32 protein-coding genes, 18 tRNA genes, 2 rRNA genes and 2 pseudogenes (1 of these 54 only partly in view) are annotated in these 41,775 nt (G+C 33.0%); 49 read left to right on the top strand and 5 right to left on the bottom strand.

All coding sequences use genetic code 11. The features are described from left to right. From ACODH8_RS01280 to ACODH8_RS01120, 33 genes and pseudogenes are all read left to right on the top strand, one after another. A 23S ribosomal RNA gene (locus ACODH8_RS01280) occupies positions 1–111 on the top strand; the annotation flags it as partial. A 76-nt stretch (positions 112–187) separates the two neighbouring features. Continuing rightward, positions 188–303 (top strand): 5S ribosomal RNA (rrf, locus tag ACODH8_RS01275). Positions 304–315: 12 nt separating this feature from the next. Continuing rightward, positions 316–389, top strand: a tRNA-Asn gene (locus ACODH8_RS01270). A gap of 10 nt (positions 390–399) precedes the next feature. Then, positions 400–471, top strand: a tRNA-Glu gene (locus tag ACODH8_RS01265). Between the two features lie 9 nt (positions 472–480). Continuing rightward, positions 481–553 (top strand) — tRNA-Val (locus ACODH8_RS01260). 16 nt (positions 554–569) lie between these two features. Then, positions 570–642, top strand: a tRNA-Asp gene (locus ACODH8_RS01255). Between the two features lie 4 nt (positions 643–646). Beyond that, positions 647–719 (top strand) — tRNA-Phe (locus ACODH8_RS01250). Positions 720–725: 6 nt separating this feature from the next. Beyond that, positions 726–806: transfer RNA gene (locus tag ACODH8_RS01245), tRNA-Tyr, on the top strand. A gap of 22 nt (positions 807–828) precedes the next feature. Beyond that, positions 829–899, top strand: a tRNA-Trp gene (locus ACODH8_RS01240). Positions 900–909: 10 nt separating this feature from the next. Next, positions 910–982 (top strand) — tRNA-His (locus ACODH8_RS01235). A 10-nt stretch (positions 983–992) separates the two neighbouring features. Next, a tRNA-Gln gene (locus ACODH8_RS01230) sits at positions 993–1,064 on the top strand. 5 nt (positions 1,065–1,069) lie between these two features. After that, positions 1,070–1,140 (top strand) — tRNA-Cys (locus ACODH8_RS01225). A 20-nt stretch (positions 1,141–1,160) separates the two neighbouring features. After that, positions 1,161–1,244: transfer RNA gene (locus ACODH8_RS01220), tRNA-Leu, on the top strand. Between the two features lie 34 nt (positions 1,245–1,278). After that, a tRNA-Asn gene (locus ACODH8_RS01215) sits at positions 1,279–1,352 on the top strand. 32 nt (positions 1,353–1,384) lie between these two features. Beyond that, positions 1,385–1,474: transfer RNA gene (locus ACODH8_RS01210), tRNA-Ser, on the top strand. A gap of 15 nt (positions 1,475–1,489) precedes the next feature. After that, a tRNA-Glu gene (locus ACODH8_RS01205) sits at positions 1,490–1,561 on the top strand. A gap of 27 nt (positions 1,562–1,588) precedes the next feature. Then, a tRNA-Phe gene (locus ACODH8_RS01200) sits at positions 1,589–1,661 on the top strand. 6 nt (positions 1,662–1,667) lie between these two features. After that, positions 1,668–1,748: transfer RNA gene (locus tag ACODH8_RS01195), tRNA-Tyr, on the top strand. A gap of 19 nt (positions 1,749–1,767) precedes the next feature. Continuing rightward, positions 1,768–1,840 (top strand) — tRNA-His (locus ACODH8_RS01190). A 10-nt stretch (positions 1,841–1,850) separates the two neighbouring features. Beyond that, a tRNA-Gln gene (locus tag ACODH8_RS01185) sits at positions 1,851–1,922 on the top strand. An 88-nt stretch (positions 1,923–2,010) separates the two neighbouring features. Beyond that, positions 2,011–2,460: a YaiI/YqxD family protein gene (locus ACODH8_RS01180; protein WP_332465019.1), complete on the top strand. Its 450-nt coding sequence runs from the start codon at positions 2,011–2,013 to the stop codon at positions 2,458–2,460. Next, the gene (locus tag ACODH8_RS01175; RefSeq protein ID WP_420517456.1) at positions 2,457–2,921 is read left to right on the top strand and encodes a DUF1456 family protein; all 465 of its coding nucleotides are present in this window, start codon (positions 2,457–2,459) and stop codon (positions 2,919–2,921) included. The genes ACODH8_RS01180 and ACODH8_RS01175 overlap by 4 nt, the downstream gene beginning before the upstream one ends. A gap of 12 nt (positions 2,922–2,933) precedes the next feature. Then, positions 2,934–3,401 (top strand): glutathione peroxidase, encoded by a 468-nt coding sequence (locus ACODH8_RS01170; RefSeq protein ID WP_332465017.1) that lies wholly within the window; start codon positions 2,934–2,936, stop codon positions 3,399–3,401. An 80-nt stretch (positions 3,402–3,481) separates the two neighbouring features. After that, a complete protein-coding gene (locus ACODH8_RS01165; RefSeq protein WP_332465016.1) occupies positions 3,482–4,420 on the top strand; it encodes a sugar-binding transcriptional regulator in 939 nt (312 codons plus the stop codon). Positions 4,421–4,492: 72 nt separating this feature from the next. Further along, entirely contained in the window at positions 4,493–5,170 is a 678-nt protein-coding gene (gene deoC, locus ACODH8_RS01160; protein ID WP_332465015.1) for a deoxyribose-phosphate aldolase, read from the top strand. Positions 5,171–5,706: 536 nt separating this feature from the next. Next, a complete protein-coding gene (locus ACODH8_RS01155) occupies positions 5,707–6,531 on the top strand; it encodes a phosphate acyltransferase (protein WP_420504560.1) in 825 nt (274 codons plus the stop codon). Positions 6,532–6,543: 12 nt separating this feature from the next. After that, positions 6,544–7,623 (top strand): butyrate kinase, encoded by a 1,080-nt coding sequence (gene buk, locus ACODH8_RS01150; protein ID WP_332465013.1) that lies wholly within the window; start codon positions 6,544–6,546, stop codon positions 7,621–7,623. A 1-nt stretch (position 7,624) separates the two neighbouring features. After that, complete coding sequence (gene lpdA / locus ACODH8_RS01145) at positions 7,625–9,037, top strand: dihydrolipoyl dehydrogenase (RefSeq protein WP_332465012.1); 1,413 nt, start codon at positions 7,625–7,627, stop codon at positions 9,035–9,037. Positions 9,038–9,054: 17 nt separating this feature from the next. Further along, on the top strand, positions 9,055–10,041 hold the full coding sequence (locus tag ACODH8_RS01140) for a thiamine pyrophosphate-dependent dehydrogenase E1 component subunit alpha (RefSeq protein ID WP_332465011.1): 987 nt from the start codon (positions 9,055–9,057) through the stop codon (positions 10,039–10,041). A 33-nt stretch (positions 10,042–10,074) separates the two neighbouring features. Then, positions 10,075–11,061 (top strand): alpha-ketoacid dehydrogenase subunit beta, encoded by a 987-nt coding sequence (locus ACODH8_RS01135; protein WP_332465010.1) that lies wholly within the window; start codon positions 10,075–10,077, stop codon positions 11,059–11,061. Between the two features lie 26 nt (positions 11,062–11,087). Then, positions 11,088–11,258, top strand: a pseudogene (locus ACODH8_RS01130) (biotin/lipoyl-containing protein); the annotation flags it as partial. A 180-nt stretch (positions 11,259–11,438) separates the two neighbouring features. Continuing rightward, positions 11,439–12,371, top strand: a pseudogene (locus ACODH8_RS01125) (dihydrolipoamide acetyltransferase family protein); the annotation flags it as partial. 150 nt (positions 12,372–12,521) lie between these two features. Further along, complete coding sequence (locus ACODH8_RS01120; protein ID WP_332465008.1) at positions 12,522–13,583, top strand: PTS sugar transporter subunit IIC; 1,062 nt, start codon at positions 12,522–12,524, stop codon at positions 13,581–13,583. Between the two features lie 20 nt (positions 13,584–13,603). Here ACODH8_RS01120 and ACODH8_RS01115 read toward each other — a convergent pair whose 3' ends face one another. Then, entirely contained in the window at positions 13,604–14,500 is an 897-nt protein-coding gene (locus tag ACODH8_RS01115; RefSeq protein ID WP_332465007.1) for a LysR family transcriptional regulator, read from the bottom strand. A 151-nt stretch (positions 14,501–14,651) separates the two neighbouring features. Between ACODH8_RS01115 and ACODH8_RS01110 the strand changes: the two genes are divergently transcribed. The 3 genes from ACODH8_RS01110 to ACODH8_RS01100 all read left to right on the top strand — a co-directional run bounded on the left by ACODH8_RS01110 (position 14,652) and on the right by ACODH8_RS01100 (position 18,005). Then, the gene (locus tag ACODH8_RS01110) at positions 14,652–15,593 is read left to right on the top strand and encodes a 2-dehydropantoate 2-reductase (RefSeq protein ID WP_332465006.1); all 942 of its coding nucleotides are present in this window, start codon (positions 14,652–14,654) and stop codon (positions 15,591–15,593) included. A gap of 382 nt (positions 15,594–15,975) precedes the next feature. Further along, entirely contained in the window at positions 15,976–17,028 is a 1,053-nt protein-coding gene (locus ACODH8_RS01105) for a PTS sugar transporter subunit IIC (protein WP_332465005.1), read from the top strand. Between the two features lie 38 nt (positions 17,029–17,066). Further along, positions 17,067–18,005 (top strand): 2-dehydropantoate 2-reductase, encoded by a 939-nt coding sequence (locus tag ACODH8_RS01100; protein ID WP_332465004.1) that lies wholly within the window; start codon positions 17,067–17,069, stop codon positions 18,003–18,005. Between the two features lie 77 nt (positions 18,006–18,082). Here ACODH8_RS01100 and ACODH8_RS01095 read toward each other — a convergent pair whose 3' ends face one another. Next, complete coding sequence (locus tag ACODH8_RS01095; protein WP_332465003.1) at positions 18,083–19,507, bottom strand: helix-turn-helix domain-containing protein; 1,425 nt, start codon at positions 19,505–19,507, stop codon at positions 18,083–18,085. 53 nt (positions 19,508–19,560) lie between these two features. After that, positions 19,561–20,940: an HTH domain-containing protein gene (locus ACODH8_RS01090; RefSeq protein ID WP_332525805.1), complete on the bottom strand. Its 1,380-nt coding sequence runs from the start codon at positions 20,938–20,940 to the stop codon at positions 19,561–19,563. 322 nt (positions 20,941–21,262) lie between these two features. Here ACODH8_RS01090 and ACODH8_RS01085 point away from each other — a divergent pair, with 322 nt between their 5' ends. The 11 genes from ACODH8_RS01085 (at position 21,263) to ACODH8_RS01035 (ending at position 36,699) form a co-directional block, all read left to right on the top strand. Then, positions 21,263–23,977 (top strand): SpaA isopeptide-forming pilin-related protein, encoded by a 2,715-nt coding sequence (locus tag ACODH8_RS01085; RefSeq protein ID WP_332465027.1) that lies wholly within the window; start codon positions 21,263–21,265, stop codon positions 23,975–23,977. Then, entirely contained in the window at positions 23,978–25,054 is a 1,077-nt protein-coding gene (locus ACODH8_RS01080) for a SpaA isopeptide-forming pilin-related protein (protein ID WP_332465001.1), read from the top strand. Next, positions 25,047–26,651 carry a SpaH/EbpB family LPXTG-anchored major pilin gene (locus ACODH8_RS01075; RefSeq protein WP_332465000.1) on the top strand — a complete coding sequence of 535 codons (1,605 nt, stop codon included), beginning with the start codon at positions 25,047–25,049 and terminating at the stop codon, positions 26,649–26,651. The genes ACODH8_RS01080 and ACODH8_RS01075 overlap by 8 nt, the downstream gene beginning before the upstream one ends. 67 nt (positions 26,652–26,718) lie before the next feature. Further along, complete coding sequence (locus tag ACODH8_RS01070) at positions 26,719–27,885, top strand: class C sortase (protein ID WP_332464999.1); 1,167 nt, start codon at positions 26,719–26,721, stop codon at positions 27,883–27,885. After that, positions 27,886–29,058, top strand: coding sequence for a class C sortase (locus tag ACODH8_RS01065; RefSeq protein ID WP_332464998.1), 1,173 nt, complete (start codon positions 27,886–27,888; stop codon positions 29,056–29,058). It begins immediately after the preceding gene. Between the two features lie 130 nt (positions 29,059–29,188). Beyond that, a complete protein-coding gene (gene guaD, locus ACODH8_RS01060; RefSeq protein WP_332464997.1) occupies positions 29,189–30,541 on the top strand; it encodes a guanine deaminase in 1,353 nt (450 codons plus the stop codon). A 15-nt stretch (positions 30,542–30,556) separates the two neighbouring features. Beyond that, positions 30,557–31,876, top strand: a complete 1,320-nt coding sequence (locus ACODH8_RS01055; protein WP_332464996.1) for a uracil-xanthine permease family protein — start codon at positions 30,557–30,559, stop codon at positions 31,874–31,876. A gap of 214 nt (positions 31,877–32,090) precedes the next feature. After that, the gene (locus ACODH8_RS01050) at positions 32,091–32,726 is read left to right on the top strand and encodes a trimeric intracellular cation channel family protein (protein ID WP_332464995.1); all 636 of its coding nucleotides are present in this window, start codon (positions 32,091–32,093) and stop codon (positions 32,724–32,726) included. Positions 32,727–32,831: 105 nt separating this feature from the next. Continuing rightward, positions 32,832–34,592: a DNA helicase RecQ gene (gene recQ, locus ACODH8_RS01045; RefSeq protein WP_332464994.1), complete on the top strand. Its 1,761-nt coding sequence runs from the start codon at positions 32,832–32,834 to the stop codon at positions 34,590–34,592. A 15-nt stretch (positions 34,593–34,607) separates the two neighbouring features. Then, a complete protein-coding gene (locus ACODH8_RS01040) occupies positions 34,608–35,471 on the top strand; it encodes a DUF2877 domain-containing protein (protein ID WP_332464993.1) in 864 nt (287 codons plus the stop codon). A 46-nt stretch (positions 35,472–35,517) separates the two neighbouring features. Further along, positions 35,518–36,699 carry an iron-containing alcohol dehydrogenase gene (locus ACODH8_RS01035; protein ID WP_332464992.1) on the top strand — a complete coding sequence of 394 codons (1,182 nt, stop codon included), beginning with the start codon at positions 35,518–35,520 and terminating at the stop codon, positions 36,697–36,699. 36 nt (positions 36,700–36,735) lie between these two features. Here the strand turns inward: ACODH8_RS01035 and ACODH8_RS01030 are convergent, their stop codons facing one another. Further along, positions 36,736–38,118: an LPXTG cell wall anchor domain-containing protein gene (locus tag ACODH8_RS01030; RefSeq protein ID WP_420517455.1), complete on the bottom strand. Its 1,383-nt coding sequence runs from the start codon at positions 38,116–38,118 to the stop codon at positions 36,736–36,738. A 99-nt stretch (positions 38,119–38,217) separates the two neighbouring features. Further along, complete coding sequence (locus ACODH8_RS01025) at positions 38,218–39,111, bottom strand: LysR family transcriptional regulator (RefSeq protein WP_420504534.1); 894 nt, start codon at positions 39,109–39,111, stop codon at positions 38,218–38,220. 118 nt (positions 39,112–39,229) lie between these two features. Between ACODH8_RS01025 and ACODH8_RS01020 the strand changes: the two genes are divergently transcribed. Then, a complete protein-coding gene (locus ACODH8_RS01020; RefSeq protein ID WP_420517454.1) occupies positions 39,230–40,420 on the top strand; it encodes a coenzyme F420-0:L-glutamate ligase in 1,191 nt (396 codons plus the stop codon). A 188-nt stretch (positions 40,421–40,608) separates the two neighbouring features. Next, positions 40,609–41,775: the 5' portion of a glutamate/gamma-aminobutyrate family transporter YjeM gene (gene yjeM, locus ACODH8_RS01015; RefSeq protein ID WP_420517453.1), read on the top strand. 357 nt of this gene lie beyond the right edge of the window; 1,167 of the gene's 1,524 nt are visible here — the first part of the coding sequence; it begins with the start codon at positions 40,609–40,611; its stop codon lies beyond the right edge, outside the window.

Here is a 41,775-nt window from a genome sequence, read left to right as displayed (position 1 = left end):
ATTTCTTTAAGAAAGTAAGACCCCTGAAAGATGATCAGGTAGATAGGCTAGAAGTGGAAGTGCAGTGATGTACGGAGCGGACTAGTACTAATCGGTCGAGGACTTAACCAAAGAAAAACCGGTGAAAAAATAATGTAGTCTAACTAAAAACATCCAGTTTTGAGTGAATAATCACTCAATTAATAAGTGTGGCGATGATGGCAAGAAGGATACACCTGTTCCCATGCCGAACACAGAAGTTAAGCTTCTTAGCGCCGATGGTAGTGAAGGGTTTCCCTTTGTGAGAGTAGGACGTTGCCATGCTTATTATAATAATCCGGCATAGCTCAGTTGGTAGTAGCGCATGACTGTTAATCATGATGTCGTAGGTTCGAGTCCTACTGCCGGAGTTTGATTTAAGGCCCGTTGGTCAAGCGGTTAAGACACCGCCCTTTCACGGCGGTAACACGGGTTCGAGTCCCGTACGGGTCATTATTTATTGGAGGTTTAGCTCAGCTGGGAGAGCACCTGCCTTACAAGCAGGGGGTCAGCGGTTCGATCCCGTTAACCTCCATTAATATTTCTAAACTGGTTCCGTGGTGTAGGGGTTAACATGCCTGCCTGTCACGCAGGAGATCGCGGGTTCAAATCCCGTCGGGACCGTTTAGGCGCAGTAGCTCAGTTGGTAGAGCAACGGATTGAAGCTCCGTGTGTCGGCAGTTCGATTCTGTCTTGCGCCATTATATGGAGGGGTAGCGAAGTGGCTAAACGCGGCGGACTGTAAATCCGCTCCTTCGGGTTCGGCAGTTCGAATCTGCCCCCCTCCATTTTTATATTTTTTCAAACTATAGGGGTATAGTTTAGCGGTAGAACTACGGTCTCCAAAACCGTCAGCGTGGGTTCGATTCCTACTACCCCTGTTTTAATATGGCGGTTGTGGCGAAGTGGTTAACGCATCGGATTGTGGCTCCGACATTCGTGGGTTCGATTCCCATCAGTCGCCTTTATAATAATGGGCTATAGCCAAGCGGTAAGGCAACGGACTTTGACTCCGTCACTCGTTGGTTCGAATCCAGCTAGCCCAGTTAATGGCGGTATAGCCAAGTGGTAAGGCAGAGGTCTGCAACACCTTTATCATCGGTTCAAATCCGGTTACCGCCTTTTAGTTATTATCATATAACGCCGGCGTGGCGGAATTGGCAGACGCGCTGGACTCAAAATCCTGTGCCCATTAGGGCGTGCCGGTTCGACCCCGGCCGCCGGTATTAGCTTTATGGCATATGTATAATAATTAAATAATCCGGCATAGCTCAGTTGGTAGTAGCGCATGACTGTTAATCATGATGTCGTAGGTTCGAGTCCTACTGCCGGAGTTCTTTTAAATAGGAAGTATTGGAATGAATCTGGAGAGTTGTCCGAGTTGGCCGAAGGAGCATGATTGGAAATCATGTAGGCGGTAATAACTGTCTCAAGGGTTCGAATCCCTTACTCTCCGTATTATTTTAAAACAGGCCCGTTGGTCAAGCGGTTAAGACACCGCCCTTTCACGGCGGTAACACGGGTTCGAGTCCCGTACGGGTCATAAAAATAAAAAACACCAAAGTTTTTAGGCGCAGTAGCTCAGTTGGTAGAGCAACGGATTGAAGCTCCGTGTGTCGGCAGTTCGATTCTGTCTTGCGCCATTATATGGAGGGGTAGCGAAGTGGCTAAACGCGGCGGACTGTAAATCCGCTCCTTCGGGTTCGGCAGTTCGAATCTGCCCCCCTCCATTTTTTATTTTTTAATATGGCGGTTGTGGCGAAGTGGTTAACGCATCGGATTGTGGCTCCGACACTCGTGGGTTCGATTCCCATCAGTCGCCTTCATATTAATGGGCTATAGCCAAGCGGTAAGGCAACGGACTTTGACTCCGTCACTCGTTGGTTCGAATCCAGCTAGCCCAGTCAAGACTCTATTATAGAGTCTTTTTTTGTTATAATAGAGAAAATAAATGATATAAAATACCTTAGTAAAGGAATTAGGAATAAAGTTATGCGTTTAATTATTGACGGGGATGGTTGTCCTGTAAAAAATGAAATCATTGAGTTGGCTGAAGATTTTTCATTGCCAGTTGTTATTGTTACAAGCATTGATCATTTTACAACTAAGAAATATCCTGGATTTATTCAATTTATTTATGTTGATAAGGGTGCTGATGGTGCAGATTATCGAATTGTTAAAGAAATTTTAGATGGTGATATTATTATTACACAAGATTATGGATTAGCTTCATTATTATTAAATAAAAAAGTACGGGTCTTCCATCATAATGGAAAGGAATATCTAAAAGAATCAATTGATATATTATTAAATCAGCGATATATTGGAGCTCAAATGAGAAAGGCTGGTAAAAGAACAAAAGGACCTAAACCATTTACTAGAGAAGACAGATTGCTATTCAAAGAAATAATGACTGATATTATTAAAGGAGAAATGAAATGAATCACAACGATCGATTAACAAGGTTACGTTATGCTTTAGATATTAAAGATACAGATATGGTTGAGTTATTCCGCTTAGGTGGAGTTGAAATTACTAAAGAAGATTATTTGAAAATGCTGAAAAAGATTGATGAGGATAATTATGAATTAGTTCTCGAAGATGAAGTGTTTGAGCGTTTTCTAAATGGAATGATTATTTCACAACGTGGAGTAAAGGAAGGTGACAAACCTGTTTTTGAACTGCGACAAGGTAATTCAAATAATATTATGCTTAAAAAATTGAAAATTGCGTTATCTATGACAACAGACGATATGCTTGCTATTTGGGATAAAGAAGGTATTATTATTTCTAAGAGTGAGTTAAGTGCCTTTTTAAGAAAAGAAGGACATAAAAATTATAAAACATGTGGTGATAATTTCACTCGTAATTTTCTAAAAGGTTTAATGAGTGAGTATCGCTAATAGGAGGTCATTATGAGTATTTATCAATTTTCTATGGAACAAATGGATGGTAGCAAAAAAGACTTAATTGATTATCAAGGAAAAGTTGTTTTAATTGTTAATACAGCGAGTAAATGTGGTTTTACTAAACAGTTTAGTGGGCTTGAAACTTTATATAATCAATATAAAGATCAAGGATTTGTTATTTTAGGATTTCCATGTAGTCAATTTTTGAATCAAGAATTAAAAACAAATGATAGTATACTAGAATTTTGCCAGGTTAATTATGGTGTGACATTCCCAATGTTTGCAAAGATAAAGGTCCGTGGTAAAGAAAAGAGTCCTCTTTACGACTACTTAATTCAGGAAACCGATAATAAGAGTATTAGTTGGAACTTTACTAAATTTTTAATTAATCAAGAGGGACAAGTTGTTAATCGATTTGCTCCAAAGATAGTTCCTGAATCAATTGAAGATGAAATAAAAAAATTATTAGCTTAAAACTTACCTTTTTAGGTGAGTTTTTTTATCTTTATGGCTATGATAAAATAATAGAGACTTTTAATAAAGGAGCGTAGACTATGTCATTAAAGAAAGATCAACTAAGTGTTGAAGTTGCTAAAATGTATTATCAATTAGAGTATGGACAACAACAAATAGCAAAAGAACTAAATATATCAAGGCCAACTGTTTCTAGGTTATTAAAGCATGCAAAAGATAACGGTTTTGTCACAATTACTATATCAGATCCATATAATGAAACAACTATTTTAGAAAGTAAATTAAAAGAAAAGTATGGACTGAAAGAAGTTAGAATTGCTCAAAGCATCAGTGATAACTATGAACTGATAATTGACCAAATTAGTGAGGAAGCAGCAGAATTTTTAGATGAATTTCTGGTAGATGGTGATATCATCGGTATAGGTTGGGGGAAAACAACATTAGCCGTAGGACAAAAATTAAGAAGTAATGAATATAAAGAGATAGAAGTTGTTCAACTAAAAGGAAGTATTACTCATTCTAATGTTTCAACCTATGCTCATGAGACATTATCTCTATTTGCTGAAGCTTTCAATACAACAGGAATATCTCTTCCATTACCTGTCATTTTTGATAATAAAGAAGTTAAAGAGGTTGTTGAAGGAGATAGACACATTCAATATATTATGGAACTACAAAAAAAATCTTCAGTAGCTATTTATACAGTAGGAACGACACGACAAGATGCTTTATTATTTCAACTTGGATATCTATCCGACAATGAAAAACAACAATTACAAGAGTTAGCTGTGGGAGATATTTGTTCTAGATTTTATGATACTAATGGACAAATAGCTTTAAAAAATATTAATGATAGAACAATAGGGATAGATTTAACTGAGCTGTCTAAGAAAAGATTATCAATATTGATTGCTGGTGGAGAGCACAAAATTAATGCGATAAAAGGAGCTCTAACAGGTAATTATTCTAATGTATTGATTACAGATTATTGGACAGCTCAAAAACTTGTTGAAAATTAGTTCATTTAAAAATTGACATAATTTCATTACGGATATATAATAAGTTTATCAAGTACTGAAAGGAAGATTTAAATGAATAACTATGCGAAAATGATTGATCACACAAAATTAAAGGCTGATACAACTAAAGAGGATATCATCACTTTGGCAAAAGAAGCGAAAGAACATAGTTTTTGGTCAATTTGTATTAACCCGGTTTGGATTGAAACAGCAAAAATTGAATTACAAAATAGTGATGTGAAAATTTGTACAGTGATTGGTTTTCCTTTAGGTGCTAACTCTTCTAAAGTAAAAGTATTTGAAACAAACCAAGCTATTTTAGATGGTGCGGATGAAGTTGATATGGTAATTAATGTAGGTGCATTAAAAGAAGGATCGTATGATGTTGTTTTAGCAGATATTAAAGGTGTTGTTGAAGAAGCTAAGGGACGCGCATTAGTAAAAGTAATCATTGAAACAGCTCTTTTAACAAAAGATGAAATAGTTAAAGCTTGTGAGTTGTCAGTAGAAGCAGGTGCTGATTATGTTAAAACATCAACTGGTTTTTCAACGGCTGGTGCCACAAGTGAGAATGTTAAATTAATGAAAGATACTGTTGGTGAAAAAGCACTTGTTAAGGCTTCTGGTGGTGTTAGAACTCTAGAAGATGCTAAAAAAATGGTAGACGCAGGAGCATCACGTTTAGGTGCAAGTGATGGTGTTAAGATTGTATTAGGTGATAATACAGCAAGTACAACTGAAAGTTATTAATAATAGATAAATAGAAAACATGATTCTAAGGAATCATGTTTTTTTCTTTGAAATTCATTTTTAAAGTTCTCTTGTGAAAAATAAACAATATTTAGGAAAAGAGACTTAGCAATTAGTTTGTTTATGTTTGATTAGAGTAAATTAGACCTTTTTTCTATTCTTGTTATTCAGATAGTCATCAAATAGACTTTTTATTATAATATTGCTTGTTAATAAGTATTTTCATTAAGTATTTATTAGTATTATTTATTTATGATTAGAATTACATTTTTTCACAAATAAATAAAATGAAAACATTTTTGTTCAAAAGTTCATTAAACGTGTTAAAAATAGTGGATTATGTGAAGAAAAAAGATTACAATTAGATTAGAAAGTGAATAGAATAACTAATAATCAAAACACGAACGTTATATTATCAACGTTTATAGGTCCTATAAATATTCTTAATAGTATCATTAAAATAAACAATTTGTTTCCGCTTACATTATAGCATAAAGTAAGGGTGTAGAAGGAAATAAACAAAGAGGTGAAGGGCAATGATTACAGTTTCTGTTGCAGGAGGTTCTCAGCCAGAAATTTTAGCACTCGTTAATCGAGTTAATGAAGAGTATCCAGGTGAAGTTAGATTTGCTGTTTTTGATACAAATATCAATATAGCAGATGATACAACTTGGGATTATGTTCACTGTGAAAGTGAATTAGCAATGGCTGAAAAAGCAGTTGAATTAGTCGCTGATGAAAAAGCCGATATTTTATTAAAAGGAATTATTCCAACACATACTATTTTAAAAGAATTACTAAACAAAAGACATGGTTTAAAAACCCAAAAAGTTTTATCTCATGTGGCATTAATAGATATGCCAGCTAAAAACAAATCATTCATTTTAACAGACTCAGCAATGAATATAGCACCAACGACTGAATCAATGATTGAAATTGTTGAAAATGTAAAACAAGTAGCTAAGAAGACAGGGATAAGTAAACCAAAGATTGCATTATTAAGTTCTGCGGAAACATTTAACCCAAAAATGCCATCATCAGTTTTAGCAACTGAAGTGGCAGAGCACTTTAAAGATAGTGAAGATAGCATTGTTTATGGTCCAATATCTTTCGACTTGGCAACAAGTGAAGAATCATGTGAGCATAAACGATTTGAAGCACCTATCAAAGGGGACGCTGATATCTTAGTTGTTCCAACAATTGATACAGGAAATACTCTTTACAAAGCATTAACTATTTTTGCAGACGCAACTGCTGGTGGAACACTAGTTGGAACAAAGATTCCAGTTGTTTTAACTTCAAGAAGTGATTCTACTGAAAGTAAATTACATTCATTAAAATTTGCGATGCAACAACTATAAAGGAGCGAGTAAATGGAAGCGATTTTAGTTATCAACCCAGGTTCAACATCAACAAAAACAGCTATTTTTGCAGATCACAACTTAATTGCTGAAGAAACTATTCGACACACTGTTGAAGAAATTTCTCAATTTGAAGGAGTTATTGATCAAGCAGATTTTAGATATAATATTATTCTTTCTTTTGTAGAAGAACAAGGAATGACAGATCAATTAGTAGCAGTAGTTGGTCGTGGTGGTTTATTAAAACCAATTCCTGGTGGAACATATAGTGTAGGCGAAGAGTTATTACACGATCTTGAAACTGAGAAATACAATACGCACGCATCAAACTTAGGTGGTATTTTAGCCAATAAATTCTCAAAAAGTTTAAATATACCTGCTTTCATTGTGGACCCAGTTGTGGTAGATGAAATGCATCCATTAGCTCGAATCTCTGGATTAAAGGGAATCGAAAGAAGAAGTGTAGGACACGCCTTAAACCAAAAGGCTGTTGCTAGAAAAGCTTCTGAGGAACTTGGTAAGTCTTATGACTCAAGTTCAATGATTGTTGCTCATTTAGGTGGAGGTATCAGTGTTGGTGCTCACAAAAATGGGAGAATGATCGATGTGATTAACGGATTAGACGGTGAAGGGCCATACACACCAGAAAGAAGTGGTTCATTACCTTTAATTGATTTTACTAAACTTGTTATCAATGAAAAAATGGAAATGGGTGATGTGAAAAAATTAATTGCTGGAAATGCTGGAATGAAGTCATACCTTGGTGAAACTGATTTACGAGAAGTTGAGAAACGTATGAACGAAGGCGATGAAGAAGCTAAGTACTACTTAGATGGTATGAGCTACCAAGTTGCTAAGAGCATAGGTGAATTAGCTGTTGTTTTACAAGGTAAAGTCGATGCTATCTGTTTAACGGGTGGAGCAATTTACTCTAAATATACTGTTTCAAAAATCAGTGAGTTAGTAGATTGGATTGCACCGATTAAAGCATTCCCAGGAGAAATGGAAATGGAAGCATTGTATGACGGAGCTTACCGCGTTCTTAAAGGCGAGGAAGATGCGTTAAATTATAGTGAAGTAGGAGTGGAATAAGATGGCAGAACAAACAGATTTACTAATCTTAGGTGGAGGAACTGGTGGCTATATTGCTGCAATTAGAGCTGCTCAAAAAGGATTAAGTGTTACAGTTGTAGAAAAAAATAAAGTTGGTGGAACTTGTCTACATAGTGGATGTATTCCAACAAAAGCATTATTAAGAAGTGCTGAAGTATTTGACACAATTAAAAGTGCTGAAATGTTTGGTATTGAAACTGATAACAAGCAAGTTGCTAACTTTAAAAAAATTCAAGAACGTAAACAATCAATAATCGACCAACTTCATGGTGGTGTACAAGGATTGATGAAAAAAAATAAAATTAAAGTTCTTGAAGGTGAAGGCGCTATCTTAGGCCCATCAATTTTCTCTCCAGTATCAGGTGCAGTAGCTGTTACATTCAACGATAAGAGTAAAGAAGAAGAAATTATTGTTCCTAAAAATGTTATTATCTCAACAGGTTCAACACCAAGATCATTACCTAACTTACCATTAGATGAAAAAAATATTTTATCTTCAGATGGTATGTTACAACTTGAAGAATTACCAAAATCAATCGTTATTGTTGGTGGAGGAGTTATTGGAGTTGAGTGGGCATCTTTATTAAATAGTTTAGGTGTTGAAGTAACTGTCGTTGAATTCTTAGACCGCTTACTTATTAATGAAAGCTCTACCATTTCTCGTCAGTTGAAGAAAAGCTTGGAAGCTAAAGGCATTAAAATTTTACTTAGCAGCAAAGTTGAATCAGCTGATATCAAATCAGGTAAAGTTGATGTTGCTATTGAAGGTCAAGATAAATTAACAGTAGATAAAGTAATGGTTGCTATTGGACGTACACCAAATGTTAATGGATTCGGCTTACAAAATACATCAGTTAAATATAATGACAAAGGTATCGAAGTAAATGAATTCTATCAAACAACAGAAAGCCATATTTATGCAATTGGTGACTGTATTGATACGATGCAATTAGCTCACGTGGCAATGAAAGAGGGCGAATTAGCCGTTGCTCATATGTTAGGTGAAGAAATCGAACCATTAAACTACACAAACGTTCCTCGTGGTGTTTATACAAACCCTGAAGTAGCAAGTGTTGGTTATGTTAAAGATAATGTTCCAGAAGGTAAAAAAGTTAAAATTGGTACTTTCAACTTTACTGGTAACGGTAAAGCATTAGTTTACGGTGCTAAAGAAGGATTTGTTGAAGTAATTCGTGATCTAGATACAGACGATTTATTAGGTGTATCAATTATTGGACCACATGCAACAGATTTAATTTCAGAAGCAAGTACATCAATCTATTTAGATGCAACACCACTTGAGATTGGGGAAGCAATTCACCCACATCCAACATTAACAGAAGTGATCCAAGAAGCTGCATTAGATACTTATGGCATTGCCATTCATAAATAATAGAAAGGTTGATATAAATGAAAACTTTAAAAAAATCAGGTCTAAGTAAAGAAGAGATTATCCAAGCATACCGTGAGGTTCTAAGAGGTCGTCGTCTTGACGAACGTTTATGGCAATTAACAAGAATTGGTAAAACATCATTTAACATTTCAGGTCAAGGTGCTGAAGTAGCTCAAGTAGCTATGGCAATGGCATTTGATCATAAAAAAGATTATTTCTTACCATACTACCGTGACATGACAGCGAGTCTTGTTTGGGGTATGACAAATAAAGATATCTTATTAGGTTCTTTTGGTAAAGATGCTGACCCATCATCACATGGTCGTATGATGCCTAACCATTATGGATCTAAAGAACATAATATCGTAGCATTCTCTTCAACTGTAAGTACTCAACTACCTTTAGCTACAGGTGTTGCTTACTCAGCTCAATTAGAAAAAGCTGACTTTGTTACATTAACTTGTACAGGTGAAGGTTCTGCTAACCAAGGTGAAGTACAAGAAGCAATGAACTTTGCTGGAGTTAAAAAATTACCAGTTATCTTTGTTATTGAAAACAATGCTTACGCTATCTCAACTCCAATTGATGAGCAATATGCTAACGAAAAAATGTCAGATCGTGCTCACGGTTACGGATTTGAAGGAATCAGAGTAGATGGAAATGACTTTACTGAAGTTTACTTAACTTTCCAAAAAGCAGTTAAAGACGCTCGTGCTGGAAAAGGACCTAAATTAGTAGAATTAATGGTTTCTCGTTTAACATCTCACTCAGCTGATGATGATCAAACAGTTTATCGTTCTAAAGAAGAAATTGAATCAATGAAAGAAAAGGATCCAATTGATGCAATGGAAAAACAATTAATCGCTGAAGGTTACTTAACTAGAGAAGAAATGGATGCAATTGATGCTGAAATCCGTGCTCAAATCGATAAAGATACAGATGAAGCAGAAGCAATGCCAGATCCAACACCTGAATCATTATACGAAGAAGTTTACGCTAAATAATTAAGAACTGATAATAGAGAGGATTGAATAATAATGGCAGAAATGACATATTTAGAGGCAATTAACTTAGGTATCTCTGAAGAGATGGCTCGCGATGAAAAAGTAGTAATTTTTGGTGAAGACGTTGGTGGAGACAAAGGTGGAGTTTTTGGTGTAACTAAAGGCTTAGCTGCTAAATACGGCGATCATAGATGTTTTAACACACCATTAACAGAAGGACAAATTGGTGGTTTAGCAATTGGTCTTGGATTAAGAGGATACCGTGCAATTGGTGAGTTCCAATTTGCGGACTACATTTTACCAGCAACAAACCAAATTTTATCAGAAGCTCGTACTATGCGTTACCGTACAAAAGGTGACTGGATTGCACCAATCGTTTACCGTACGCCTTATGGTGGGGGAGTTCGTGGTGGTTTATATCACTCTCAATCAACTGAAAAATTATTCATTGGACAACCTGGTTTACGCGTTGTAACGCCATCTAACCCATATGATGCTAAAGGTATGATTAAAGCAGCTATTAGATCTGATGACCCAGTTATCTTCTATGAGCACAAACGCTTATACCGTCTATTAAAAGATGAAGTTCCAACTGAAGATTATGTTGTAGATATTACTAAAGCTAACGTTGTACGCGAAGGTAGCGATATTACTGTAATTGGTTACGGTATGGTATTACAGCACGCTTTAAACGCAGCAGAAAAATTAGCTGGAGAAGGAATCGATGCAGAAGTAGTAGACGTTCGTTCACTATATCCATTAGATAAAGAAACACTAGTTAATGCTGCTAAGAAAACTGGTAAAGTTTTATTAGTAACAGAAGACAACAAAGAAAGCACTGTTATGTCAGAAATCGCAGCTATGATTGCTGAAGAAGCTTTATTTGAACTAGATGCACCAATCAAACGTGTTGCAGGACCAGATGTTCCAGCTATGGGATATGCCTTATCACTTGAAAGAGAATTCTTAGTTGACGAAGCAGAAGTTTTAGAAGCAATGAGAGAATTAGCAGAGTTTTAAAATAGTTTGTAGGAGGACGAGAAGTTATGGCAATTAAAGAAGTATTACTACCTCATTTAGGGGAAAGTGTAACAGAAGCATCAGTAGTAGGTTGGTTAGTTCAACCTGGAGATAAAGTAAAAAGATATCAACCTCTTATGGAAGTTGTTTCAGATAAAGTAACAACAGAAGTACCTTCAGATTTTGAAGGAGTTATTAAAGAAACTTTTGTAGAATTAGATACAGATTACCCAATCGGTACATTATTAATGACGATTGAAGTTGAAGGCGCTGAAGAAGCACCAGTAGCTCCAGTTGTAGAAGAAAAAGTTGAAGCTCTAGTAGCAGCACCAGCAGCTCCAAAAGCAGCACCAGCTAAACCAGCAGGAGCTGCAGCAGGCCGTTTCTCACCAGCAGTATTGAAATTAGCAGGAGAAAAAGGTATTGATTTATCTCTTGTAACTGGTACTGGTAAAGAAGGACGTATTACTCGTAAAGACATCTTAAACTTTGTTCCAGGTGAGGCAGTAGCAGCACCAGTTGTTGAGGCGGCTCCAGTAGCAGCAACACCAACACCAGCTGTAGAAGCAGCACCAAAAGCAGCAGCTCCAGCTCCTGTATTTGCAAGTGGTAATGACGAAGTAGTACCAGCTGATGGCGTGCGTAAAGCAATCGCTAAGAAAATGGTACAAAGTGTTACAGAAATTCCACATGCTTGGATCATGGTTGAAGCAGACGTTACAAACATTGTTAACTTACGTAACAGCGTTAAAGATGATTTCAAAAAACAAGAAGGTATTTCATTAAGCTTCTTCCCATTCTTTGCAAAAGCTGTTGTTCAAGCAATGAAGAAAAATCCAAAAATCAATACTTCTTGGCAAGATGGAAACATTGTTTACCATAAAGATATTAACTTATCAATCGCTGTAACAACTGATGAAAACTTATTTGTTCCAGTGATTAAACAAGCTGATAACTTATCACTTGCTGGACTTACAAAAGAAATCAACCGTTTAGCAACAGATGTCCGTAAAGGAACTCTATCTAATGCTGACATGCAAGGTGGAACATTCACATTAAACAACACTGGTTCATTAGGATCAGTTCAATCAATGGGAATTATTAACCACCCACAAGCAGCAATCTTACAAGTTGAATCAATTAACAAACGTATTGTACCAACTAAAGATGGCGGATTCAAAACAGCAGACATGGTTAACTTATGTCTATCAATTGACCACCGTATCTTAGATGGACAACAAGCAGGTCAATTCTTAAGAGATATCAAAGAAAACTTAGCAAGATTCTCTAACGATTCAGATATCTATTAAAAAATAAAGATTTAAAATGTAGTTCGTGATGTAATTGGAAGGTATGTGAGCCATGTACCTTCCAAGAGCTTCATGAAATAAAGGTTTATTAGAACTAGTGAAAATTTTCTCAAAGTTATTCATATGAAAAAGTGAAAGAAGGAAATCACAATGACTCAAGCAGAACAATCAACTAAAATGACGCCCAAAATATTTTTTAACAAATTATTAGCAGGTACTGCTCAAGGTACTATTGTTGCTTTAATCCCAAATGCTGTTTTAGGAGCGATTTTAAAGTATTTTAACCATATTGAAATTATTCAAAAAATTATTGATGCAGCACTTATTTTCCAAGTGGGTACCGCACTAATCATCGGTGGATTAATAGCGAAACAATTTGATTTAACTCCGCCTAAGATTATGATTGTTGGTGGTGCCGCATTTGCTGGATCAGGTGTTATTAAGTTTAACCCTGAGATTGGTGAAAAAGGGGCTTTCATAGCTGCCGGTACTGGTGATATTATTAATATCATGTTAACTGCAGCAATTGCTGTGTTAATGATGATGTGGTTAGGTAATAAATTTGGTTCTACAGAAATAATAGCGCTACCAATCGTTGTTGGTATAGGCGCTGGTTTAATCGGTATGTTAACATATCCATACGTAACTCAAATTACGGCTTTAATTGGTAAAGTAATCAATGGCTTTACTGATTTACAACCAATGGTAGCTAGTATATTAATTGCTTGTTCTTTTGCAGCACTGATTATATCTCCAGTCACAACGGTAGCCATAGGTATGGCGATTCAATTGGATGGTGTATCAGCAGGTGCCGGAGCAATGGGAATTGCAGCTACAACAATTGTATTAGTAATCAACTCATGGAAAGTAAATGAATCTGGTGTAACTTTAGCAGTAGCTTTAGGTGGTATGAAAATGATGATGCCAAACCTATTCAAATACCCAATTATTTTATTACCTTGTTTAGTAACAGCAGCTGTTTCAGCGATTCCAGTTGCATTGTTTAACATTTCAGGAACACCTAACTCAGCTGGATTTGGATTAGTTGGATTAGTAGGTCCACTTGCTTCATTAGATGCAGGATTAAACGTTGCTTTATTAATCATTTCATGGTTTGTTGTTCCAATCGCAGTAGGTCTTTTAACAAAATTTGTATTTGAAAAAGTATTAAAATTATACGATAGTAAAGTAGTATTTAAATATCAAGGATAAAAAAAGAAACATCGAGATTATTAATTATTTTTAATAATCTCGATGAAATCTTTTATGTCTTTTGTAATATGATAGTCTTTTCTTAAAGCGATTCCGATTGGGAAGTAGTCATACTTATCAACTAAAGGAATCCACTTAACACGGTCGCTTTTACCAACTTCTTTATATTCAATAGGTAAAATACAAATGGATTCATTTTTATTAACACTATGAAGTAAAACTTGTAAATCATCATTATGCAACACAATATTTGGTTTATATCCAGAATCTGCAGCACGGTCAATCAGAAGTCGACCTAACATAAAATTAGTTGTTAGAGATGAAAAACGTTGTCCTTCTAAATCTTTGAATGTTAATTCATTTTTTTGTGATAAAGGATTTTCTTCAGGGACTACTACATAAACGTGGTATCCTTTAGTCGACGTTCCTAAAGCTTCAATTGAAATTGTTTCAGGGTAAAGATTTGGAAATGAAATTAATCCAATGTCAATTTCCTCTTTATCTAATAAATTTTGAAGATGAGGGGAGCCATCTTGTTTGATGACTAAATCAACATGAGGATGAGTTGCTAGGTATTGAGAAATCTCTTGCATAAATTGCATTGAGAATAGTGTGGTAATACCAAGTTTTATTTTTTTCTTTTTTTCTGTGGGGCTTTCACTCATATTGTGAATATCAGTAATCAGCTGATCGAATTGATCAACAATTTGTTGACCTTCCTCATATAAATAAAGGCCAGTGTTTGTTAACTGAAATGGTGTATCGTTATGTGTGAAAAGAGACGATCGCAACTCACTTTCCATTTTCTTTAAAGCTAATGATAAAGTTGGTTGCGTTACAAATAAATTACGTGCAGCAGCAGATAAATTTTTTGTATTTGCAATTTCAATAAAATATTTTAACTGTTGAATATTCATTAAATCACCTTGTCCATTCGTATTATAAACCAAAAATAAAGTTGGTTATTTTTTTGCCTCTATAGTCTATTTTACCATATAAACAAAGGGTTTTCGCGTTATTTTCAATGTTTTTAATTTTACTATTATAAAAATTAGGAGAGTGGAAAGTATGAAAATTATTATTGCAGGTGCAGGAGCTATGGGAAGTCGTTTTGGGTTAATGTTACATCAAGCAAAACATGATGTGATTTTAATTGATGGATGGCAAGAGCATATTGATTTAATCCAAAATAATGGCTTAAAAGCTAATTTTAATGGTGAAGAAGTAACTGAAAATATTAGTATTTATCATCAAGATAAAGCCTCAGAAGTTGAATTTGATGCAGATCTAGTTATTTTATTTACAAAAGCGATGCAACTAGATGCTATGATGCAATCAATCAACAACATGTTAGGTAAAGAGACAAAAGTATTGTGTTTACTAAATGGAATTGGTCACGAAGATGTTATAAAAAATTATGTACCACTAGATAATATTTTACTTGGAAATACGATGTGGACAGCTGGTTTAGAAGGTCCAGGTAAAGCAAAATTATTCGGTAATGGATCAATTGATTTACAAAATCTAGGTGAAAATGGAAGACAAGCAGCGGATGAAGTCATTGAGGTATTAAATTCAGGTAACTTAAATGCTAAATACGCAGATAATATTTTATCTTCTATTTATAAAAAAGCTTGTGTGAATGGAACAATGAATGGTTTATGTACTATTTTAGATTCTAATATGGCAGGATTTGGTGAAACTGATGTAGCAGATGCTATTGTAGAATCAATTGTATCTGAATTTGCAGCTGTTGCTGAAAAAGAGAATGCTACATTGAATGTTCCGGAAGTATTAGCTCAAATTAAGACTTGTTATAATCGTGAAACAATTGGTCTACATCATCCATCTATGTATCAAGATTTAATAATTAATAACCGTTTAACTGAAATTGATTATATTAATGGTGCTATTGTTCGTAAGGGAAAAGAGTATGGTATTGAAACACCTTACTGTTCATTCCTAACACAATTAGTTCATGCTAAAGAACAAATTTTAGGCGCAAAATAAAAGATTAAGCTACTGAAAAGTAATTTTCAGTAGCTTTTTTTATGTACTTATTTCACTTGTTGTAAAAGGTATATCAAAATGAACATTAGAATTACATTAAAAACAACAAGTGAAAATAGTTATGAAAAAAACAAACGTTGTTTTATCAAGGTTTTGGGTTATGTATAAAAAAAAACTATAATACTATTAATTTTTATTATTTGTATATTTTTTCACATAGATATATAGTATAGATGTAGTAACAAAGAAGCAACGAAGGGGCGGAGATGACAGCATTCTAGTAAGTTAGCTTTATAGATAAAAAGGGTTATTTTAGTTTAACAAGTGAAAAAAATCTCAATCTCTTGTTGAATTTAAAAATGAAAAGTTAGGAGAATGACATATGTCAAAAGAACAAGAAACGACTAAATTAACAACGAAAGTTTTTTTCAATAAATTATTAGCAGGTACAGCTCAGGGGACAATTATTGCATTAATCCCAAATGCTGTATTAGGAGCAATTCTTAAATATTTTGCAGATGTGACAATTATTAAACAAATTATTGATGCAGCACTTATTTTTCAAATTGCAACACCTTTAATAATTGCAGCGCTGGTTGCAAAACAATTTGATTTAACCCCACCTAAAATGATGATGGTTGGTGGAGCAGCATTTGCTGGTTCTGGTGTTATTAAGTTTAATCCAGAAGTTGGTGGCTTTGTTGCAGCTGGAACAGGTGACATTATCAATATCATGTTAACAGCGTCAATTGCCGTGTTAATGATGTTATGGATTGATACTAAGTTTGGTTCTGTTGAAATTATTGCCTTACCAATTGTAGTTGGTGTGGGTGCTGGTGTATTAGGAATGTTAGCTTATCCATATGTTACTCAAATTACGGTTGCAATAGGTAACGTAATTAATAACTTTACTAACTTCCAACCAGTGTTGATGAGTATCTTAATTGCATGTTCATTTGCCGCTTTAATTATTTCACCTATAACAACAGTAGGTATTGGTTTAGCGATTCAATTAAATGGTGTATCAGCAGGAGCTGCTGCTATGGGTATTGCAGCAACGACCGTTGTATTAGTAATTAATTCTTGGAAAGTAAATGAATCAGGTGTAACGATTGCCGTTGGATTAGGTGGTATGAAAATGATGATGCCAAACCTTTTCAAATACCCAATTATTTTATTACCTATTTTAACAACAGCTATTATTTCAGCAATTCCAGTTTCATTATTCAATATTTCAGGTACACCTAACTCTGCTGGATTTGGTTTAGTAGGTTTAGTAGGACCGCTTGCTTCATTAGATGCTGGACTTAACTTTGTTTTATTAATTGTTTGTTGGTTTATTGTTCCTATTGCAGCAGGTTTAGTATCAAAAATAGTATTTGAAAAAGTATTCAAACTTTATGACAGCAACGTTGTCTTTAAATATCAAGGATAAAAAAATAAAAATGATTAAATTATAGGAGTGTATGATAGATGAATATTATTATTGCAGGCGCAGGTGCCATGGGAAGTCGTTTTGGTTATATGTTACATAAAACAGGAAATGACGTTATTTTAGTAGATGGATGGCAAGATCATATCGATGCGATTAAAACGAATGGTTTACAGGGAACTTTTAATGGTGAAGAAATTAAAGAAGAAATGACCATTTACAACCAAAATGAATTAGGAAGTGTAGAATTCGCTGCTGATTTAGTTATTTTATTTACAAAAGCAATGCAGTTAGATAACATGATGAATTCATTAAAAGAAATGGTTGGAGAAAAAACTCAAGTTCTATGTCTGTTAAATGGTATTGGTCACGAGGATGTAGTGAAAAAATATGTTCCAGAAAGCAATATTTTATTAGGAAATACAATGTGGACAGCAGGTTTAGATGGTCCAGGAAAAGTAACGTTATTTGGTAATGGTTCATTAGAATTACAAAGTTTAGGAAATGATGAAGCAATTGCTAATGAAGTGATTGAAGTATTAAACGTAGCAGAATTAAATGCTAAATACTCTCAACACATCAGAGCTTCTATTTATAAAAAAGCTTGTGTGAATGGAACAATGAATGGTTTATGTACGATTTTAGATTCAAACATGGCAGGATTTGGTGAAACAGACGTAGCTGATGCTATTGTAGAAACAATCGTTAAAGAGTTTGCAGCTGTTGGAAAACACGAAGGGGTAGACTTAGATATTCCTGCGGTATTAGCTCAAATTAAAACATGTTATAACCGTGAAACAATTGGATTACATCATCCATCAATGTATCAAGATTTAATCGTAAGTAATCGTTTAACAGAAATTGATTACATTAACGGAGCCATTGCGCGCAAAGGACTTGCTTATGGTGTGGAAACTCCTTATTGTACATTCTTAACGCAGTTAGTACATGCTAAAGAACAAGTATTAGGGGCGAAATAAAGTGAAAAAGAAGGATTCAAAAATGAAAACTCATTTTTGGATCCTTCTTTTATTTTATAGACATAGAATTTAGCTTTCTATGCTAAAAGAGAGTTTCTAATTTTTTCAATATCAGAAGTTGAAGGGAAACTGTTAATTAGAATCGAGTCAACCTTTTGATGTATGAGAAAAGAATTAGTAATAATAATTTCATAGCTATTAAGATCCATTTTGTAAGCAGCATCCTTATAAATACAATCAACATGATTAAAGGAAATAGGCTCCATATTTAATTCCGTTTGAATTGTTTTACAAATAAATTCAGCATGATTTTTTGAATTATCACTAATAATTAATACATGTTGGCTAGTTCTATTCTTCATAATCTCAGGTAAATTAGTAATAAGAACATAAAGAATGTAATCTATGTGGTAATTGAAATTAGATTGGGTGCTATTAGTTAAGTGTGTGACTAGAAATGAAATCTCGGAAACTGCCCAAGCATTATTTTTATTTGCTTCATTGCTAAAGTAAGCATATTTATTACTAATTAGGTGGTAAGGAACATCTATAAAAAGATCATTAATATAAAGATCCTTTAAATAAGTTAAGATTTTATTATATATCACTGGATTTGAATCAAGTTTAAAGGTTTCAAATATGCTATCTAAGAATAATGGAATTGTGTGCTCCAAGTGCTCATCAGTATACTTATTGAGACTATATCTTAGGGATAAAAGAGAAGACTCTAAACGATAAAGATCCTCTTCTGTAATGGATAAATCAGAGTCATATAACCTTTTTTTTTCTTCATCCGTTAACAGTGTAATTTTGCCAGTAAAATGTTCTGAAGATGGTGTGAAGAAACCTTGTGACTCTCTTTGAAGAGAAACGTAATATAAATCAGCATAAAATGAAATCTGAATAGTTGATATTGATTCATTGTTTTCTTGATAAAGTGTTTCTATCCTTTGTTTTAAAAGCAAGTTACTTTCAGAACGTAAAAACATTTTTGATGAGTAGCCAGATATTTCTAAAAATAGAATGGTAAAAAAGCGTCTTAAACTTAATTCATTTTTTCCAACAATTCGGTACAACGATTGATTATTTTCAATTTCAATATCGTATTTAACTAATTCTTGATTCAGAATATGAATATATTTATATAAGGTTGAGGGGCTTAAGTGAAGTTCCTCAACATAATAATTTAGCTTTTCATTTGGATGATAAAATAATGTCTTTAATATTTTAACAGGTACAGTATCCAATAAAATAATAGATTGGAGTTCTAAAAAAGCACTCATAGACATTTTAGGAGCACAAATTTCATTTGAATCTGAAATATTGATTTCAATAATATGCTCCCAGTTTTCATTAATAAAAGTAAAGTCGTCATACAGGGTTTTTTCTGAAATATCTAATTCGTGAATCATTTTATCAATAGCTAATTTTCCATCTGATTTAAATAACATATGCAAAATGTTAATTAAACGATCAGAAAAGTTATCTAAAATTTTTAACATAATTGTTTCCCCTTCCCAAGAGAATACGAAAGTGTCAATGAACAGTTAATGAATCAAATTTTATTTGATTCAGGGTAGTGAAAGTTACTTAATTTTTGTTCTAGATTAAGTAAGTCAATGCGTTTAGGATAATCATTGATAACAAAATTATTGTCTAGTTCAATACTTTTATCATTTGTTATATAAAGATACTTATTTTTGTTTTCATTAATAAAATATTTGTTTTTTACAACAATAAAATTATAAACAGTGTCAAATTTAGTTTCTAGTTGATTTTGAAGGAATTCGGCATGTGATGTTGACAGTTTACTATATATGTAAACTGTTTTTTTGTCGTTTAACTCTAAAAAATCTGGAAAATAAACGACTAATACATAACTGATTAACACTTCATAGTTATCTAAATCAACCTTCAATATGTTTGAAATATGATTAATCATTTCTTTAACAGGATAGTAGAGATGCGAATGTCTTTTTAAAGAAATGTAAAAGGAACGATATTTACTAATAAACACATGAATAGGTATCTGGTCGGATATTTCGTTAGTGTATATAATCTGAATAAACTTAAATAAAAGGTCAGCGTCTTTATGGTTATTATATGATGAATTTAAAAACTCTTTGAGATTTGTTAGTTTTCTACTATTAAATAACGGATTTTTAGAAAAAGGAGAATAACTTAAACTACTTAGTATTCGCTCTTGTTTAAAATAAAAATCATTATTATTGTATTCAGGGTTAGTATCACATAAATAAAATTTTTGATTTTCTCTGATTAAAGATATGTAAATAAACGAGTAATAATAAATTTGAGTCAGTTTTATCGTTTCATATACATCTAATTGAAGGTCTCTTTTTAGAGATTCAAACTCTTTATCATGTTTAGTCAGTTGTTGACAATTGAAACTGTTTAATTCAGCCCAGTATATAGTAAATAATCGTCTTAGAGTAATTTCTGATGCTGTTTGAATGAAGTATTTATTATTTACTTTCATGACTTCAATTTGATAAGGAAGCAATGACATATTAATACGTTTAATCATTTTATATATATTGGAAGAACTAGTATTTAGTTTATCTGCATATTCTTTTACCTTAAAGAATGGATGGATCAAAATTTCTGTTAAAAGTTTAATATTGATCGATTCATTAAGTAAGTTGTACTGGAGGTAATAAAGTTTTTCTGAGTTTTGTTTTTTTAATGAAACATTGTTTGATTCCAACTGAATGTCAATTAACTCGCTAAAATTCTCATTTAAGGAGTCAATGTCTCTTTGAATAGTAGATTTAGACACTTCTAGTGAGTTAGCAAGGTTTTCAATTGGGATTTCACGTTCTAAAGCGCTTAATATATCAATCATTTCTATTCTTCGTCGGATTTTATCTTCTAAAATATTAATCAAAATAAACACTTCCTCTAATATTTCTATCATTTATCATATCTCAAAACTTAATTTTTGGCACGTGTATTTTCCTAATAAAAATTTTTTTCAAAAAAAAATTATAAATAACTAAAATTAAATGAACGAACAAAAAGAACGAAAAATTCAAAATAGCTATTTTGTATAGGGTTTACAAAAAATAAGTAAATTCACAAAGTGAAACTTATTTTTCTGAAAATGATTTTTTTTTACAAAACTCAAAAAAAACAAGGAATAAAAAAAGATATAGAATATAGATACTTCAAAAATAGAACAAAGTTGTTTTTTGTAATGATTGAAATTATTTAAGGTGAAAGGAGAAATGAGATTGTCTGTGAAAAAAATAAAAATCTTATTGTTGTCGCTTATGTTTGTTATTAGTAGTTGTTACCCAACTTTAGCATTTGCTTTCGAAGAAAATCAAATTTTCTACAATGATCCTTTTGGTTACACATCAGATGGACAAGAAGGTGCTGAATATCCAACCGATGGAACTAATCAATATAATAATAAATACATGCAAGATACGGTTGTAAATTATGATTTTAATTCAAATCATGGTCTTGATGTTGTAACAGGAGCTACGGTTCCAGCGACGACACAGTTGCTTAAAGGGTCATCATTTGAAGGTGGGTATCATGAATACCGTGATGAACAGAAACAAGCTAGTGTATTTACTAAAAAAATAGTCAAACCAACTCAAAATCCAAATGTATTTGATATTCAACTAGATGTTATAAGTGGGAAAAAAGAAACGCAAGAAAAAATAGATATTGCTTTTGTTTTTGATAAGTCTACTAGTATGAATGAAAGAATAGATTATTATGGTACTACTCGTTGGGATGCACTGAAAAAATCCTTTGATTACTTCTCCAATAATTTTTTTAATGAAAAGGAGTATGATGTGCAATTCGGATTATCTTCTTTTGGGTCTTTTGGAACTAGTCAGCCTTTCTATGAGATAGCCTTTAATAATAATAACTATTTCTTTAATAGTAATAGCATTAACACAATGAAAAATAATCCTTTATTAGTAGATAAGCCTGGTAGATATTCTAATAACGGAAGTGGAACACCGACTTTTTTAGGTGTAGATGCTGGCTTAGAGTTGTTACGAAACTCAAGAAATGATTCAAAAACATTTTTAATTTTTATTACTGATGGTAAACCAACTTTTAATTTAAGTAGCAACTACGAGTATTACAAGAATTTTAGCACAAATAACTATAACAACTATGATCGAAACATATTGAATCACTATAGAAATATTAGTACTTACTTAGGAAACGGAACAGATAAGGATCGTTACGGACGTCCTATAAATTTAGAGACAGCTATAGATTTAGGTAGTCTGTATTCTTATACGAAGAGAAACTACGAACAGTATCCGAAAGTAAAAAAATATTCAGTTGGAATCAGTAAAGAAGCAACTGATAAGCAAAATAAACGAGTCTTAGAGTCTCTTGGCCCTGATGGTGTTTATAATGTGACTGACAATATTGAGTCCGATTTAAAAGGTGTTCTTAATGAGATTCAATCTCAAATTATTAACTCTGTGGCTTCAATTAGCAACGGAACGATTGTTGATGAGATGAGTGAATTTGTCACGTTGAAACCTGAAACGGTTACATCTTATCAGTTGAAACTAAAAGATAATAACCTGAATAGTACACCAGTAGCAAGTGGGCAAGTCGATGCATATGCTAAAAATGCGATAGTTAATAAGGATAGTAACAAAATAAGTGTTAGTAATTTGACTCTTTCTGGCGATCAACAATCTAGTAATGGATACCGTATTACTTATCAAGTTGAATTAAGACCAGAATATCGTAACGGACATTTTTACCCAGCTAATCAACCAACCTTTATTTACGATGATAACAATCCAAAGGGAATAGGATTTGCTGTTCCGTCAGTTAAGAATAATTTAAGAGATATCTCCGTTGAAAAAAAATGGAAAGGTGATCAAACACCTCATCCTGCTATCACTTTTAAACTATACGCCAATAACGAATTTCAAGAAGAAATTACCCTTAATAACGGACAGACTAATCATATCTTTAAAAATTATCCTGTTTTAGATGATCAAGGAGAATTAATTGATTACACCATAACAGAATCTCCAGTTTCAGGTTATAAATCAACTGTTGAGAAAAAAGACGATGGTAACTTTATTGTTACCAATACGCCGATGGGACAATTTAAAGCCACTAAAAAAGCAAGTAAACAAAAATTAAAGCCTGAAGAGGCCTTTAAATATACGATTGATGTGACAAATACAGTTAAAGATAGCTTACTTAAAAATATAACAGTTGAAGATACAATGCCTGATGGTATTGAGATTGTAGGTAACTTAACACTAAATGGCAATAAAGTGGATGGCATAAATGACAATACCTTTAAAGTCACTATTCCTGAATTACTAGGAAATCAAACAGCAACTATTGAAGCAGATGTCAAAGTTAATGGAACAACAGCCGAAGGAATTAAACAAAACATAGCGACAGTTACGAATCCAGAAGACCCTGATAATCCCCAGAAACCCCCAGCAGAGGTTGAAGTGATTCGAGAATCCAATTTATTATTGAAAAAAACTGACTTAGACGGAAAGAAACAACTTCCAGATGCTGAGTTTGATTTAGTCCAAATTATTGGTAATCAAGAAAAGAAACTTTTAACAGTTAAAACAAATAACTTAGGTGAAATCCAAATGAATCAGTTAAAAACAGGAAACTACCTAATACGTGAAACGAAAGCTCCAGAAGGATATCAAGTTTTAGAAACACCGATTGAATTTCATGTGACAAAATTTGGAGAATTGATTTTAGATAAGTCTCCAAAAGGGCTTGCCTCTCTTTCGATTAACAAAGAGTTAAATCAATTTGAACTTCTAGTCAAGAATGAAGAAGAACTTCCTGAACCAGGAATTCTACCAGAAACGGGTGGATTCGGTCATGGGAAATTCGTTATTGTGGCAAGTATTTTAATGATTATTTCTTTATTATTAACCATTTACTTTCTATATCATCGTAGAAAGGGGTGGAGGTAAATGAAGAAAAATCTAATACTATTATTTAGCTTTTTAGTCGGATTAACTTGCTTTGTAGGAATTCAATCTGAAGCTGAAGAACAAAGGGCTAATACTGATGTCTTAGTTAAGTTAATTCATGAAAATAATGGCAATCATCCAACAGAATTTTTAATTTATGGTATTTCTGAAAAAGAGTATAACAAAGCTTTAGAGATGAAATTAGAATTATCAGTTAATAAAACTAAAGAATGGTTAAAAGCAAATAAGCTTTCAATACTAGAAGAATTAACTGTCATGCCATCAACTATTTCTGAAGTGTCACTTCCAAGATACAATGAGCAAAGAGAACGAATGTATTACATTTTAGTTCAGAAAAAACCTGATCGTGAAGGGATGAATGGCAAAGAACTCTATCAAGTATTTCCTAGTTTTATTTCTTTTGATGAGTTAGAGGAAGAGACTATGACTATTGAAACGAAACGTGTTTTTTTAATTCAAACACCCTATTTCTTTAAATATAGTTCTGGTAACCAGCAAAAACCGCTAAAGGATGCTGAATTTGCTTTTTATCAACTAAATGAGAGTCATCAAAAAGAATATTTAATGAGTTTAGACCCTATTGAATGGCAAGTTACTTCTAATTCAAAAGAAGCATGGCAATTTAAATCAGATGAAAATGGTTTGGTAACTATACCAGACTTAGGATTGGAACTTGGAACTTATTATTTTGAAGAAACAAAAGCACCAAAGGATTATCTTATCTCAGACACATCTCGAGAAATTCCTCTTGTGATTTCTGAGGATGATGAGGGATTAAAGATGAGTATTAATGGTGAGCAGCTGGTTCCAATGCAAGCTGGAGAATTACCAGAAGAAACTCTCTTAGAAGGAAAACCCAGAGTTTTAAATGAATTACATGAAGTTCCACCAAGTGAAGTAAAACCACCAAACAACAACACAACAGGTGGTATAAAGCCTAAGAATGAAAGTTTTTTACCAAAAACAGGTGAAATTCAGTGGGCCTTTTCAAGTGTTGGATTTTTATTATTATTAATAGGTTTTATCTATATAAAAAGGAGAAAAGAAAATGAATAAGAAATTAGTTAAATTATTATCTACAATCGTTTTAATGTTTCCAGTATTATTAGGTTTTATGGGAACAGTTAACGCAGCTGAGGCTGAGAAAGTAACAGTAAACGTACATAAACGTGTTTTTGAATCAGGAGAAAAACCAAAAGATACTGTCAACACAGGTGAAGAAGTCGATTTTGGTGGAAAAGCATTAGCTGGTGTAACTTTTGAAGTTTACGATGTATCAGCAAAATATTTAGAATTAGTAAAAGCATCTACACCAGAAGAAGCAACAGCAACAATTATAAGTGATGCAGAAAAAGCATCATATGCACCTAACTATGCGACAAAAATGTCATCACAAACAACAAATAATGAAGGTGTTGCAACATTTTCAGGATTAGATATTAAAAAGAATGACAAATATGCGACTTATTTATTTGTAGAAACCAATTCACCAACAGATATTAAAGAAAAAGCAGCACCAATTGTTATTACAATGCCTCTTTATACAGATGCCAATAAATCAAATGTGATTAATACAAACATTCATGTTTATCCAAAAAATGAACGTGAAAAGCTAATTGACAAAGGTTTAGATGATGCTTCTAAGAAAGCTTTAGAAGTGACAATTGGAAATGAGAAAGTCTATAATGTAGAAGTAGGTCAAGAGTTTGGATACAGTATTTCAGCTTTAGTTCCTTGGAATATTGCAGATAAAGATTTTTACAGAGTTACCGATACACCTAATGAAGGAATGATCGTTCTTAAAGATACTATCACTATTGATGGATTAACAAAAGGAACAGACTATATTATTTATACTGACGCTTCAACTCGTGGTTATGTGGTGTATTTTAACACTGAATCAGAAGCTGTAAGAAAATTAGCTGGTAAACGAATTTCAATTAATTACCAAGCTAAACTAACAGAAGATGTAAAAATTGATACAGGAATTAACAATAAAGCTTATGTTGAAATTGGAACTATCACAAATGCAGATGATAAACCAAAATGGCCAACAACTCCTGAGCCTGGGTACCCGACAGAGCCAGAAAAACCAACAACTGAAAAGCCAGAAAAACCAACAGATCCAAAAGAACCAGGTACGCCTGAAAATCCTGTAACGGGAGAAGAAGTCTTTACTGGTGGAAAAAAATTCATCAAAGTAGATGACAAATCTGGTAAAACATTAACTGGTGCTGAATTTAACTTAGTAAAAGTTGATAAAGAGGGTAACATTTTAGAATATGCTAATTACAAAGATGGTAAATACACTTGGTCATCAGGAAACGCAGATGCTAAAGTATATACTTCAAATGACAAAGGGACTTTTGAAATCAAAGGTTTAGAGTACTCTGAAAAATTAGCAGAAGGTGTTTCTTACGCAGTTAAGGAAACAAAAGCACCAGAAGGTTATGCTTTATTAGACGCACCAATTAAGTTTAATGTAACAAAAGGTGAGTTTGGAACAACAGAATTGCCAATTACAAACATTAAAAAAGGTTTGTTACCATCAACTGGTGGTAATGGTATCTATATGTTCTTAGTAGCAGGTAGTGTGTTAATGGTAGGTGCTTTAGTATGGTACCGTCGTACACAAGTAGAAGCAGAAGTTTAAAAATTAAATTAAAAGACTGGACAAAGTGTTTCAGTCTTTTTTAATCTTTTAAAAAGGAGGTGGCGGATTGAAATCAGATAAAGTGAGCATTTGGTTGAAATTAGCTATAACGACAACATTCGTTTTAGGTGCGCTAATATTTATGTATCCCTTTGTTGCTAATATTATTAATACGCAAGTTGATAAGCATCGAATTGAAACGATGACTAAGCAAACAAAAACGGAAGAAGCAAAACAATTAGCAAAGAAAAAAGAACGTGAGGAAGAAATTAAAAAGAATCCTCATTTAGGGATGAAATTACAAGAAGATATTTATGATGAAGTCGAGTCAAGTAGTCGATTAAGCTCAGAAGAAATTAAGGACCATTTAATTGGCTCCATTAGTATTCCAAAAATTAACGCTCAGTTACCAATCTTTGATACAACCACCCCTTCTTTTTTACAAGAAGGTATTACGTTATTACCAGGTTCTTCTTACCCATCTGGTGGGAAGGGAACGCATTCGGTTTTAACAGGTCATACAGGATTACCTAATAAAAAATTGTTAACTGATTTAAAGGATATTGTTGAAGGTGATGTTTTTTATATCAATGTACTAGGAGAGACCTTAGCTTACAAAGTTGATCAACTAAAAGTAGTTTTACCGACTGAATTAGATGATTTAAAAATCGTAGAAGGAAAAGATTATTTAACCTTAGTCACGTGTACTCCTTACATGGTTAATACGCATCGATTATTAGTTAGAGGTGAAAGAATACCTATCGATTATCAAGCAGTCAAAAAAGTTGAACAGGCTATTGATAAAAAGAATAAATTTTGGTTAGTATTTTACCTTGTTTTAATTGCTTTACTGTTGTTACTCATGGCATTTGTTATTTACCGTCAATTTATTAACTATCAGATAATGAAAAGAAAATACCGTTTAAGCTTTACAGTACTAAAAAATGGCAAACCACAAAAAAATCTGACGTTTATGGTGATGGATAAATCAAAACGTCACTCTATCAAACAAAATAAAAAAGAGATGACTGTAACGACAAATGATAAAGGGAAAGTGATTTTAAAAGGATTATATGGCAATAAATATTGGCTAATCCCTAAAAATGAGGTAAAGAAACCATTAGAAATTAAATGTTGGGTCAAGAAATATAAAAATGAGTTATTTGAAGTAAGCTTGGGTAAAACAAGTAGTGATTCTTGGAGAATTAAAACAAGTAAGAGGAAGAAAAAGTAAATGAGTAAAAAGAAAATACAGCAAATCATCTTAGTTCTTCTTTTTACAATTGGTGGTCTCATTTTTACCTATCCATTCTACAGCAATGGTATTAATTATGTTGTTGACCAATACCGTCTTAAAGAGATGAAACAGAGAAATGAAGAAGAACGTAGTAGCTTAGAAAAAGAAATGATACAAAAAAATGAAGCTATAAAAGTTAATGGTTTGGTTATTAATCACGATCCGTTCGATGCAAGTAAAGTAGATAACCAAAGTTTAGATTTGAAAAAGCATTTAATAGGAACAGTGACAATACCTAAAATTAATATGACCATTCCACTTTATAATACATTGACTAATCAAATATTAGAAAATGGTGCAGGCGTTCTTCAAGGAACATCTATGCCAACAGGTGAAAAAGGAAGCCATTCGGTTATTTCTGCTCATAGAGGATTAGCAGAAAGAGAACTCTTTAGGAACTTGGATAAACTAGAAAAAGGAGATGTTTTCTTAGTAGATTCATTAGGAAAAACATTAGCCTACGAAGTTATTGAAGCTCGAACAGTTAAACCAGAGGAAACAGATGTTATTAAGTTGAATCCAGAAGAAGATTTGGTTTCTTTATTGACTTGTACACCTTATATGATCAACAGTCATCGATTAATTGTAACTGGCAAACGAACTGAGATTTCTGATGCCATAAAGAAAGAAGTAAAGTCAAGCCAACAGAAACAGACTTGGAAAGAAATTGGCTTATTAGTAGCTATTCTTCTAGGGTTACTTGGTTTAGTCATTCTTTTAATGAAGCTAATAAAAAAATATGTATTATTTAGAAGAAGATATGATTTTATTTTCTTTGTAAAAGATAAAAAGAATCAGCCGTTGACTAATGAAGAGTTTATTATTTTCCGTAAAGGTAAGAAAAAGGCTTTAAACAGAGATGGAGACTTATTTGTTTCAACTAGTAATGAAAAAGGAAAAGTAAAAATTAATCATTTACCAGGGGATGTTTATACACTAGCTCTTAGAAAGCAACCAACTGACAAACTAAGTGATTTTGGTATTAAGAAATTGAAAGAAACTCAAATGACTTGGTTAAAAGTAAGAAACGAAACTGTTACAACGAAGCAACGTAAAAAACGTTTAACTTTAACAATCAAAAAACAATTTAAAAGGGAAAAGTCTAGATAAAATCTAGGCTTTTTTTGTAATTTTAAGATTCTTAAAAAAGGATAAGAAGTAAATTTATTTTAAAAAAATAGTAGCATATCTTGGTTAAAACTGATATTATATCCATACAATTACGAAAGAAGGTATTTTAATGTTCGGTTTTGAGAGAGTTGTAAAAGGAACAGCTTTTACAAGTAAGTCTATTCAAGATGTATCTATTTTAGAAGATAATCTTTTTTGTTTAAGCAAAGAGGGAATGATTGAACAAGTTATTTCACCTAAGGAAGAGAGTTATAAAAAAGTATTAACACACTATCAAGAAACAAATAAATTTCAAGAACTAGCACAAGATGAATATTTACTACCAGGTTTTATTGATTTACACGTTCATGCACCGCAGTGGCCGCAATCAGGTTTAGCATTAGATAAACCATTATATGATTGGTTAAATACGTATACGTTTCCGTTAGAAGCTAAATATAGCAATATCGACTTTGCTGAGAGAGTTTACACAGACTTAGTAGATAACTTACTTTCTTTAGGAACAACGACCGTCTTATATTTTGGAACGATTCATAAAGAGGCCAATTTAAAATTAGCTGAAATTTGTGCAGCAAAAGGTCAACGCGGACTAGTTGGAAAAGTTGTAATGGATGATAAAGAACAAAATCCTGACTTTTATAGAGATGAAACAACTGAAAAAGCTCTAATAGAAACGGAAAAATTTATTGAAGAAGTAAAGGAAATGTCCAAACAAACTAAACAAGGTGTGTATCCAGTTGTCACACCAAGATTTATTCCAAGTTGTACAGATGCAGGTCTAGAAGGATTAGGAGCATTAGCCCATAAACATGACGTGCATATTCAATCACATTGTAGTGAAAGTGATTGGGCTCACCAGTTTGTTTTAGATCGATTTGGAGAAAGTGATACAGCGAGTTTAAATAAGTTTGGCTTATTAACTGAAAAATCTGTAATGGCTCATTGTGGTTTTTTATCAGAAGCAGATGCAGCCTTATTTAGAGAAACTGGAACGGCAGTAGCTCATTGTCCTATTTCCAATGCTTATTTTGGCAATGCTGTGACGCGCGTCAAACAGTTACTTCATGACTATCAGGTGGATGTCGGATTAGGAACAGATATTTCAGGAGGTTTCTCACCGAGTCTTTACGATAATATCAAACAAGCGGTTATGTCTTCAAGAATGTTGAATGACGGTGTTAATAACGAAATAACATCTGAAAAAAGAGGTATTAAAGAGAGTAATATAACATTGAATGAAGCTTTTTATTTAGCAACAGCCGGTGGTGGTCAATCTTTATCTCTGCCAATCGGTAAATTAGAAGAAGGTTTTGCTTGGGATGTACAGGTGGTTTCTAGCAAACATTTACCTATATTTGAAGAAGAATTACTAGAAGAAACATTTCAAAAGTTAATTTATTTAATGAAGCCAGAACAAATAAGGGAAGTTTGGGTTCAAGATCAATTAGTTTATAAACAATAAGGGGAGAACTATAAAATGAGTCAAAAAAGTCGTTTAACAGTTGGGGTAGATGAGCCGTTATCATTATCGCAATCACTATTATTAGGAATTCAACATGTGTTGGCCATGGACGTTTATGTGGTGCCATTCATTATTGCAACAGCTATTGGTTTATCAACAGAAGCTAGTGCTAGCTTAATTCAAGCAACATTTCTAGCAGCAGGAATTGGAACAATCATTCAAACTTTTGTTTTTATGAAAATACCTATTGCGCAAGGTCCATCTTTTATACCAATTGGTGCAATTGCCGGTATTTATTTTGCTAATGAAGCAGGAGGGAATGGTTGGGGAACTGTCCTTGGAGCGAGTTTAATTGGAGCGATTGTTGTTATTCTTCTTGGTCTAACAGGAACATTTCATAAACTAGTTAATTATCTTGTCCCACCGATTGTTGGAGGAACGATTATTTATGTGGTTGGTTTATCTCTTATGCCTACAGCATTAACAAGCAATGTGTTTGGTGCACCAGGAGAGATTTCTGATAATTTATTATTAGCTTCAATTACGTCAATTACATTAATTGTATGTACGATGATAGGCTCTAAGTTTCCAAATAAAGGTCGTTGGTTCAGAGTATCATCTGTGATTATGGCCTTATTAGTAGGTTGTTTAACAGCTGAAATGATTGGTGTTCTTGATTTAAGTGCAGTTAAAGATGCTTCTTTATTTTCTTTGCCAAAAATAGCTTTTATGGGAGATGGTCTATCATTTGAAGTATCATCTATTGTAACGATGATTATTATTTATATGGTCTTACTAGCTGAAACAACTGGTACATGGTTTGCGATTAGTAATGTAACTGAAAAGCCTTTGACTGATGAAACGATTAATAAAGGGGTTATTGGTGAGGGAATTAGTTGTTTAATCTCAGCTCTAGTTGGTTCAACACCAGTTACTGGTTATTCGACTAATGCAGGTATTATTACGATTACGGGTGTCGCTAGTCGTCGAGTGTTTGCTGCGGCTGGTGTATGGTTTATCGTCTTTGGTTTCTCTGGTAAACTAGCTACATTGATATCATCAATTCCATCTGCTGTTATCGGTGGTGTGTTCGTTGTTGTTTGTGGGATAATTGCTATTAGTGGTATGCAAGTTATCAAAGAAGTGACGATTGGTGAGAAAGAAATGTATGTTATTTCTATCCCAATGATTATTGCTTTAGGATTGATTTTAATTCCTCAAGAATTCATTCAAACATTACCTAATTTTTTACAATATTTATTTAGTTCACCTATTGCAACAGCTTCGATTGCAGCAATGGTTTTAAATAAAATTTTACCAAGTGAAGCAATATAGTTTCGTGTAATAAATCAGGGTATTCTATTTTTGGATACCTTGATTTTTTTGTTTTTTTATTTGAGATTTTTAACTAGACATTTGACGCTGTTATCTGCTAAATTATAATCTGGAAGATTTAAAGTCAGTTGTAAATATGACGATAATTTGATAAATCATTAGTAAAATAATGTAAAGATAAATGTTGGTTGAGGTGGTCAAGGTGGATATTTTAATGGTAACTAGTATTATAGGGACAGTTGCTTTTGCGTTATCAGGAGCAATTGTTGCGATAGAAGAAAACTATGATATGTTAGGTATTACTGTATTAGGTTTTGTAACAGCTTTTGGTGGTGGTGTTTTAAGAAACATTATGTTAGATTTACCTATGTCAATTTTTTGGGAACAAACCAATCTTTTTTATGTCGCATTCGGGACAATCTTTTTGGTTTATTTATTTCCAAATGTGTCGACAAGATGGAAAAAACTAGAGATTATTTCAGATGCAATTGGTTTAGCAGCATTTAGTATTTCAGGTGCCCTTTATGGCTTAGAAACATTCCATCAACTTGGACCAGCAGTCTTAGCGGCTATACTTACAGGTACAGGTGGCGGTGTTATTAGAGATTTACTAGCAGGGAAAAAGCCAAGTGTACTTTGTGCAGAAGTATATGGTAGTTGGTCTATCCTAATTGCTGTTGTCATTTATTTTACAACGCCAGTCCATCCTAGTTTTTATTTAATTATTGTCGCATTGACAATAATTTTAAGACTGGTTGGTTTAACTTATAATTGGAATTTACCAAAAAAATCGTATTTTATTAAAAAAGCGGACATCACACCAGTCAATTCAATTATTGAAAAAGAATAAGAAGAATAAATAGATAAAAAGAATGGCTTTCGAGCCATTCTTTTTATTTGCCTAGGAAGTTTAACCAATATTCAGTTATAATAGTTGTGGAAGAAGAGGGATTAAATGAATCAATTATTAAATATATTAGAAGAAACATTTGGGTATCAGTCCTTTAGACCAGGACAAGAAAAAATTATTCAACATATCATGACCGATCAAGATTGTTTAGGTATTATGCCAACAGGTGGCGGAAAATCTATTTGTTATCAGTTACCAGCTTTAGTTTTCTCTGGTTTAACAGTAGTTGTTTCCCCGTTAATATCATTAATGAAAGACCAAGTAGATGCTTTAAATGACATGGGAGTTGCTGCTTCTTACGTTAACAGCACACTTAACTATCAAGAAATTCAAAAGAGATTAGGTGAAGCAGCAAGGGGAGAAGTTAAATTACTTTATGTAGCTCCAGAACGTTTAGAAACAGCTGACTTTATGGAATTACTACGACATGTCCAAGTGGATTTAATTGCAGTAGATGAGGCTCATTGTATTTCTCAATGGGGACATGATTTTCGTCCAAGCTATTTGAAATTAGCGCAAACGATTCAATCATTTTTACCAAGACCAAGAATCATAGCATTAACAGCTACAGCTACTCCAGAAGTAGCAAAAGATATTTGTGATTTATTAGCAATTCCAGAAAACAATGTGGTTCAGACAGGTTTTGCACGAGAAAATTTATCATTTCAAGTGATGAAAGATCAAACAGATGTCTATTTATTAGAGTACTTAAAAACAAATAAAGGTCAGTCGGGAATTATTTATGCCAGTACAAGAAAAGAAGTCGAACGAATTTACCGATTAATTCAGCACAGTGGTATTTCTTGTGGGATGTATCATGGTGGTATGACTGAAATAGAACGTTCTAAAAATCAAGAAGCTTTTTCTTTTGACCGAATCGAAGTGATGGTGGCTACGAATGCTTTTGGTATGGGGATTAATAAAAGTAATGTCCGTTTTGTTTTACATGCCCAAATGCCTGGTAATTTAGAATCTTATTATCAAGAAGCAGGTCGAGCAGGCCGAGATGGCTTACCTAGTGAGGCGGTGCTACTGTATAGTGCTCAGGATGCGCAAATTCAACAGTATTTTATTGAGCAATCTGAGGGTGCTATTGAGTATCAACAAAATGAATACTTAAAATTAAGAGAGATGAGTCAATATGCTCATACAGAGATGTGTTTACAACGTTATATTTTAAAGTATTTTGGTGAAGATGGACTTGAGTGTGGTAAGTGTAGTAACTGTTTAGATGAGAGAGAATCAGTGGATATTACAGTGGATGCTCAAAAAGTTCTCTCATGTGTGAAACGAATGAATGAAAAGTTTGGTAAAGCTTTAGTAGGAAAAGTCCTGACAGGGTCAAAAGACCAAAAAGTTTTACAATGGCGTTTTAATGAATTATCAACTTATGGCATTATGAAAGAGTGGAGCCAAAAAGAAATTGTTCAACTTATTGATTTTTTAACAGCTTCAGAATTATTAATACCATCAAAAGGACAGTTTCCATTACTCTCATTATCACCAACAGGAATTGATGTTCTTTTAGGGAAGAAAAAAGTCACTCGTAAACAATTAGTTGTTAAGAAAATTGTTCAGGATGACAAACTATTTAATGTGTTAAGAGAAATCAGATCTGATTTAGCTGACGAAAAAAACTTACCACCATATGTTATTTTTTCTGATAAAACTTTACAAGAATTTGTTGAAAAACAGCCAAAGAATTCTTTAGAATTTCTTCAAATTAAAGGTGTTGGACAAAATAAATTAGATCAATATGGCTCAATCTTTATGGAGGCCATAAAAGCATATAACGAATCAGAATAGAGAAGGGGAAATTTGATGAGTTTATTAGTAGCTACAGAGTGTTCAGAGGATATTTATTCTACTATTAATAATGGCTTGATTCACAGTGTGTTTGATAGAAGTTGTAATGTGAAGACACAAACAGGTGAGTTATTCACACTAGTAACTCCTGACATTTTTTATGGGCCAAAACAAATTAGGATGAGTACTGAAGACTTTAAGGAATTAAATCTTTTAGTTGGACAAAAAGTATTTTTGAATCAAGAGGGAAACTTGCAATTCAATACGAACTCAGTCAATTTTGAATCAAGCCCAGTATTTTCATTAGAGATAATACATTTTCCTGATGACTTACCAATTAATTTATTAGAAAATATCAATCACTCTCACGACTATTTATTATCACATTTAGACACCGTTGGATTTTACCGAAAAACATTTCCAAATGACATGGAAAAAATCGTTCATCAATGGCTCACTGAAAAAAGTAATCATTTGATAGAATATATGCTTACAGAAAATTGGCATCTTATGTTTAAGGAAATCTCAGCATTAGTAGGTCTAGGACATGGCTTAACACCATCTGGGGATGATGTTTTGACTGGATTATCATTAGTGATAAATACGCAAAGTTTTCCTAATCACGTAATTCAAGAACGATTTAATGAAGTTGTATCTGAATTAAAAGAAGGGACTAATTTTGTTAGTCAAAATCAACTTCAACTATCTTTAGAAGGGAAAAGTTTACTTCCGATTTTAAATGTCTTATCGGCCTTTTATGAAGGGAAATCTTTAGAGGAGATAATAGGATTAATGAAAGTAGTTTTAACAATTGGTTCGTCTTCTGGAAGTGACATTTTAGCAGGGATTTTAATTGGTTTAAGAATGGTTGTTATATAATCACAATAAAAGTGGTATGATAGTAAAAAAGAGAGGAGATAAATTGATGAATAATTTTATTTTTCAAGTACCAACTACTATTTATTTTGGTGAAGGTCAATTAAGTAAATTAAATCGAACTCTAAAAGAAGAAGGAAAAAATGTTTTACTAGTCTACGGTGGTGGGAGTATTAAACGTAATGGTTTGTATGATAACCTAATGTCTCAAATGGAGTCAGAGTTTAATATTTTTGAATTAGCAGGTGTGGAGCCAAATCCTCGTATAGAGACAGTCATTAAAGGAGCGCAATTGTGTCACAAGCATGATGTTGATGTTGTGTTAGCAGTGGGCGGAGGCTCGACAATTGATTGTGCTAAAGCTATTGCTGCAGCACGTTTTTATGACGGCAATCCATGGGACTTTACAAGTGACTCTAGGTTAGTAAGTGAAGCTCTACCATTAGTAACTGTTTTGACTATTGCGGCAACAGGTTCTGAAATGAATGGTGGTTCAGTTATTACCAATCTTGAAACAAAAGAAAAGTTAAGTTTCCATTCGCGTCATGTTATTCCAAAAGCTTCATTTTTAGATCCAACCTATACGTACTCTGTACCAGAGTATCAAACAAAAGCTGGATCAGCTGATATATTAAGTCATCTATTTGAAAACTATTTTAATCAAACAGAAGACACAATGGTTCAAGATGGAATGGCAGAAGGTCTAATGAGAACGGTGTATCATTACACCCCAATTGCTTTAGAGAATCCAGAACATAAAGGGGCTCGTTCTAATTTGATGTGGGCTAGTTCACTTGCTTTAAATGGTCTAACTGGTTCAGGTAAAGCAGGCGGTTGGTCTTGTCATGGAATCGAGCATGAATTAAGTGCTTATTATGATATTACTCACGGGATTGGATTAGCGATTATTACACCGAGATGGATGAAACATGTCCTTAATGAAACGACAGCAGATAAGTTTGCTCAATTTGGTCATAGAGTATTTGATTTAGAGTTAGAAAAAAATCCGATGGATACAGCAAAAAAAGCAATTCAAGCGGTCTATGATCATTTTGTATCTTGGGGAGTTCCTATGACTCTTGGTGAGGTTGGAATTGATGACAGTCTGTTAGAAGAAATGTCAGAAATGGCAATAAAGCATAAAGCTTTAAATGTAGATACATACGTACCGCTTAATAAAGAGGATGTTTGGAGTATCTTGAAAGAATCTTTAACAGAATTTAAAATTTAATCAATAAAAAAAGAAGCTAATTAGCTTCTTTTTTTGTTATTCTTCGTCTGAAGAGTCATTTGAATTTTTCTTTTTGAAGAAGAAAAGAACTGCAGCTAGTCCAATGACAACTAAACCAATAACGCCAGCAAATTTCATTTTTTCTTCGCCTGTTTGCGGTAAGTTGCTTACAGGTTCGTATTTTTTATTGTTTGTACCGCCGCCATTGTTTCCACCAGATTGGCTGATATTAACATCAACTTTTTCACCAACAACGTTTAAGTCGTTTTCAGGAAAAGCAGCTTCTAATTTTTTCATTGTTGTATCACTTAAGATAACAGCAGGATATAATGGTCCGTTTCCAGATTTTTTAGCTTCCCAATTTCCAAGTTCGTCAATTGTTAAGAAATCATTATTATTTAAAGGTTTAAATCTTAAATCTTTCATTTCTGTTTCGTCCATTTTAATACTTTCAATTGTATCATTTGGTAATAAACGACCTTTACCACCTATTTGAGTGTTGATTCCTTTATTTTTGAATGTAACAGTAATGTCTTTTTGAGCACGTTTAGTCACAACGACTTCTTGCTCTTTAGCTACTTCTTTACCTTTATTTGCTTCTAAATTAGATAAAACTTTTTGTGAGTCGTCACTTAAAATGAAAGTTACTTTTTCATTTAATACTTCGTAACGTTTTTTCTCACCAATTACATAAGTTCCATCTTCTTTTAATGTCATAGGTTCTTTGTCAGTTAATGGTTTAAATGAACCAGTTAATTCTTGGCCATCCTTTACTTTAACTTTAAGTTGTCCTTCAACAGTTTTTAGTTGCCCGCCAACGATTTCAAGTTGAACGTCAGCTTCCTCACCTTTGTTTTCTTCAATAGAATAAGTTACTTCTTCTGTTTTAAAAGGTTTTGAAAAGTCTGCATCAGGATAATCGTTTTTTAACTTATCTTGTGTTTCTTGACTAAGAGTGAATTTTAAAGTTGTTTTCTTAGCTTCAACAGGTTTTAGAGCTGTCCACTTACCATCTTTATCAAGTGTGATAAAGTCATTTTTGACTTCTTCAAACGTACCTGTAATTTTCTCAACGTCTTTAAATATGTCATCTTGTTTAGCGTTAAGTTTTAACTCACCAGTTTCTTTCACTTTACCTTTAATAGTTGTTGAATCTAATTTGATTTCAACTTTATCTAATTCAAGGTCTTTTGTTTCTCTAGTGCTAGGTTTAATTGTTTCTTTTTTCATCTCGTTTGTTTCAGTTGTTGTTGCCGTTTTTTCTTCCGAAGAAGTTGTTGTGTCTTCACTAGCGACTTCTTCACTGATTGAACTTGAAGTGCTCATTGTATTGTCAGCTGCAGAAACAGCTTGTCCAGCCATTAGGAAGGGAACACACATTAGCGTAAATAAAGTAATTCTTAATGTTTGTTTTTTCATAAATATCGCTCCTTTAATAAAAAGTCATCTCACTCGTATCTATTATACATTAAAATCAATAACAATTAAATAGTTTATTTAATTGTTATTTTTTGAATGCTAAATATTTGTTTTGTCATTAATAATATCAACGAATTTATTGGCTGCCAATGAAAGTGAAACATTTTTTAAATAGCAAATACCAATACTGCGATTTGGAATTTGTTCAGTGAGTTCAATTTCTCTTAAAAGTCCTTGTTCAATGTAAGAAAGAGAAAATTCTTTTGTCACACAAGCCACGCCTAAATTAATTTTAGCAAAGTCCAAAAGAAGGTCGTGAGAACCTAATTCAAATTCAGGATTAAGAGCGAGATTTTTGTTTGCCAACCATTCGTCCATAAAATGTCTTGAAATAGAATCTTGATCTAAACAAATAATCGGATAGTCTAAAACGTCTTGAATAGTTTTAGGAGTATCAAATTCGCCGTTAAACTGATTACCGTAAACAAAAGTATCTTGAATATGTTTACAGGTAATTTTTTCTAACTTGTCGTCTTCAATAGGAAAATTACAAATAGCAATATCTATTTTTCCTTGTTTTAGTATGTTAACTAATTCAAAAGTAGTTCCATTAACTAATTTAAAAGAAATGTCAGGATACTCTTGATGAAAGGACTCTAAAAAGGGAAGTAAAAAATAGCGAGAAATAGTGTCTCCTACACCAATTGCAATTTTTCCTCCTTTTAGATTTTTAAATTCTTCCATTTTGTTTTCACCAGAACTAAGTAAATTAAGGGCTGAGTCCACATAATCATATAAGAGTTTGCCTTCCTCAGTTAGAAGAACGCCTTGTGGATTACGATTAAACAAGCGAATTGACAGCTCATTTTCTAATTGAGAAATGGACTGACTAACTGCAGGTTGAGTTAGATATAAGCTTTTGGCTGCCTTTGAAAAACTTTGATGTTGAGAAACTTCATAAAAAACACGATACCAATCTAATTTATTGACCATATAAATACTCCTTATACCTCATATAGTTTATATTAATTTTACTTATATCATAAAACCATGTATAGTACAAGAGTAGAAAAATTATGATGCAGTTAAATGCGCAAAGGAGCGAGTTCTATTGGAACGCACAGTTGGAACGGTTACAAGAGGTTTACGTTGCCCAATCATTAATGAAGGTGACAACATTGAATCGATTGTTGTAGAAAGTGTATTAAATGCCTCTAAGGCTGAAGGATTCACCGTACAAGATAAAGATATCGTAGCTATCACAGAATCTATTGTAGCTAGAGCACAAGGAAATTATGCAACAATTGACCAAATCGCAAAAGATGTGACAAGTAAATTTGGAGAATCAACTGTTGGAGTTATTTTCCCAATCTTTAGTCGTAATCGTTTTTCAAATCTTTTAAAAGGGATTGCTAGAGGAAGTAAAAAAGTTATTTTAATGATGAGCTATCCTTCTGATGAAGTAGGAAACCATATTGTTTCTTTAGATGCTTTAGACGAAAAAGGTATTAATCCTTGGACAGATGTGTTAAATGAAGCTGAATTCAGACAGTTATTTGGTTATAGCAAACATACTTTTACAGGTGTTGACTATATTGAATACTACAAAGAATTAGTAGTTGCAGAAGGTGCTGAGTGTGAAGTTATTTTCTCTCAAAAACCAAAAACGATTTTAGATTATACGCAAAATGTTTTAACATGTGATATCCATACTCGTTACCGTACAAAACGTATTTTAGAAAGCAATGGCGCTGAAAAAGTTTATACATTAGATGATATTTTATCTGAATCAGTTGATGGAAGTGGTTTTAACGAAAACTATGGTTTATTAGGATCAAACAAATCTACTGAAGAAGGGGTAAAATTATTCCCTAGAAACTGTCAGCCAGTTGTAGAAAAAATTCAAGAGATGTTACAAAAAGAAACTGGAAAATTAGTTGAAGTGATGGTCTATGGTGATGGAGCATTTAAAGACCCAGTTGGAAAAATTTGGGAGTTAGCTGATCCAGTTGTTTCACCAGCCTTTACATCAGGATTAGAAGGAACACCTAATGAAGTAAAATTAAAATATCTAGCAGATAATAATTTCTCTGATTTACGTGGAGCTGATTTAGAAGCAGCTATCAAAAAACACATTAATGAAAAAGATGATGATTTAACAGGTTCTATGGAAGCTCAAGGAACTACACCTCGTCAGTTAACTGACTTAATTGGTTCATTAGCTGATTTAACTTCAGGTAGTGGAGATAAAGGAACACCAATCGTTTTCATTCAAGGATATTTTGATAATTTTACTAAATAGTTTTTAGAAAGAACAGTCTTTTAGATTGTTCTTTTTTTATTGAAGAAAAAAGTTATGAGAGAATAATAAATAACATATGAGATTAATCTGAAAAAACTATTACATAAGCATTTTTAAATAAAAAGTGTTTTAAAATGGTATACAGAACCTTTTTTATTAAGAGGTAAAAAATTGAGGAGTTATTTTGAATGGACGACGAACAGAGTAAAAGAAAAAAATTATCACTAACGGCATTAATACTCATGATTTTCACTTCAGTATTTGGATTTGCTAATATTGTTAGAGCATTTTATTTAATGGGATATGCATCCATTATATGGTACATATTAGCAGCAGTTACCTTTTTCCTGCCCTTTGCTTTTATGCTCTCTGAATTTGGAGCAGCTTTTAAAGATAGGAAAGGAGGCATCTACTCATGGATGGCTGAATCCGTTAATCCTAAGTTTTCATTTGTTGGAACCGTGATGTGGTATGCCTCGAATATTATTTGGATGGTTAGTACGGGTATTTCGATTTGGATTCCATTATCAAATGGGATTTTTGGAATTGATAAGACCCAAGAATGGAGCTTATTAGGATTAAACAGTGTTCAGAGCCTGGGTGTCTTAGGTGTATTATGGATATTATTTATCACTTTTGTCTCAAGTAAAGGCTTAGATAAAATTGAAAAAATTACTAATGTCGGTGGGGTAGCAGTAGCTTTATTAAACGTTGTTTTAATTATTGTAGGGATAATCATTTTAGTATTAAATAATGGCCAGATGGCAGAACCAATAACTGCGACTAGTTTTGTTAAATCACCTAATCCAGATTATGGTTCAATCATTTCTGTTTTTAGTTTCTTAGTTTTTGCTATTTTTGCGTATGGCGGCCTAGAAATCATTGGTGGTTTAGTTGATGAAACTGAAAATCCTGAAGTTACATTTCCTAAAGGGATAAAAATTTCTGCTATTGTTATTACAATTGGTTATGCAGTGGGAATATTTGTGATGGGGATTTTTACTAACTGGTTGTTTACTTTTACAGAATTTTCTAATGCTGATATTACATTAGGAAATGTCGCTTATGTGGCAATGAATAATATGGGGTATCAATTAGGGTTAGCTTTAAACTTGTCTGAATCAGTTGCTCTTGAAATTGGGGTTTGGATGGGACGTTATATTGGGATTTCAATGTTCTTAGCATTAACGGGTTCATTTTTCACCTTAGCTTTTTCACCCTTAAAACAATTAATAGAGGGAACTCCTAAAGAGATTTGGCCTAAAAAATGGACCAAAACAAAAAATGGGTTGCCAGTCTATGCGATGTATGTTCAAGCATTGGTTGTTATTGTCATTATTTTATTTGTATCTTTC

Source organism: Vagococcus fluvialis, assembly GCF_048815235.1.
Lineage (GTDB): Bacteria > Bacillota > Bacilli > Lactobacillales > Vagococcaceae > Vagococcus.
The sequence above is the reverse complement of the archived record's forward strand: the minus strand, read 5'-3'. Positions and strand labels throughout refer to the sequence as shown.

Coding starts and splice junctions, on each gene's coding strand:
- ACODH8_RS01155 (WP_420504560.1), top strand. CDS start 5,707: ATGATTACAGTTTCTGTTGCAGGAGGTTCTCAGCCAGAAATTTTAGCA.
- ACODH8_RS01090 (WP_332525805.1), bottom strand. CDS start 20,940: ATGATAGAAATATTAGAGGAAGTGTTTATTTTGATTAATATTTTAGAA.
- recQ (WP_332464994.1), top strand. CDS start 32,832: ATGAATCAATTATTAAATATATTAGAAGAAACATTTGGGTATCAGTCC.
- ACODH8_RS01030 (WP_420517455.1), bottom strand. CDS start 38,118: ATGAAAAAACAAACATTAAGAATTACTTTATTTACGCTAATGTGTGTT.
- ACODH8_RS01170 (WP_332465017.1), top strand. CDS start 2,934: ATGAGTATTTATCAATTTTCTATGGAACAAATGGATGGTAGCAAAAAA.
- ACODH8_RS01080 (WP_332465001.1), top strand. CDS start 23,978: ATGAAGAAAAATCTAATACTATTATTTAGCTTTTTAGTCGGATTAACT.
- ACODH8_RS01095 (WP_332465003.1), bottom strand. CDS start 19,507: ATGTTAAAAATTTTAGATAACTTTTCTGATCGTTTAATTAACATTTTG.
- ACODH8_RS01135 (WP_332465010.1), top strand. CDS start 10,075: ATGGCAGAAATGACATATTTAGAGGCAATTAACTTAGGTATCTCTGAA.
- ACODH8_RS01165 (WP_332465016.1), top strand. CDS start 3,482: ATGTCATTAAAGAAAGATCAACTAAGTGTTGAAGTTGCTAAAATGTAT.
- ACODH8_RS01120 (WP_332465008.1), top strand. CDS start 12,522: ATGACTCAAGCAGAACAATCAACTAAAATGACGCCCAAAATATTTTTT.
- buk (WP_332465013.1), top strand. CDS start 6,544: ATGGAAGCGATTTTAGTTATCAACCCAGGTTCAACATCAACAAAAACA.
- lpdA (WP_332465012.1), top strand. CDS start 7,625: ATGGCAGAACAAACAGATTTACTAATCTTAGGTGGAGGAACTGGTGGC.
- ACODH8_RS01050 (WP_332464995.1), top strand. CDS start 32,091: ATGGTAACTAGTATTATAGGGACAGTTGCTTTTGCGTTATCAGGAGCA.
- ACODH8_RS01180 (WP_332465019.1), top strand. CDS start 2,011: ATGCGTTTAATTATTGACGGGGATGGTTGTCCTGTAAAAAATGAAATC.
- ACODH8_RS01025 (WP_420504534.1), bottom strand. CDS start 39,111: ATGGTCAATAAATTAGATTGGTATCGTGTTTTTTATGAAGTTTCTCAA.
- ACODH8_RS01140 (WP_332465011.1), top strand. CDS start 9,055: ATGAAAACTTTAAAAAAATCAGGTCTAAGTAAAGAAGAGATTATCCAA.
- ACODH8_RS01175 (WP_420517456.1), top strand. CDS start 2,457: ATGAATCACAACGATCGATTAACAAGGTTACGTTATGCTTTAGATATT.
- ACODH8_RS01040 (WP_332464993.1), top strand. CDS start 34,608: ATGAGTTTATTAGTAGCTACAGAGTGTTCAGAGGATATTTATTCTACT.
- ACODH8_RS01100 (WP_332465004.1), top strand. CDS start 17,067: ATGAATATTATTATTGCAGGCGCAGGTGCCATGGGAAGTCGTTTTGGT.
- ACODH8_RS01055 (WP_332464996.1), top strand. CDS start 30,557: ATGAGTCAAAAAAGTCGTTTAACAGTTGGGGTAGATGAGCCGTTATCA.
- ACODH8_RS01110 (WP_332465006.1), top strand. CDS start 14,652: ATGAAAATTATTATTGCAGGTGCAGGAGCTATGGGAAGTCGTTTTGGG.
- ACODH8_RS01065 (WP_332464998.1), top strand. CDS start 27,886: ATGAGTAAAAAGAAAATACAGCAAATCATCTTAGTTCTTCTTTTTACA.
- ACODH8_RS01115 (WP_332465007.1), bottom strand. CDS start 14,500: ATGAATATTCAACAGTTAAAATATTTTATTGAAATTGCAAATACAAAA.
- ACODH8_RS01075 (WP_332465000.1), top strand. CDS start 25,047: ATGAATAAGAAATTAGTTAAATTATTATCTACAATCGTTTTAATGTTT.
- ACODH8_RS01035 (WP_332464992.1), top strand. CDS start 35,518: ATGAATAATTTTATTTTTCAAGTACCAACTACTATTTATTTTGGTGAA.
- deoC (WP_332465015.1), top strand. CDS start 4,493: ATGAATAACTATGCGAAAATGATTGATCACACAAAATTAAAGGCTGAT.
- guaD (WP_332464997.1), top strand. CDS start 29,189: ATGTTCGGTTTTGAGAGAGTTGTAAAAGGAACAGCTTTTACAAGTAAG.
- ACODH8_RS01105 (WP_332465005.1), top strand. CDS start 15,976: ATGTCAAAAGAACAAGAAACGACTAAATTAACAACGAAAGTTTTTTTC.